Raw genomic sequence first — 53,194 nt, forward strand, 5'->3', positions numbered from 1 at the left:
GTGACCTGCGGAGTTGGACCCCGAACGGAGCCCAGGGAGATGACTGCGGGTCAATTTCCTTGATGTTCACCATGGCTGCTCCAACTCTCCAGACCACTGAGGTCAAGTCGTCTGCCACTTCCGATGCTAGGCGACACAGAGCCACCATGTGCACAGAACGTGAAACTCTGATCGCGGAAGGTTACTCCCATGGGTGATGTCCAAGTGCCCCGGCTGCACGGCTACGGGGTCCGCTGGGACCCGGAGGGCCGGTGTTACCGGGTGCGGAACGAGACGACGGGGGAGTGGCTGCGCAGCGGAACCTCGGGTGAGCTGGCCTCCTTCTCCTCCTTCTCCGCCGCCTTCAGCGCCTGGCGGGGGTTCGAGGTTCGACGCCGGGTGGGGGCGTGATGGGATCCGCCCTCAACCGCGTCACCGCCGACCAGCGGCGCCAGGCGGCCGACGTCCTGGACGACCTGACCACCGTCCTCGCCCTGGGCGGGGTGAAGTTGCCCTCCGTCGAGGTGGATTGGGAGCACGGCCGCAGGACGGGCTGCTACCTCATCGGCCTCGGCTGCGCCCGCCCGTCCGAACTCCTGCGGGTCGTGGACCTGCTGCGCAAGGGGCTGCGCTACGAGCGCCTGACGCATGACGACTGAACTCCTCGTCCGCCTGCTCTGGTGGGCGGGCTTCTCCCTTGTCCTCCTCGCCGCCCTCAGGAAGTGAACCGTCCGATGCGTGACCCCCGTCTGCTCGCCAAGCCGCCGGTGTGCCGGCTCGGCTGCCTCGTTCTCGTCCGCAACCCGCGCGGCGACGTCCTCCTCGTCGACCCGGACTACATGGACGGCCTGATCCTCCCGGGCGGCGCCGCCCAGCCCAACGAGCCCCCCAACCTCGCCGCCGCCCGTCACCTCCACGCCGAGACCGGCTTCAACCTGCGCCTCACGGACGTCCTCGCGGTCGACTTCACTCCCGCCGACCGTTACCTGGAGCGCCTCAACCTGGTCTTCGACGGCGGCACCGTGCGCGACGACGTCCGCCTCACCGTCCCGCCCCGGCACCGCAGCGGCCTGCTCGGCGCCCGCTTCGTCCCCGCCCACGAACTCCCGGACGTCATGGCCCCCGCCCAGGCCGCCCGCGCCGCCGAAGCCCTCGCCAACCGCGCCGTCCCTCTCCTCCTCCACGGCCAACGCTCAAGCTGAAGGGCGCGATCTTAAAACCGCCTTTGACGAAGCCGGCGGGTGGCCGCCGCCGGTCGCCGCCACCCGCCGGCGGGAAGTGCCGGTTCACCCGTGCGGTGGCCTGGCGCTTCCTTTGCCTGATGTGGCCGGAACCCGTGTAGTTGTCACCGTACGGTCACCACGGGGTGAACAACGCCTAAAGGTCCAGACCACCGCCCAGTACGGCCAGGACGTCCGCCGCGTTCCAGTGCCCGGCGGCGCCCGGGCGGGAGGCCAGGTAGTCGGCGCAGCGGCGCGTGCTCCAGCCGTGGGACTCGGCCAGGCCGGCGGCCAGGGTGCGCAGATAGGGCGCCGAGGGTGGATTGAGTGCGGCGCCGGCCAGGCCTTCGGAGGCGGTGAAGGTCAGCAGCGGGTGCCCGTCCAGTGCGCCCGCGTGCACCAGCGTCTCGTACCGGCCGGGCCCGCGTTGGTCGCGTCCGTGCGCGAGGGCGTGGGTGAGGTCGAGGTCGGCGCCGGGGGAGCGGTGCATCTCCTGGGCGGCGATGTCACTGAACTGACTGGCCGTCACCAAATAGATCCGACAAGGCAGTTCACCCGGTGCGTCCGGATCGTAGTAGCCGCTGCCGCCGCCCCACACCGCCGACTCCCGCGCGAAGTACAGCGTGCCGGGCAGCACCGTGGCCACGTCCCGGCGCGGCGGGCGGCGGTCGCGGCAGCCGGGGTAGGTGCGCGCGCCGCCGTCGGGGCGGCCGCCGCGCAGGTAGCAGGCGAGCCGGGCGGCGTGCAGATTCGACCCGTACGCCGCGTACCAGACGAGCCGCGCGTCGCCCGCCGCGTCGCCCTCCGCGCTACCGGACGCGCCGCTCCCGACGCCGCTCCCGACGCTGCTCCCGGCGTCGGCCGGCCACCGGCGGGATCCGGCCACCATCATCGCTAAACCTCCAGATTTGGTGGGTCCGCTTTCACTACCGGTAGCGTCCCCGCCGCTATGGCGTAGACCACTCTTCGCCTTCCCGTCATATGCCTCCTGCCTCCGGCGATTACCCTTCGCCACCGAAAGCGATCGAAAAACCCCGAAATGACTTTCGAATCGTTCCCTGATGCCCCCATATGTCGCCGAAAATGAAAAGTTCCTTTGACTCCACCTTCACGGCATCCAGCGGGCTCCCAGTCGAGTCATGGTGAGTGAGGCACCACGCAAGGTGACTCCCCGCATTCATCCTTATGACTACTCCCAGCCGAGGACACTCCTTATGGACGCACGCCAGGACATGGCAGGACCGGGAACGCTGAACCGTCCCGGGCCTGCCCACGCCGCCGGTTGGCCGGCCGTCCGGCCCGCGCACCCCCGCAGCCTGCTCGACATCGTCACCGCCACCGCCGACGCCCACCCGCACGCACCCGCGCTGGACACCGGCACCGCCGTACTCGACTACCGCGCCCTCATGCACGAGGTCGACACCCTCGCCGGCGTCCTCGCCGGGCACGGCATCGGCACCGGAGACCGGGTCGGCGTGCGCATCCCCTCCGGCACCGCCGACCTGTACGTCGCCATCCTGGCCGTGCTGCGCTGCGGCGCCGCCTACGTGCCCGTCGACGCCGACGACCCCGACGAGCGCGCCGACATGATCTGGCAGGACGCCCAGGTGTGCGCCGTCCTCGGCGCCGAACGCCGGCTCGCCCCCGGCTCCGGGGCCGAGCCCCGCGGCAACCCCGCCTGGCCCACCCCCGCCGACGACGCGTGGATCATCTTCACCTCCGGCACCACCGGCCGCCCCAAGGGCGTCGCCGTCACCCACCGCTCCGCCGCCGCCTTCGTCGACGCCGAGGCCCGCCTCTTCCTCCAGCAGCAGCCGCTCGGCCCCGGCGACCGCGTCCTGGCCGGCCTGTCGGTGGCCTTCGACGCCTCCTGCGAGGAGATGTGGCTGGCCTGGCGCCACGGCGCCTGCCTGGTGCCCGCCCCCCGCTCCCTCGTCAAGGCCGGCACCGACCTCGGCCCCTGGCTCGTCGAGCGCCGCATCACCGCCATCTCCACCGTCCCCACCCTGCTCGCCCTGTGGCCGCAGGAGTGCCTGGACGCCGTGCGCCTGATCATCGTCGGCGGCGAGGCCTGCCCCGCCGAACTCGTCGAGCGCCTCGCCACCCCCGGCCGCGAGTTCTGGAACACCTACGGCCCCACCGAGACCACCGTCGTCGCCACCGCCGCCCGCATGCTCCCCGGCCAGCCCGTACGCATCGGCACCCCCCTGGACGGCTGGGAGATCGCCGTCGTCGACGCCGCCGGCCACCCCGTCCCCTGGTACGAGACCGGCGAACTCCTCATCACCGGCATCGGCACCGCCCGCTACCTCGACCCCGCCAAGGACGCCGAGAAGTTCAGCGCCCACCCCGCCCTCGCCTCCCCGCGCGTCTACCGCAGCGGCGACCTCGTGCGCAACGACCCCGAAGGCCTCGTCTTCGTCGGCCGCGCCGACGACCAGATCAAACTCGGCGGCCGGCGCATCGAACTCGGCGAGATCGACGCCGCCCTCCAGGCCCTGCCCGGCATCCGCGCCGCGGCCGCCGCCGTCCGCAAGAGCCCCGCCGGCGCCGACCTGCTGGTCGGCTACCTCGTCGCCCAGCCCGGCACCACCCCCGACCTCACCGCCGCCCGCCAGCACCTGCTCGGACGCCTGCCCGCCCCGCTCGTGCCCGTCCTCGCCCTCGTCGACTCCCTGCCCACCCGCACCTCCGGCAAGGTCGACCGCAACGCCCTGCCCTGGCCGCTCGCCACCACCGGCACCGCCACCCCCGGCACCGCCGCCCCCCTGGACGGCACTGCCGGCTGGCTCGCCGGCCGCTGGGAGAGCATGCTCGGCATGGCCCCCGGCCACGGCGACGACTTCTTCGCCCTCGGCGGCTCCAGCCTCACCGCCGCCCGCCTCGTCTCCGAACTGCGCACCCGCCACCCCGGCGTCTCCGTCGCCGACCTCTACGCCCACCCCGTCCTCGGCGACCTCGCCGACTACCTCGACAACCTCGCCGGCCCCCCTCATACCGGCGGCGCCGCGCGCACCCCCACCCCCGCCCCCGTCCGCACCGTGCGCCGCACCCCCGCCAGCGCCGGCCTGTGGCAGACCCTCATCCTGCTCGGCGTCTTCGGCATCTCCGGACTGCGCTGGATCCTCGCCCTCACCGCCTTCGACAACCTCATCGGCAACCACCTCAGCTGGGCCCCGCACAGCTCCTGGTGGCCCGTCGCCGCCGGCCTCCTCCTCTTCTACAGCGCCCCCGGCCGCACCCTCCTCGCCGCCGGCACCGCCCGCCTGCTCACCGCCCGCCTGCGCCCCGGCAGCCACCCCCGCGGCGGCCAGGCCCACCTGCGACTGTGGGCCGCCGAACGCGCCGTCACCCTCTTCGGCGTCGGCGCCCTCGCCGGCACCCCCTGGGCCCTGCGCTACGCCCGCGCGCTCGGCTGCCGCATCGGCGCCGGCGTCCTCCTGCACACCCTGCCCCCCGTCACCGGCCTCGCCCGCATCGGCGCCGGCGCCACCGTCGAACCCGAAGCCGACATCGCCGGCTGGTGGCTCGACGGCGACACCCTCCACCTGGGCCACATCGACATCGGCGACGGCGCCCGCATCGGCGGCCGCTCCACCCTCATGCCCGGCGCCCGCATCGGCGCCGGCGCCGACATCGCCCCCGGCTCCTGCGTCACCGGCGCCGTACCCGCCGGCGAACACTGGCACGGCTCCCCGGCCCGGCCCTCCACCGAGGCCCGCACCACCTGGCCCGCGGCCGCCGCCACCCCCCGCTCCCGCTTCTGGAACCTCGCCTACGGCGTCGGCCTGACCGTCTTCGGCCTCCTGCCGATCATCGCCGCCCTCCCCGCGCTCGCCATCGTCTTCACGATGGTCGACAGCGACCGCACCCTCACCGCGGCCCTCCTCCAACTCCTGCCCGCCACCATCCCGCTGGCCGCCCTCACCCTGGTGTGCCACGCCACGCTGATAGCGACCACGGTCCGCCTCCTGTCCATCCCGCTGCGCCCCGGCTTCCACCCCGCCCACGGCCGCGTCGCCTTCTGCGCCTGGGCCGTCACCCGGCTCAGCGACACCGCCCGGCGCACCCTCTTCCCCTTCTACGCCAGCCTCTTCACCCCGGTGTGGCTGCGCCTGCTCGGCGCCAAGGTCGGCCGCCGCGTCGAAGCCTCCACCGTCCTGGCCCTGCCCGGCCTGATGCGCGTCGACGACGGCGCCTTCCTCGCCGACGACACCCTCGTCGCCCCCTACGAGCTGCGCGCCGGCTGGCTGCACATCGGCCCCTCGCACGTCGGGCGCCGCTCCTTCGTCGGCAACTCCGGCATCGTCGGCCCCGGCCGCCGACTGCCCGACAACTCCCTCGTCGGCGTCCTGTCCGACACCCCCGTCAACGCCCCCGAAGGCTCCTCCTGGCTCGGCCGCCCCGCCTTCGCCCTGCCGCGCGTCGCGGCCGCCGGCGGCGACGCCCGCACCTACAACCCGCCCCGGCGCCTGATGTGGGCCCGCGCCGGCGTCGAACTGTGCCGCCTGCTGCCCATCGTCCTCGCCGCCCTCCTCGGCGACCTCGTCCTCGCCACCCTCCAGGAACTGCGCGACGACTACGGCCTCCCGCGCGCCCTCGCCGCCGCCGGCCTCGTCCTCATCGGCGCCGCCCTCGTCGCCTGCCTGGTCACCACCGCCGCCAAGTGGCTCCTCGTCGGACGCTTCCGCGTCGCCGAACACCCCCTGTGGTCCACCTTCGTGTGGCGCAACGAGCTCTACGACAGCTTCGTCGAGGAACTCGCCATGCCCTTCGGCGGCTCCAGCATCACCGGCACGCCCTACCTCAACGCCTGGCTGCGCAGCCTCGGCGCCCACATCGGGCGCGGCGTGTGGTGCGAGACCCACTGGCTGCCCGAGAGCGACCTCGTCACCGTCGAGGCCGGCGCCAGCGTCAACCGCGGCACCGTCCTGCAGACCCACCTCTTCCACGACCGGGTCATGCGCCTGGGCCCCGTCCACCTCGGCCCCGGCTCCACCACCGGCCCGCACTCCATCGTCCTGCTCAACTCCTCCCTCGGCGCCGGCACCACCGTCGGCCCCGCCTCCCTGGTCATGCGCGGCGAGAACGTCCCCGGCACCACCCGCTGGCTCGGCAACCCCGTCGCCGCCTGGAACGCCGACCCCGCCCTCGCCCCCGTCGCCGGGCGGCGGGCCAAGCGCAAGGTCGGAGTGTGATGCAGATCACTTCGGCTGGGCGATGAGTTGACGATGCGGTCGCGGTCCTACCTGTGTAGACCGCGACCGCATCCGTTCCCGTCCGTTCCCGAAAGGGCGTACCGACCATGACCGCCACCCCCGCCAAGGGCCCCGCCAGCTACTTCCCGTCCATCGAGAAGAAGTACGGCCGACCCGTCGCCGAGTGGAAGGACCTCATCCGCGCCTCCCCGCTCGGCAAGCACATGGAACTCGTCGCCTGGCTCAAGACCGAGCACGGCCTCGGCCACGGCCACGCCAACGCCCTCGTCGCCCACACCCTCGCCGAAGCCGCGGCCTGAGCCCGTCGCCCGGCTCTGCTGGTGACGCCCGGCCTGCGCCCCGTGGCGGATGGCGGGCCGGCGGACGACGACGGGTCCGGGGCCGCCTGCGGCACGATCGGAAAGCAGGCGGCCCCGGACCCGGGTCGTTCCGTACGGGCGGGGCATCGACCGCGATGCCCGTACGGCTGCGGTCGGGACCCATTCGACGACTTCAACAGCACTTGAAGTCAAGCCCCCGGCGGCCCGAGGCGCCGGAGGGCGGGGTAGCCTCGCTCCCGGCGGGGGCCGGCGGACGAGGTTTCAGGGGCGGTCGAATGGAACAGCAACAGCGCGGCTACTGGCGGGTCGCGGACGGTTCGGCGGTCAGCTCCACCCAGGCCCAGGTCGCCTGGACCAGGGCCGCCTACCCGGCCCTGGTGGACGTGGCCCGCCGCTACCACGCGGTGATCACCTACTCCGAACTGGCCGAGACCGTGCAGGAGGCGGCCGGGGTGCGCACCCGGGTGCACCAGCGCACCTGGATCGGCAAAGTCCTGGCCCTGGTGGTGCGCGAGGCACACCGCCGCGGGGACCCGCCGCTGACCGCACTGGTGGTCCACTCCACCGACGGCATGGTCGGCGTCGGCTACCAGGAAGTACTGGCCGTGGCCGGACAGCCGCCGCTGGCAGCGGACATGGACCGCGAACACCACGCCGCCGCCGCCCGCCTCGCCTGCTACCGGCACTTCGGCGCCCAGCTGCCCGCCGACGGCGGCACCCCCGCCCTGGCCCCGCGCCTGCAAGCGGCCGTCAACCGCAAGGCGGCCGCCGCCACCCCGCCCCGCCCCCCGGCGATCTGCCCCTCCTGCTTCCTCCAACTGCCCGCCACCCGCATCTGCGACTCCTGCGGCGCCAGCGCGTAGGGGCTCTCCTGCGGATCACGCCGGGCCCGGACGGAGCAGCAGGCCGGATGGGATGATCTTGCCGGCAGTTCCGTACGAGGAGGCACGGTGGACGACCACTCGAAGCACGACCACTCCCGGTGGGAGGGCGTCGTGATCGCGGCCCGCGAACGTGCCCGCTCGCGGCAGGCCCTCATGGTCGAGCGCTTCGGACTGTCAGGTGACGTGCAGTACCACTGGTCGATGGACGACGCGCGGATCACCTGGTCGCGCAGGAGGAAGTGGTCGCGCAAGAGCGAGGTGTTCCTCACCGGCCGGCTCACGATGATCGGCAGCGTCAGCCTCGCCCGGCAGACCTGGCTGTGGTCCTGGGCGAACGAGTCGCTGCCGCCCGCCGTCCTGGGCGACATCGAACGGGTGCGGCGCTTCGGCGAGGACAACGACTTCCCCGTCCTGCCGTGGCCGGGCTTCGACTCCCACCCCGAACTCGTCGCCGAGGCGCGGATGGTCGCGGCCTCGGTGCTCGACGCCGACGGGCTGTGGGTGGAGTCGACGGACGACACGGAGCTCCACTTCCTGCTCCACGACCTGGTGCCCGCCGCGGCGGCCGACTAGGCGGCCGGGCGGGCGGGCAGGTAGGCGGGCGGCTCGTCGGGCGGCCGGGCGGGCGGCGGGAGCTCGCGGACCCGCGGCGGGGCGTCAGGCCCGGGCACCGGCGGGCAGGCGGCCCGGCATCTGCCAGCCCTCGGCGAGACGGGAGGGGGCGAGCCGGCGCCCGTCGCCGAAGAACTCGCAGAACTTCATGATCAGCGGATCCCAGCCGAGCGGGTCCACGTAGTGGTCCGTACCGGGCACGATCAGGCGCTCCTCGACGTGCGCGCGCACCACGGTGACCTCGAAGGCGGTGCAGTGCGGGTTGCCCGCCAGCGGCGCGGCCGCCTCCAACCGGCACTCCAGCTGGACCGGGCACTCGGCGACGCGCGGCGCCCGCACCAGCTCCGACCGCTGCTCGGTGAGCCCGGCGGCGGCGAACTTGCCCCGCTCGAAGCGGTAGCCCTGCTGCCGCCGGTGCTCGGTCAGATCCGGGTTGGCGGTCAGCAGCGCGAGGGCGTCGACGGCGTCGACCTGCCCGGAGGAGGGCAGGTTGAGCACGCACTCGCCCTCGCGCCGCAGGTTGACGGCCGTCTGGGCGGTGTTGCCGAGGCCCAGCACGCAGGACTGCCCCAGCCACCACGCCGAGGACATCGGCGCCAGGTTGGCGCCGCCGTCCTCGTTGCGCGAGCTGATCAGCACCACCGGGGTGCCGAAGTAGAGAACCTTGAGGTCGGTGGCCTTGTGCACGGGAATGCCGTCCTTGGGTGGGAAACCGTTGCCGGTCTCCGACTCTGCCCCCGCCCGGGAGGGGGCGCTGGCGGTGATCGGACACGGCGTTCCCGGCCCCGGCGGGGGCGGACGGCCCTACGCCGGACGGCCCTGCACGCGTCGGCTCGGTCCGACACGCCGATTCGGCCGTACGGGTGGGTTCAGCACCCGTACGGGCCGGCGGTCAGAACGCGGCGCTGACCGGACCGCGAGCGGCCACCGTACGGGCCTGGCCGTCGCGCAGCCGGTAGGACAGGCCCACGACGGCCGCCGCGCCCTCGGCCACCTTGGCGGCCAACAGCTGGGAACGCTCCAGCAGCAGGTCCACGGTCTGGCGGATGTGCTCGTCGACGATCCCGTCCGGGTCCTCGATGCCCGCGGCCCGGGCCGACACCACGCTCGGGGTGACCCGCTCCACCACGTCCCGCACGAACCCGCCCGGCAGCCGCCCCTGGTCCAGCGCCTCCATCGCCGCGCCCACCGCGCCGCACGAGTCGTGCCCCAGTACCACCACCAGCGGGCACTCCAGCACGCTCACCCCGTACTCGATGCTGCCCAGCGCCTCCGCCCCGGTGACGTGCCCGGCCGTCCGCACCACGAACAGGTCGCCCAGCCCCCGGTCGAAGATGATCTCGGCCGCCAGCCGGGAGTCCGAACAGCCGAACAGCACCGCGAAGGGCCGCTGCGCCGGGGCGAGGGCGGCCCTGCGCCCGGCGTCCTGGTTGGGGTGCTCCGGGCTGCCCGCGACGAAACGGGCATTGCCCTCCATCAGCACCCGCATCGCCTGGTCGGGGCCGGATATCGGTGAGGAGATCATGCCTGCACCCTAGATCGCCGCAGGTGGGGCCCGCAGCAGGGGGGCCGGGGCAGAGGCCCGGCACCGCGTCGCTCCTCACCCGGCCGGCCCAGTCCACGGCCCGCCCACCCCGCTGCGCACGGCCTCGCCCGGCCCCTTCGCCGCCCGCGTGGCGGGAGGCCGGAGGATATCGTCAACTCGCCTCCTGTGTGGCGGCGTTGGACGTGGCAGTGCCGGTCAGCGGCCCGGCCTGCCCTTGGAGACGAACACCTGGACCGTCGAGTGCGCAGGTGCGGTGCGGCCGGCCTGCGGCTCGGAGTTGATGACCGACCCGGCGGGCACGTTCCAGTCGGTGAACTCGTGGACCTCGTAGCGCAGTCCCGCCGTCTCCAGCGCGCTGATGGCCGCGTCCTTGGCCAGGTTGGCGAGCGGCGGCACACTCACCTGCACCCCGTCGGTCGGCTGCATCGGCGGCGGCGTGGGGGTGCCGAAGGCCATCGAGGGCCCGGGCGCGGGCGTGCCGGAGGGCGCGTCGGGGGAGGGTGTGCCGGACGACATCGGCGCCGAGGCGTTCGCGGGGCCCGCGGGCAGGCCGCCGGAGGGCGACGGACCCGAACCCGGCGCGAGCAGTGCCGCACCCGTGCCGATGGCGACCACCGCGGCCGCCGCCACCGCGCCGCTGAGCACGGTGCGACGGCGCACCGTGCGCCGGATGGCGAGGGCGTCGATGACGGGGGCCGGGGTGTTGTCGGCGAATGCGGTCATGGCGGCGAGGAGTTCCTTGTCGAAGTCGGGGTCGGAGCCGGGGTCGGGGTCGGGGTCGAAGTCGGGGTGGTCGGCGTCGCGACCGGGATCGTGGGACGGGAAGCGGGTCATCACGCACCTCCGCGCGAGGTCGGCGGCGCGGACGGGACGTCCTGCCGAGGCAGTGCGGACCGCAGTTTCGCGAGGCCGCGGGCGAGTTGGGAGCGCACGGCGCCGGGGGAGATGTCCAGCGTCTGCGCGATCTCCTGGTCCCCCAGGTCGTGGAGGTAGTACAGGACGACCACGGTGCGCATCCCCATCGGCAGCGTGTGCAGCGCCGCGACGAGCTCCGCGCGCAACTCCACCGACCGGTAGGCGTCGCGCGGGTCGGCGCGCTCGGGGCCGGGCGCCGCGGCGGGCCGCTCGCCGGAGCGGCTCAGCCGCCGCCAGCGGTCGTTGACCAGGTTCACCAGGATCCGGCGCACGTACGCCTCGGGCGCTTCCGCGGCCGCCACCCGCCGCCAGTTGCGGCAGGATCGTTCCAGCGCCTCCTGGACGAGGTCCTCCGCGGTGTGCGCGTCCCCAGTGAGCACGTACGCCGTCCGGAACAGCGCGCCCGAACGCTGCTGTACGAACTCGACGAAGTCGATCCCGGGACTGGCCCTGCGCAGCCTCACCCGCCGCCCTCGCTCTCTTCACTCTTCCGCCGTCACCTTCGCCCCCATGACGGCCCCCGGCACCGCCCTGCTGCACCGCCACCGCGAAAGTGACGCGGCTCACAGCGCTTCGAAGTCGAACGGGCCGGACGGGCCGGACCACCGCGGCAGCCCGGGGAGCACGCGGGCGGGCACAGCGATGCGCAAACGATGCGAGTAGCCCGGGCGGTGGCCGCTCCGGGACGGTCGCAGTGTGCACGCACTGATCGACCGGCCGGCACCCCGGCCCCCGGCACCCTGGCCCCCGGCAGACGAGACGCCCGGCACCGAACCCCCCGGCATCGAACCCCCGGGCGGCGGCGGACAGGCCGGGCTGCGCGCCCTGGCGGCACGCGTGGCCGGCGGCGACGAGTGGGCCTTCGAGGAGTTGTACGCCGCCACCGCCGGAACCGTCCTGGGCCTCGTGCTACGGGTGCTGCGCGACCACGCCCAGGCCGAGGAGGTCACCCAGGAGGTGTTCCTACAGGTGTGGCGGGAGGCGGCACGCTACCGTCCCGAACGCGGCGAGGTCCTGCCCTGGATGCTCACCCTCGCCCACCGGCGCGCCGTCGACCGGGTCCGCTCCGCCCAGGCCACCGCCGACCGCGACCGCACCGCCGCCCTGCGCGCCTACACCCCGGTCTTCGACGAGGTCGCCGACCAGGTCGAACGCGACCTGGACCGCGGCCGGGAACGCGAACGGGTCCGCCGCGCCCTGGCCACCCTCACCGACGTCCAGCGCGAATGCCTGCTGCTGGTCTACTACGGCGGCCGCACCCAAGCCCAGGCCGCCGAAGCCCTCGGTGCCCCCCTCGGCACCGTCAAGACCCGCATCCGCGACGCCCTGCTACGCCTACGCACCCAACTCGCCGACCCCCCACCCCACCCGGCACAGCCCCGCGCCCGCACCTGCCTGCCAAATCTGTAGACCGGCCTACATATTCCGCTCTGCCCCGCGATCGTGGTGCGCACAGGAAGTCGACAGGTCCGACTTCCTGTGCGCACCGGCGGCATGGTTCTGTGCCCGGGCCTGCCCTGCCGGGGTCCTCGGCGCGCCGGGGGGGCAAATCTCTAGACCGGCCTACATATTCCGCTCGGACCCGCGGTCGTGGTGCGCACAGGAAGTCGACGGGTCCGACTTCCTGTGCGCGCCGATGGCTTCCGGGGAACGAGCCCTGCTTGCCGCCCGCATCCGCGACGCCCGCTGCCCCGGCCTGCCCCGCATAGGCTCACGCATGTGCCCGTCCCCGTCCCGGTCCCCGTCCCCGCGGCTGCCTCCGCCGACCGGCCGCCGGCCCAGGCCAGCCTGACCACCGGTGCCCTCGCCCGCATGCTCGGCGTTTCCCCGACCACCGTCCGCTCCTGGGAACGCCGCTACGGCATCGGCCCCGCCCGGCGCGACCCCGGGCGCCACCGCCAGTGGAGCCCTCGGGACGTCGCCGTCCTGGCGGAGATGTGCCGCCTGACCGCCCGCGGCGTCACCCCGGCCGAGGCCGCCCGCCTCGCCCTCGCCGCCGAGGCTCCAGGACCGTCCGGGCCGCCAGAGAGTTCCGAGGCGTCAGGGTCGTCAGGGCCGTCCGAGCCGCCGGGGCCGCCTGCCGGCGGGCCGGCCCCCGGTGGCGGGAACGCCCTGCCCGTCGGCACCGTCCGCCCCGAGTGCCGGGGGCTGGCCCGCGCGGCCGTTCGCCTCGACGCCCCCGAGCTCGCCCGGATCCTGCGACACAGCGTCGACACCCTCGGCCCGGTCGCCGCCTGGACCGAGGTGATGATGCCCGCGCTGCGCGCCGCCGGCCGCAAGTGGGCCGCCGAGGGCGAGCGCTACGTCGAGGTCGAGCACCTGCTGTCCTGGCACGTCGCCGCTGCTCTGCGCCGCGCCGCCGACCGGGTCGAGCCGCCGCAGGGTCCGGCCGTCCTGCTCGCGGGCATGCCCGCCGAACTGCATGCCCTGCCGCTGGAGGCGCTGGCTGCGGGGCTGGCCGAACGGGGTCTGCCGTTTCGGATGTTCGGCCCGGCACTGCCGACCGAAGCCCTGCTGGAAGCGGTCCGCCGCACCGGCCCGCCCGCCGTCCTGCTCTGGTCCCAGGTCGCCCGCACCGCCGACCGGGCCCTGGCCCGCCGTGTCGCCGAGACCACCTGGGGCCCCCACGGTGCCCGCACCCGTCCCGTCGTCCTGACCGCCGGCCCCGGCTGGACCGGCCCCCGCCGCCCCCCGGGCGCCCTGCGCCCCCGCGACCTGCCCACCGCCCTCGACCAGCTGGAGCACCTGCTGCGCTGAACCCCCGCCCCTGCGGAACCGCGGAACGTGCGCCGTACAGCCTTGCCCGCGGGCTCGCGCCGTCGGCTCCGGAGTGAATATACCGACCGGTCTACAGATTCGATCGCGCCCGCAGTGCGCACAGGAAGTCGGCCTGCCCGACTTCCTGTGCGGGGTGGCTCGCCCTCGGCTTCGCCACGCGGCGGGGCCTGCGGGCGGGCGGCCTGTGAAACGGAAAAATATATCGGTCGGTCTACATATTCGGCCGCACATGCACGGAGCGGCGAGAGCCTGGGGAATGGGAGCGGTTCGGCGTACGCGAGAAGTCGGACCTGCCGACTTCTCGCGCGGCCGGAATCGTGGCCCAGGAGAAATATGCCGGTCGGTCTACATATTTCCCTGGTGGGGGCCGCAGCGCCGCAGTGCCGCCATGCCACCGTGCACAGGAAGTCGGCGGGTCCGACTTCCTGTGCACGGGTGGGCCTGCGGGATGTGGGGAGAATATGTCGGTCGGTCTACATAGTCAGCTGGTGGGCAAGCAGGCGGGGGCGGGAGGTGGGGGGTGCGGCCCCCGGCTACCGGGGGGTTGTTCGCCGGGGGCCGCGGTTCATGGGCTGATGCCGGGTCAGGAGGCGGGCATCAGGACGGTGTCGACGATGTAGACGGTGGCGTTGGCGGTCTGGACGTCGCCGCACAGCACCTTGGCGGCGGAGTTGACGGTGAAGTCCGGGGCGGCGCCGGTCACGGCGAGGTCGTCGGCGGCCAGGGTCTTGTGGCCGCCGGCGAGTGCCGCGGGAGCCAGGCGCTGGGGGACGACGTGGTAGGTGAGGATCTTGGTGAGCTTGTCCTTGTCGGCGAGGACGGCGTCGAGGTCCTTCTTCGGGAGCTTGGCGAAGGCGTCGTTGGTGGGGGCGAAGACGGTGATGTTCTTCGCGGAGTTGAGGGTGTCCACCAGGCCGGCCTGCTTGACGGCGGTGACGAGGGTGGACAGCAGCGGGTTGTTGGAGGCGGCGGTGGCGACCGGGTCCTTGGCCATGCCGCTGAAGCTGCCGGCCCCGTCCTTGGGGACGGCCGCGCACGCGGTGCCGAACGGCTGCCCGGCCGTCACCTGCTCGGCGGACGGGGCACCGGAAGCCGGGGCACCGGACGGCTGGGCCGCGGCGGTCGCGCTGGTGCTCTTGGCCGTGTCCGAGGACTTCGCCTCGCCGCTGCTGCTGCACGCGCTCAGGGAGGCGGCCAGCAGGCCGGCGGCGAGGACGGCGGCGAAGGGCTTGCGGACCAGGACGGTCGTGTTCATGGACGGATTCTCCTGTCAGGTGGCATCGGGCGGATCCCGGATGCCGAAGGGGTGGGGAGGTCGTGAGGTGGGGTCAGGTGACGGTGACGACGACGCTGTGCCAGCCCGTCGCGCCCGAGGGGTGGGGAGGTGTGCGGGTGGCGGGCTGGACGGCCCCGGTGCCGTCGGTGGCACGGGCCTCGAGGCGGTGGGTCCCGGGGGCGGCGCCGGTCCAGGTGTGGGTCCACTGGCGCCACAGGTCGGGCCCGGCGTCGGCGGCCAGTTCGGCCTGCCGCCAGGGCCCGCCGTCGACGCGCACCTCGACGGCGGCGATGCCGCGGTGGGTGGCCCAGGCGGTGCCGGCCACCGTCACGTCGCCGGGCGGCACGCGGGCGAACGGCGCGGGCACGTCGATCCGCGAGGCGGTGCGGACCTCGCCGGTGCGGTCCCAGCCGCGCCGCACCCAGTACGGGTCGCGGGCGGCGAAGGTGGTCACCTCCAGGTCGACGAGCCACTTGGTGGCCGAGGTGTAGCCGTAGAGGCCTGGCACCACCGTGCGGCAGGGGAAGCCGTGTTCGACGGGCAGCGCCTCGCCGTTCATCGCCACCGCGAGCAGCGCCCGGCGCCCGTCGAGGAGCGTCTCGACCGGGGTGCCGATCGTCATGCCGTCCTGCGAGCGGCCGACGAGCTGCTCGGCGCCGGAGCGGACGCCGGCGCGGCGCAGCAGGGCGGGCAGCGAGGCGCCGAGCCAGCGGGTGGTGCCCGCGTAGGGGCCGCCGACCTCGTTGGAGACGCAGGACAGGGTGTGGTCCAGCTCCTCCAGCCCGAGGGCGAGCAGGTCGTCGAAGCCGATCAGCAGCGGGCGGTCGACCAGGCCGTGCAGCCGCAGCGACCAGGCGCGCGGGTCGATGCGCGGCAGGGTCAGGGCGGTGTCGACGCGGTAGAAGTCGGCGGTGGGGGTGATGAACGGGGGCAGGCCGGGGACCGTGGCGCCGACGGCGCGCGGCAGCGGTGGAGCCGGGCGCAGCGGCGGCGGCAGGCGGACGGCGGCGCGGGCCGCGCTGACGTCGCCGCGCCGGTCGGACAGGACGCGTCCGGCCGTGCCGAGGGCGGCGGCCGTGCCGATCGTGGCGCCGGCCGCCAGGACGCGCCGCCGTTCGGGCCCGGCCGGCCGGACCGGGCCCGAGCCAAGGGAAGGGGAAGGGCCGGGGGAAGGGCCGGGGGAGAGGGCGGGTCCGGCCAGCCACCACAGCACGGCGACCGCGCCGCCGGCCGCGGCGGCGGAGGGCAGCAGGTCGGTGGGGAGGGCCTGCGGGCGGGCCAGCGCGGCCCAGGCGCCGAGGCCGCCGAAGGCCGTGAACAGGGCGGCGGCCGCGCCGCGACGGCGTACGGCCAGCACGCCGAGGGCCGCGGCCGCGAGACCCATGACGGTGTAGATCCCGCCCAGCAGGACCGTCTTGTCGCCGGTGCCGAACCGCTGGACCGCCCACGTCTTGACGGCGGTGGGCGCGAGGTCGATCGCCGCCGAGCCGATCGCCACCACCGGTGAGGCCTGGGGGCGGGTGAACGCCGCCGCCGCCTCACCGGCTCCCACGGCCGCGGCGGCGGCCGCCAGCCCGCACAGCGCCGCCACGGCCGGCCCGGCGGCACGGGTGCGTGCTCGGGGGAGGGCGCCCGGCGGGCTGCTGCTCGTCTCATCGGTCACGGTCCTCATTCGGCGGTCCGGCTCCACCGGATGGGTGCGAGTCCGGATACCCCCCGATCGGGTGACATTGCTCTGGCCGGGTGACACCGCCCGGCCAGGGTTGAGGGCCGCAGACGGGCCGCAGACGGGCTGCGGACGGGCCGCAGACGGGCTGCGGAACGGGCTGCGGAACGGGCCGGACCGCCGGGAGACCCGGCCCCGGCGCCCCGGGCCGAGGCCGCTCAAGGGCGCCCGGGGACGTCCGGGGCGCCCTTGAGCGGCACCCTCACGGTCTCCTGGCCCCGGCCCGACCCGGCCTTCCGCCGGGCCAGCCGCCCGGCCCGGCCCTCCCGCTCAGGTGAACGGGATCAGCAGGACCGGCGCCCCCGTGGGGTGCGCGGAGCCGGCCGAGGGCTCCACCGTGACCCCGATACCGCGCGCACCGTCCAGGGGGCCGTCCAGCAGGAACGCGCCGTCGCCCCGGGGCATCAGCCCCGCCGGGCGCATCGCGGCGCCGTCGTCGAACCACAGCTCGTACGCCGTGCCGTCCGCCGGGGCGGGCAGGCCGGAGGCCAGGAGGACGGCCCGGCCCTTGTCGTGCGACCAGACCACCGCCCCGGTGCCGGTGCCGCCGGCCGCCGGGCCGCTCGCCCGCCGGGCGTCGGGTGCCGCCAGCAGCCCGGTGACCTGGTCCTGGTGCCGCTGCAGCGCGGCGGCGAGGGCCCTGGCCCGGTCCGCCTCCCGGTGCTGCTGGACGGCCACGCCGCCGAGGGCCGCGGCCGCCGCCAGACAGGCCGCCAGCGCCAGCCGCGGCCAGCCGCGGGCGAGCCGCCCGGGGCGCCGGGCACCGTCGGGTCCGGCCGCGGCGCGCGGGGCCTCCTGCCGGACGGTGTCCAGGGCGCCCATCACCCGCGACTTCAGCTCCCCGGACACCGCGACGGCCTGCGCGGCGCCCAGCCTGGCCAGCGTCGCCGTGAACTCGGCCACCTCCCGGGCGCAGGCCGGACACTGCGCCAGGTGGCGCTCGAACTGCGCGCGCTCGTCCGCGTCGAGGGCGTGCGCGGCGTAGGCGCCGGTCAGCGTGTGCAGGTCGGCGCCGCTCATGCTCCCACCCCCAGGCAGTCGCGCAGCCGGATCAGCGCGTCGCGCATCCGGGTCTTGACGGTGCCCAGCGGGGTGCCGAGCAGTTCGGCGACCTGCGGGTAGGTGTACCCGCGGTAGTAGGCCAGCGTGATCGACTCCCGCTGCAGCTCGGTCAGCCCCTTCAGGCAGCGCCGCACCTGCTCGCGTTCCAGCCGCCCCTCGACCTGCTCGGCGACCTCGTCGAACGCCGGCGCGTGCGAGGCGGCGGCGGCCCGCCGGTCGCGGTCGGCGGACGCCTGCGCCGCCCGCACCCGGTCCACGGCGCGGCGGTGGGCGATGGTCAGCACCCACGCCAGCACCTCCCCGCGCTCGGGCCGGTAGCGGGCGCAGGTGCGCCACACCTCCAGCATCACCTCCTGCGCGACCTCCTCGGACTGCGCCGGATCCCGCAGCACCCGGCGGACCAGCCCCAGCACCGGGCCCGCCACCGCGTCGTACAGCCGACCGAACGCCTCCCGGTCGCCGCGCGCGGTCCTGCTCAGCAACTCCTTGAGGTCGGAGCCCGGACGCCCCGGCCCGGACAGGTGAACGACCGTACTCATCCGGCCGCCTCGCGCTCGCAACACACGGGCGACGGCCCCGGCCAGTGGACGGTGGGCATGGCACGACCTCCAGGGAATCCCGGCCGGGCGGACACCCGGCAGGGCCGACGGAACACGGCGACGTCAGGCGTTCGAAGCCGCACCTGGCGCGGATTGCCCGCCAAGGACACCGGATTCCCGGCCCCCGCGCACGCCCGGATTCCCGGCCCCCCCCGCGCGCACGCCCAGGCGCCCGCAGGAGACCCCTGGAAGACTCGAATCCCCGGCCGTGTCCAATCCCCGGCCGCGTCCGCTCCGAACACCCCGGCAGCGCCCCCCGCGCCTGGCGGGGCACGGGGGGCGCACCCGCCCGCACGAGAGGAGCCGCAGGTGGACGAGCCGACCCGGACGCGCCCGCACTGCCTGGTCACCGGCGCCACCGGCTACATCGGCGGGCGCCTGGTGCCCGAACTGCTCGCCGCCGGGTACCGGGTGCGCTGCCTGGTCCGCGACCCGCTCCGGCTGCGGGACCAGCCCTGGCGGGCCGACGTGGAGGCCGTCACCGGGGACGTCACCCGCGCCGAGTCCCTGCCCGCGGCCTTCGACGGCATCGACGCCGCCTACTACCTGGTCCACTCCCTGGGTACCGGGCCCGGCTTCGAGACCCGGGACCGGCAGGCCGCCGAGACCTTCGCCGAGGCGGCCGCCGCCGCCGGCACCCGGCGCATCGTCTACCTCGGCGGACTGCTGCCCGCCGGGGTCCCCGAACCGCACCTGTCGGCCCACCTGCGCTCGCGCGCCGAAGTGGGGCGCGCCCTGCGCACGGGCGGCGTCCCCACCGCCGAACTGCGGGCCGCGGTGATCATCGGCTCCGGCTCGGCCTCCTTCGAGATGCTGCGCCACCTGACCGAACGGCTCCCGGCGATGGTCACCCCCCGCTGGGTCGACACCCGCATCCAGCCGATCGCCGTACGCGACGTGCTGCGCTACCTGGTCGGCGCCGCCGCCCTGCCCCCCGAGGTCGACCGCACCTTCGACATCGGCGGGCCCGACGTGCTCACCTACCGGCTGATGATGCGCCACTACGCCGAGGTCGCCGACCTGCCCCGGCGCCTGATCGTGCCGGTGCCCGTGCTCTCCCCGCGCCTGTCCAGCCACTGGGTGGGCCTGGTCACCCCCGTACCGGGCTCGCTCGCCCGACCGCTGGTGGAGTCGCTGCGCCACGAGGTGGTGTGCCGCGAACACGACATCGCCCGCTGGATCCCCGACCCGCCCGAGGGCCTGACCGGCTTCGACCGGGCCGTGGAACTGGCCCTGCGGCGCATCCGCGACGCCCAGGTCTCCACCCGCTGGTCCTCCGCCTCCCTGCCCGGCGCGCCCAGCGACCCGCTGCCCACCGACCCCGACTGGGCCGGCGGCAGCCTCTACCAGGACCTGCGCCGGCGCCGGGTGGCCGCCGACCCGGCCGCGCTGTGGCGGGTGGTGGAGGGCGTCGGCGGCGAGAACGGCTGGTACTCCCTGCCGCTGGCCTGGGCCCTGCGCGGACGCCTGGACCGCCTGGCCGGCGGCGTCGGCCTGCGCCGCGGCCGCCGCGACCGCCACCGGCTGCGGGTCGGCGACGCGCTCGACTTCTGGCGGGTCGAGGAGATCGAACCCGGACACCTGCTGCGGCTGCGCGCCGAGATGCGCCTGCCGGGCCTGGCCTGGCTCGAACTGCGCGTGACACCCGACGGCGCCGGCGGCGCGCTCTACCAGCAGCGGGCGCTGTTCCACCCGCACGGACTGGCCGGCCACCTCTACTGGTGGTCGGTGGCGCCCTTCCACGCCCTGGTGTTCGGCGCCATGGCCCGCAACATCACCGAACGCGCCCGACCCGCCGGCTGACACCCCCACCCCGACCCGCCGCCCGACACCCGCCGCCGTACCCGCACCCCACCGCACGAGGCCCCCGATGAGCACCGCCGTCGTCCTGTTCACCCAGGACCTGCGCCTGCACGACAACCCCGCCCTGCACGCCGCCCGCACCCGCGCCGACCAGGTCGTCCCCCTGTTCGTCCTCGACCCGGCCATCGCCCGGGCCGGCTTCGCCGCCCCCAACCGGCAGGCCTTCCTCGCCGAGAGCCTCGCCGACCTCGACCGGGCGCTGCGCGCCGCCGGCTCCCGCCTGGTCCTGCGCCACGGCGACCCCGTCGAACAGGCCGCCCGCCTGGCCGCCGAGTGCGGCGCCGACACCGTCCACACCAACGCCGGCGTCTCCGCCTTCGCCACCCGCCGCGAACACGCCCTGCGCCGCGCCCTCGGCGAGCGCCTGCACCTGCACGACGCCGCGCTCACCATCGTCCCCGCCGGCCTCGTCACCCCGGCCGGGCGCGATCACTACGCCGTCTTCACTCCCTACCACCGCGCCTGGCAGCAGGCACCCCGGCGCACCGTCCTGCCCGCCCCGCGCACCCTCGCCACCCCCGACGGCCCCGCGAGCGCCCCGCTGCCCGCCGCCCCCGCCGGCACCTCCCCGGGCCGCGCCCCCGGCGGCGAGAGCGCCGCCCGCCGCCGCCTGCGCGCCTGGAACCCGGACGCCTACGAGCAGTTGCACGACGACCTCGCCGCCGACGCCACCTCCCGCCTCTCGCCGTACCTGCACTTCGGCTGCCTGTCCGCCACCGAACTCGCCCACCGCGCCGGGAAGTCCGACACCCCCGGCGCGGCCGCGCTGGTGCGCCAGCTCGCCTGGCGCGACTTCCACCACCAGGTCCTCGCGGCCCGCCCTGACGCCGCCCACGCCGACTACCGCCCCCGCCCCGTCCGCTGGTACGACGACGAACGCGAGCTCCAGGCCTGGCGCGAGGGCCGCACCGGCTACCCGATCGTCGACGCCGGCCTGCGCCAACTCGCCCACGAGGGCTGGATGCACAACCGGGCCCGCCTGCTCACCGCCTCCTTCCTCACCAAGAGCCTGCGCCACCACTGGCGCCCCGGCGCCGCCCACTTCCTCGCCCTGCTCGTCGACGGCGACCTCGCCAACAACCAGCTCAACTGGCAGTGGGTCGCCGGCACCGGCACCGACACCCGCCCCAACCGCGTCCTCAATCCGCTGCGCCAGGCCGACCGCTACGACCCCGACGGCGCCTACGTGCGCCGCTGGGTCCCCGAGCTCGCCCACCTGCCCGCCCGCGCCGTCCACCGCCCCTGGGAGCTGGCCGAGCCCCCGGCCGGCTACCCGGCGCCCCTGCTGCCCCCCGACGCCCTCGGCACCCGCCTGCGCGAGAGCGGCTGAACCGCCCTCGCCCGAACTCGTCCGTCCTCACCCGAACTCGCCCGCCCTCGCCCGAACTCATCCGAACGGCGTAGCGCCGCGTCCGCTCCCGCGCGGGCCCCGGCCGCCGCGGGATGCGGGCCCCACCCGCCTCCCGTTGGATGAACCTGCGGCCCGGCAGGCCCCGGGCAGGCCGCCCCCGGCAGGTCACCCCGGCAGGCCACCCCACCCCCGGCGCACCACCCGAAGGAGCAGGAGCATGCCCATCTCCAGGACCCGCGACGGCGTCGAGATCTTCTACCAGGACTGGGGCAGCGGACGCCCCGTCGTGTTCATCCACGGCTGGCCGCTCAACGGCGACGCCTGGCAGGACCAGCTGAAGGCCGTCGCGGACGCCGGCCTGCGGGCCATCGCCCACGACCGGCGCGGCCACGGCCGTTCCGCCCCGGTCTACGGCGGCTACGACTTCGACACCTTCGCCGACGACCTCGACAGCCTGCTCACCGGGCTCGACCTGCGCGATGTCACCCTGGTGGCCCACTCCATGGGCGGCGGCGAGCTCGCCCGCTACATCGGCCGCCACGGCACCGGGCGGATCCGCTCCGCCGTCCTGCTGTCGGCGATCACCCCGTCCATGCTCCAGGGCCCCGACAACCCGCACGGCGTGCCCGGCACCGTCTTCGACGACCTCAAGGCCGGCATCCTCACCGAGCGCTCCCAGTTCTGGAAGGACACCTCCGTCGACTTCTTCTCCGCCGACCGCCCCGGCTCCCGCGCCACCCAGGGCAACCGGGACGCCTTCTGGTTCATGGCGATGCACCAGACCATCGAGGGCGGCGTCGACTGCGTGGACGCCTTCGGCTACACCGACTTCCACGAGGACCTGGCCGGGTTCGACATCCCCACCCTGATCGTGCACGGCGACGACGACCGGATCGTCCCCGTCGAGGCCACCGCCCGCCGGGCCGCCCGGATCATCCCCGGCGCCGTCCTGAAGGTGTACGAGAACGGCTCGCACGGCATCGCGATGGTCCCCGGCGACAAGGAGCGCTTCAACGCTGACCTGCTGGAGTTCCTGAAGCGGTGAGGGCGCTTCGGGGGAACCCCGGCAGCCTCAGGGCGCGCGGCGCAGGGACAGTGCCGTGACGTCGTCGCGGCTGCGGCCCCCGCTCCAGCGGCGGGCCTCGCGGTCCAGGGCCTCGGGCAGCAGGGAGGCGGGGGCGGCGGCGAGGGCGGCCAGGCCCCGCTCGACGGGGTAGAACGCGCCGGTGGCGTCCTGGGCCTCGGTGATCCCGTCGGTGAGCAGCACCAGCACGCCGTCCTCGGGCAGCGCGAACCACCGGACGGTGCGCACCTCGTCGGTCAGCTCCGCCAGCCCGAGCGGCACCCCGGCCGGCAGCGGCACGGCCTCGACCCGGCCGCCGTGCAGCAGGTAGGGGGCGAGGTGGCCGCAGTTGACGGCCTGCACGTCCGCGCCGCGCTCCACGCCCAGCACGGTCGCGGTGACGAAGCGCTCGCTCTCGCCGCCCTGTAACGCGTACGCGTTGTGCCGTTCCACCGCCGCCTCCAGGGCGTCCGCGACGCCGGTCAGCGCCGGCTCCCGGAAGGCCGCCTCCCGGAAGGCGCTCAGCACCGCGAAGCCCGCGCCGATCGCCGGCAGGCCCTTGCCCTGCACGTCGCCCACCAGCACCCGGGTGCCGTACGGGGTGTCGGCGACGTCGTACAGGTCGCCGCCGACCAGGGCGTCCTCCTCCACCGGCCGGTACAGCCCGTACAGCTGGACGTCGGGGGTGAGCACCGGCAGCGGGCGCAGCAGCTGGCGTTGCAGGGCGACGGCGGTCTGCCGCATCCGGAACAGCTCCCGCTCGCGCCGTACCCGGCGCGCGCACAGCCCGACCACGGCCGCCTCGGCGCCGACCACCCCCACCAGGGTGCCCACCCGGGCGGCCAGCGAGGACGGCGGGAACAGCACCGTGCTGACCGCCACCACCCCGGCCACCCACACCGAGGCCGCGACCGTCTGCGCGACGGTGCCCAGCCCCGCCAGCAGGGCCGGCAGGAACACCAGCAGCAGCACCAGCCGGGCGCTGGTGCCGCTCGCCGCCTGGGCGAGCAGCACCACCGCGGTGGAGGCCAGCACCCCCAGCACCACCGCCCGGTTGCCCGGCGCCCGCGTCCCCCCGCCGTCCCGCTCCCCGCTCCCGTCCCCGTCCGCGCCGCCCACCCCGCCGTCCTCTCCGCCGCCTCGCCGTCCCCCCAGGCATACCGGCGGCCCCACCCGGCCGCCAGCGCAGCCCGCCCGGACGGGCGAGCGCCCGGGTCGGTGCCCGCTCGGGAGCGCCTGCCCGGGCCCGGCCGTCAGACTGCCCGCCGCCCGGCCGTCAGGCGCAGGTGCTGTCCGCGCAGAGCTGCCACGGTTCCCAGGAGACGAACCGGTCCGCCTCGGTGGTCCGCCAGGAGCGGTCGCGGTTCCACTCGCGGACGGTCACCCGCAGCCGCCCGTCCGGCAGTTGGACGACCGAGGACGGCGCGCCCAGGCCCGCGTTGGGGTCCGGCAGCCGGGGCAGCCGGCGCACCGGGCCCCAGGAGTCCCGGGCGTCGCCGTCCTGGCTGCGCACCTCCATGGCCGCGTTCGTGTCGGCGCCGGAGGCGAAGGCGTGCAGCCGGCCGTCGCGTTCCCTGAAGAGCGTGAGCCCGCCGTGGTAGGGCGGCGGTGACAGCTCGAAGTTCTCGGTCGGGGTCCAGGAGTCGCCGGGCGCGGGCAGGACGGTGTGGCAGAAGCCGCCGTAGGAGGCGAAGAACACCTCCAGGGCGCCGACGCTGTTCTCGACGGCGCTCACCTGGTACAGCTTCGGGCCCACGGGGGTGGCGCTGACGCGCTCCCAGCCGCTGTAGGCGCCCCCGGGCGCTTCCTGGGAGCGGTGCCAGACGAAGGGCAGGAGGGAGGCTGCCGAACTGTCGTAGAACTGCTGGAACTGTTCGGTCCGCCCGTCGGAGCGCGGCGTCTCCAGCAGGGTGTTCGGGAGGGCGGTACTGGCCAGGCCCTGGGCGGTCGCGTCGGCCCCGCACCCGGCGGCGACGCCCGGCGCGGGGGCCGTGCCCGCCGTGGTCGTCGTGGCCCACGCGGTCGTCCCCGCGAAGGCCACGACCAGCACACCCGACAGCACGGCTTGCGGAAGTCTCCTGTACATGGTCGGTGAACCTCCCCATTCGGTAACGGAAAAGGAGTGCCCGGTACGGGAGTTGGCCGCTTCGCCAGCCCCTCGCGCGGGACCGGCACATTCTCGTGCACCGGCGGCGGGGCGGACAGGGCGCCTGCGGGGCGGCCGGACGGGATCCGGCCGAACGGCGGCCCGCCCCCGGCGGCGGGGGAAGGCCGGCCGGTCCGGGGGTCGACTGGTCAGGCGGCCGGCAGGTCCGGGGCGTCACCGCGGGGACGGCCGCGGAACAGCTCGTCCAGGTGGTGGGTGAGGATCGCCAGCGCGGCGTCGCCGGTGCGCTGGCCGCCGAGCACGCTGGAGCCGAGGCCGTTGACCATGGCCAGCAGCCCGGCGGCGGTCATCTCCGGGTCCCTGGCGGGGTCGATCTGCCCGGCCTGCTGGGCCGCGCGGACCTGCTTGGCGAGGAAGCCCTCCAGCAGGTCGGGCTGGGGCGTCCCGTGCTTCTCCACCAGCGCGGGATCGCTGAGCACCAGCGTGTAGTACGCGGCGTAGGTGCGGGTGATCCGGCGGCTCTCCGGGTCGGTGGGCAGGATGCTGGACAGGACCGCGGTCACCAGGCCGCGCGGCGTGGACGGGGTGGCGGCCTCGGTGATCCACGTCGCCATGCGGGTCTGGAGCTGGGCGCCGAGCCGCTCCAGCGCGTCCAGCAGCAGCCCCTCCTTGGTCGTGAAGTAGTACTGCACCAGCCGCAGGGAGACGCCCGCCTCGGTGGCGACCGCCCGCATGCTGGCCGCCTGCAGCCCCTGGGTGTCGGCGATGCGCAGCAGCGCTTCGGCGATCTGCCGCCGGCGTTCCTCGTGATCGACCCGCGCGTTCATGAACGACCTCCCTGGTACACCCGTATCATGCCGTGATACACATGTATCATGCGAATCAGCCAGTTCAAGAACGACCAGGCCGGGGACCGGTTTCGCGCCGCCTACGAGCGGGCCCTGACGGAACTGTGGCCCGGGCCGCGGACGGCGCTGGACCTCCCGACCGCGTTCGGGACCACCCGCGTCTACCGGACCGGCCCGCAGCACGGCGAGCCGATCGTGCTGCTGCCCGGCTCGGGCGGAAACGCACTGATGTGGCACCGCTACATCGACACGCTGGCCCGCCACCGCCCGGTCATCGCCGTCGACACGGTCGGCGAACCGGGCGCGAGCGTGCAGAGCGCCCCGATCGCCGACGGCCGGGACGCGGCCGCCTGGCTGGACGAACTCCTGACCGCACTGGAGGTGACGGACGCCCAGGTCGTCGGCTGCTCCTACGGCGGCTGGCTGGCGCTCCACCACCAGATCCACCACCCCGGGCGGGTCGCCTCCCTCACCCTGGTGGACCCGGCCGGCTTCGCCGACATCGGCGCCCGCTTCTACGCCTGGGTGATCGCCGGCGGCCTCGCCGCCACCGCGCCGCGAGCGCTGCGCCCCCGGCTGGCCCGCCTGGTCGGCAACAGCGCCATCCTGGAGACCGAACTGATGGCCCTGATGCGCGCGTCGATGGGGTTCCGCCGCGCGCTCCCGGTGCCCCCGGTCCTGTCCGACGAGGAACTGCGCCGCCTGGACGTCCCCGCACTGTTCCTGCTCGGGGAGCGCAGCGCCATGCACGACGCGCACGCGGTCGCCGAGCGCCTCGGCCGCCTCGTGCCCTCGGCCCGGACGGAGATCGTGCCCGGCGCCGGCCACGCCCTGCCGACCGACCGGCCGGACCTGGTGGCCGACCGCGTCCTGTACCCCGCCGGGCGGTAGCGCCACCGGCCGGCCCAGGGGGCTCCCGCACCCCGCCGAGCCCCTGCCCCGCCCCCGCCGAGGCCCGTCGCACCCGCACCCGGCTGCGCGCCGAGTTCCCCGCAGGACCCGCCGCGCGGGCGTGACACCGCAGCCCGCCCGTAGGGGACTTGACGGAACGTCAGGATGCGGGGGCCGCCATCAGGTCGTGCAGCAGGTCGTCGCCCAGGCCCAGGCCGGTCTTCGACTCGTCGGGCAGGTGGTAGTCGCGGTACCAGTCCGCGGGGGCCTCCGGGTGCGGGCCGCTGACCGCCACTCGGCCGGCGCCGTAGGGGGCGGTGACGGCGGCGGCTCGGTCGTTGGAATAGCGGGCCAGGACATCCACGCCCGGGCCGTCGACGTCGAAGTACGGGCCGTCCTGGAAGTACATCCGCTGCGGGCGGCCGCGCCAGGCGACGTCGACGAGGCGGTCCTGCTCGTCGGTGACGGTCGCCCCCCGGGAGCGGATGTACTGCCCGGAGTCGCCCGGCAGGAGGTCGTAGCCCGGATCGCCGGCCAGGTAGCCGCCCATGCACAGGCCCAGGTAGCGACCGCCGCCCCGGACGTAGTCGCGCACCAGCTCCGGCGAGAAGCCGGGGTCGCGCTGGAGCAGGCCCCACGCGGTGCTCACCTCCTGCCCGTTGGTGCCGCCCGGCTGCACGTACAGCGCGGCGCCGGCCAGCACGCCAGCGCCGAAACGCAGCCGCTCCTCGGGCCCGACGTAGCGCACCGCGAAGCCGTCGCGCTCCAGCAGCTCCCGCGCCGCCTCCGGGCAGCCCTCGCAGGCCGCCGGGCCCCGGTAGACCAGCGCGAGCGGCCGCCCGTCGGCGGCGGCGACCGCGTCGCCGGCCGCGCCGTCCGACACGGGGGAGGCGCCGCAGGCGGACGCCGTCAGCAGCGCCGCCGCCACCGCCAGGGCCGCGGCGGCCCGCCCGGGCCGCCGCCCACCCCTCATGACCGGCACTGCCGCCATCGCTGACACCCTCCCCGGACAGGACCTACGCCGTGTGCAGCGACGACGCTACGGGCACAGCGGCCCGCGCCGCACGTCCGCCCTCCGAACGGGTGCACCCGCGCCGTCCGCGTTGACGGGCCGCGGGCCCGGGGGAGTAGCGCGGGCGGACGGGTCAGGCGGACGCGGCCCGGGCGGTGCGCCACTGCTCGAACTGTTCCGGGGTGCGCACGCCGTCGTCCAGGACGGCGCGGTAGACGTCCCAGCCGCGCACGCCGCGGCCGTACTCGGGGTGCTCGGACCAGGCGTGCTTGATCCGCAGGACGGCCTCGCGGGCCTGCGGGGTGAGACGCGGCGGCAGGTCGCGCAGGTGGGCGAGGTCGGGCTGGCGGGCGGGCTCGTCGACGAACCACAGGTCGAGGGTCCAGTCGCGGCCCTGCGGGCAGCGGTAGTCCAGGCCGAGGTAGAGGCCGTCGGGGTAGGCGGCGGGGTCGGTGTTCCAGGTGCCGGTGTCGTTGCGCAGGCGCACCTGCCGCACCCGCGGGTGCAGTGCCAGCCGCGTGCCGAGCGCGGCCACCCGCTCGTGCGCGGCCGTGTCCAGGCGCGGGCACACCACGGTGACGTCCAGGTCCCGGCGCACCATCAACCCCAGCGCCGAACTGCCCACCCGCACCGGTTCCCCGAGGGCGCCCAGCAGCTCGTCCAGGCCCAGGTCGGCGCTGACCGCCCCGGCCTCGGCCTGCCGTTCGTCCTGGTGCTGCAGAAGATCGTCCGTCGTCATCGGGCCAGTCTGCCAGCAGCCGCCGACCCCGGGAATTGACCCATGAAATCGGCATGGAATTGCCACCTGATATCTGGTCTTTCCGGCCCTAGCCTGGTCCCATGACGACGACGAGCAACGCCGCCCCCGCCGCCCCCGTGCTGACCCGCCACGCCGGGGCCGAGACCTGCGCCGACCCGAGCAGCACCATGACCCTGCTCGCCGACTCGGCGCACACCGAGGGCGGGTTCACCAGCTACCGCTCCACCTTCGCCAAGGGCGCCGTCGGGGCCCCCGCGCACTTCCACACCCGGGCGTGGGAGCTGTTCTTCGTCATCGGCGGCTCGCTGCAGGTGCTGGTCGGCGAGGAGGTCACGATCCTGGGCGAGGGCGACTTCCTCGCCGTGCCGCCGCACACCCCGCACGCCTTCGCCGCCGCCCCGGGCGCCGAGGCCGACGTCCTGTTCGTGTTCACCCCGGGCATGGACCGCTTCGACTACCTGCGCCTGCTGGGCCGCGTCATGCGCGGCGAGACCGACCCGGGCGCGATCGCCGCCTCCGCCGGGCGCTTCGACAACCACTACGTCGACAGCCCCGCCTGGCGTGCCGCCCTCGACCGGAGCGCCGCCCGCGCCTGATGCCCCGCCCCCGCCTGCCCCGCCCGGGGCCCGTGACGGCCGTTCCCGGCGGGCCGGTGCGGGCCGGGTGTGGAACGGTGGAAGCCGGGGGTGTCCTGGTTGCGAGAGGAGTGGCCATGTCGTCGAAGCGTCGCCGCAAGAAGAAGGCCCGGGCCCGGCGCGGGGCCAACCACGGCCGCCGGCCCCAGTGCTGAGCGCCTGAACCGTGCGTGCGGCCGGGGCGCCGCCCCCGGCCGCACCGGCCGCTCAGCCCGGTTCGCGCCCGCGCCCGCGCCCGCGCGGCACGGCGTGGTACGTGCAGGTGTCCGTCCAGTCGCGGCCGAAGGTGAGCACCAGCACCGGGCCCCGCCCCTCGGCGCGGGCGGCGCGCAGCAGCGCGGCCGGGTCGCCGTCCGGCGGGATCTGCTCGTGCCGGAAGCGCACGTCGCTGCCCCTGCGCGGCCAGTGCGGGTCCGGGCGGGGGATGCCGGGCAGGTCCCAGACCAGGGTGGCGTCGGCGGTGGACAGGCTCGGGCCGGGCATCCGCCGGCCGTCGGGGAAGAGGCCGCGGTCGCGGTGGTAGCGCAGCGCGTAGGCGACCGTGCCCGGCGAGTACGGCGGTTCGTCGCCCCAGGTGTTCGGGAAGCCCCAATCGGCCAGGCCCGCCGCCTCGATCCTGGGCAGGACGGCGGTGATGTCCTCGCCGGTGGCGAAGTAGGCGGCGGCGCTCATCCGGCAGACCAGCACGCCGCGGCCCTCGGCGGTGGTGGTGAGCAGGCCGAGCGAGGAGGGGCGGTCGCAGTGGTCGGCGACGCGGGTCAGCAGGTGCGTCACGCCCTCCACCGCGGCCAGGCCCTCGACCAGCCGGCGGATCCGCTCGCGCTCGGCGGCCCGCAGCGCCTCGACCCGCGGCGAGGAGGCCAGTGCGCGCAGCCGGCGGGTGGTGGGCAGACGGGCGCGCAGCGCGTCCCGGGCCCGTACGGGCTGGGCCAGCAGCATGCCGAGCAGGTACTCGAAGCCGTTCACCGGTCGGGGTCCTCTCGGGCCGGGGAAATGGGGAAATGCAGAGAGACCGCTCGGGCCGCTGGGGCCGGGCGGTCTCTGCTGTTCGGACGGGCCCATGCGCCAACACGGCCCGCTGCCGGTGTTCCCGAAAATTTGGAGTAGACAGCGCCCCCGGGTTCCTGACCCGCAGGTCTGGATGACGCTGCTGCACATCGTCACATTCAGCCAGGACGGCTACAAGGGCGAGTTGCACAAAAATGCATCAAATTCCGGTTTCGAGTTCCTGAACTGCACTGATGTCACAGGGTTGTGACGAGATTGCGGGCCGGGCCCGGGATTCTGGCGCATCAATCTTCGCGATGTTCACCGAACCGATTGGGAATCACCCGTACGCCTGACAGAGTGTTGCGCGAAACGGGTTCCTCGCGTGACGCCAACCACCGAAGTGCCCGTCCGTTGGAGTAGACGGTGATATAGGAGGTCCTCGATGACGAGGAAGCGGAAGAAGAAGCGCGCCCCCGCCCACTGCGCCGCCGGCCACCCGGCGCCGCCGCGACCGGGCCTGCCCTGGTCGTCCGGCCCCGTGCGGACGGCCGTGGTCGTCGTCGTGGTCGTCGTGGCCGCCGCCCTGGTGAGGACGGGCATGTCGGCGGGAGCGGCGCTCGAACTGGCCACCGGCGGGCTGCTGTTGAATGCCAGGCTCCAGCAGGGGCGGGCCTAGAAGGAACGCCGGACCGCGATGGGACGCCAGGAGAAACCGATCGCGGCGACCGAGCCGGCCCTGGGCCGACTCGCCGCGTTGCTGCGCGAGCAGCGTGAAGAGGCAGGGTTGACCTACCGTCAGCTCGCCGACCGGACCAACTACCACCCGACCACCCTGCAACGGGCCACCAGCGGCCGGACCATGCCGAACTGGGAGGTCGTCGAGGCCCTCACCCGGGCCTGCGACGGCGACCTCAAGGCGGCCCGCCGCAAGTGGACCCTGGCCAACTACTGGGCCCACGTCCCGCGCCCCTCCGGGACCCAGCGCCGGGCGCCCCGACGGCTCAACCCCGAGCAGGTCGACTCCCTCGCCGACCTGCGACGGGCGATGCACGAGATGCGGCGCAAGGCCGACTGGCCCTCCCTGGAGGAGCTGGACCGCCGGGCCCGGGCCGGGGGAGGGCGCCTGCCCTCCAGCACCCTGGCGCTGGTCCTCAGGGGTGAGGCCCCGCTGCGCAAGGCGGTGTTCCTCACCTACATGGAGGTCTGCGGGGTCAAGGAGGCCCGCCGCGCACTGTGGGCGGCGGCCTGGGAGCGGACGAACAACGCCCGCACCCCGGCACCGGTCAACTCCCGCACGTACCAGCGGGAGTTCACCCGGGCCATGCAGTCCTCCAGCAGCGGCACCTCGACGGACATCCTGTTCAAACTGTGGGTGACCCTGCGCAACAGCCTGGCCGCCGACCGCGCCGACCGCGCCGAGGACGCCGGCCACCCCGGCCACTCCGCCGGGACGGGCCGCGACGGCGCCGGCGGCGGCCCGCCGGTACTCGTGTGACCCGGTCCGCGGACGGAAACGCGCCACCAGCGCCCCGTCCGCGGACCAGCACCCACCCGCGCCACCTCGGGAATCAACCATGCCGACACCACCGCGACAGCCGACCACCACGACCACGACCATCACCACGACCACCGCCACCGGACCGGCGCTGGGCCTGTGGGCGCTGTACGACCTCCACCTGCGCCACTACCTCGACTACGCCGCCCTGCTGCTCCCCGCGGCCGACGCCCCGCTGGCCGTCCAGGGCGCCTTCGACGACCTCAGCGGCCACTGGCTCGACGCCCTCGCCACCGCCAGCCCGGCCGCCTACGCCTGGCAGGCGGTCCGCCGACGCGTCTGCGCCCTGGCCGGCCCGCGCCCGCTCGGCCCGGTCGCCCACCTCACCGCCCCCCAGCAGGACGTCCTGCTGCTGCACCTGGTCCTCGCCCTGCCCGCCGCCGAGGTCGCCGCCCTGACCGGCACCGAACCGGGCACCGTCCACGTGCAGCTGCGCTCGCTGGCGGCCGTCCGCCGGTAGCGGCCGCCGCCCCGGCCCGCTCCCGTCGTTCCACCGGCCGGGCTGCCCCCGGCCGGTCCGGCGGCTCATCGCGCGGGGCTCGCGACCGGGTCGGGGTCGGGAGCGGCGGGGGAGGGGGCGGCGGCGCGGGCACGGGCCCGTACCTCGGCGACGGCCGGGCAGGTGGCGTAGACGCGGGTGAGGTGGGCCAGGTGGTCGGCCTCGGACTCCAGGTCCTGTCCCAGGGCGTGCGGCGGTTCGGCCGCCGGGGCGGTGCGCGGGGTGTCGGGGTTGGGTCGGGCGCCGGCGGCCGCGCGTTCCAGCGCGGCGGCCAGCGCGGCGGCCTCGGCGGTGGCGCCGGCCCGGGCGGCGGACGGGGGGAAGCGCGAGGCGGCGGCGGCGAGCCACCGCGGGGTCCGCGGGTCGAGGTGCTGGCGCAGGATCAGCCGGGCGTCGTGGATCTCGATGATCCGCCGGTACAGGGCGAACTGCGGGTCGCGCGGCGGCAGCAGCGGCAGGCGGCTGGCCGGCGCGAGCGCGATCTCCGGCAGCACGGTGTGCAGGTCCCGCCAGAGCGGGGCCAGCGCCCGGTAGCGGCGGTGGGCGCGCAGCCAGCCGCGGACGGCGGCGTGCGCGGCCGGCCACACCGTGGTGCCCAGGCCCGCCGCGAGCAGCGCCACGCACAGCAGGCCCAGGACGCCGCACAGGGCGTCCTCGGCGCCGGCCTGGGTGCCGGTGGCCGCCGCCTGGACGACGTCGTCGACGCCCCAGGCGTTCCACAGCAGGCCCGCGACCAGGCTCAGCGTGAGCAGCCGCAGCCCGCTGCGCTGGCGCCCGGGCGCGGCGGCGCGGGCGAGCCGGGCGAGCTGGCGCAGCAGGGCGGTGAGGCAGTAGGCGAGGTAGAGCACGCCGGCGGCGGTGTACCCGGCCAGTGCCAGACGGGCGCCGGTGGAGGGCGCGGCGGTGAGGTCGGAGGCATCCAGGCCCGGCGCGGCGGCGACGAACAGGACCGCCCGCACCCCCAGGACGCCGGCCAGCAGGGCGAGCTGGCGCCGCACCGCGCGGCGGGGAAGGTCGGGCGTGTCTGACAATTCCCGCCGGGCGCACGACGCCGGGCATCCCGCCTGGACGCACCGGCGAAACGCCCAAGTACGGCCCAGTACGAGGACGCTTCGCCGGCACGCCCAGCCGGGCGCCCACCGCCGCGCGCTGATCCGCCGCGAATTGTCAGACACGCCCTCGGGATCGCGCAGGACGCCGGCCAGCAGCCGGATCGCGCAGGCCGCGCCGATGCGCAGTACGTCGCCGAGCAGGACGGGCACGGCGGGCGCGATCCCGAGCCGGTGCAGCCGGTCGGCGGCCTGGACGGTGGGCGGGGCGAGCAGCAGCAGGGCGGCGGCGAGCAGCGCGGTGGCGTAGCAACTGTAGCGGGCGATGGCGCGCGGGTTGGTCCGGCGGCCGCGGGCGAAGTGGCAGGCGCTCAGGGCGAAGAACAGCGCGACGCCGTAGAGGACGAGGCCGCTCACGGACGCCCCGCCGCCCGGCCGTCGGCCGCCCGGTCGCCGGCGGGGCCGGGCTCGCCGGTGAGCAGGGCGTCCAGGACGTCCAGCGAGTCCGGGTGCGGGGCGGGGCCGGGCGGGTGCGCGGCGTCGGCCTTGGCGGCCCGGCTGAGGATGAGGGAGGCCAGCAGCTCGGCCTCGCGTTCCTGGGGCTCGTCGTAGCCGGTGCGCCCGAGCACCCGCCGGACCAGGTCGGGGGACAGGTGCGGCAGGAGGTCCGCGGCCGGGCCGAGCGGCGCGGAGCCGGCGTGGTCCAGGAGCAGGTGGGCGATCTCGTGGACCAGGATGTGCCGGCGGTGCAGCGCGCTGGTGTCGGCGGTGTACAGGATGTAGTCCGCCTCCCGGGTGGACACCAGCAGCCCGCAGGGCGCGTTGGGCCGGGCGGCCACCGGCAGCAGGTCGATCGGCCGTCCCCGCCGGCGGGCGATTTGCTCCAGTAGCACGGTGGTGTCGAACGGGCTCGGCAGTTCCAGCTGTTCGGCCATCCGCCGGCAGCGGCGCAGCGCCGATCGGTAGCACCTGTCGTCCCGCACGCTGTGTTCCCCTTCTCGATCAGCGGCCCCGTTCCCCCCGATCTCCCGACCGCCGTGGCTCCGCCTCCGTGCCTGGCCCCCGTCTTCGTAGCCCCCCGCGCCCCGTCCGCCCCGGACCCAGTCAGCCCCGGACCCCGTCCGCCCCGCCCGCGGCCCGCGCCGCCGGCGTCAGGGCGCCGGGTTCCGGCGGGCCGCGTCCCGGCGGGCGATGACGTCGATCAGCTCGCTGACCGTGTCCAGGCCCTCGGAGGAGAGGCCGACCGCGCGCAGCGCCAGGCTGCGCACGCCCGCGTCGCGCAGCGCGCCGAGCAGCGCGAGCTCCTTGGCGATCTCCGCGCCCTGCCGCTCGTCGAAGAAGTACGCGGGCGGGACCTGGAAGAACTGGGCGAGCGCCTCCAGGTGGCGCTTGGTCGGGTTGTCCCGGCGCCCGGTGCGCAGCTGCCACAGGTAGGTGGTGGAGAACGACTCCCCGGTCGCCTCGCGGCAGGCCCGGGCCACCTCTTCGTTGGTGTACTGCTCGCGGTCGGGTCTGCGGACGGTGTGGAACAGCGCCTCGATCCTGGCCGCGAGCCCGGACAGTTCCACCGGTCCGTCCTCCCGGTTCGATTCCGCCATGGCCCGCCCTCCTCACCGGGGCCCCGCACGTCTCCTCCTGGCGGGCGGGCAGGGCCGGCCAGGTCACGATAACCCAACGGCATCAGCTGGCGTGGATCACAAGATACCGCCAATCAACGTCAGTTGACCCCTCCGTCGGCGGCTGACATCCTGGACCGCGGGCGGACCAGTCAAGCTGACTGACCATCAAGTCCGTTCGTGTTAAAGACATTTGACGTTTCCCTCGGATCGGCCGAACGATCTCGGCAGGCCGGTAGCGTGACCGACTCCCCTGGGACCGCCAGGCATCGACGCCCGAGACGGGACCGGCCGGACCGGTCGGCCCCACCGACGGCACGACGTGGGAAGGAGGCGCCCGTGAGCACGGCGCCGCGACACCAGACGGTGCGGCTGGGCTTCCTGTGGCGAGCCGCCGGCGCCCCCGTCGGCTGCGTGCTCGCCCTGGCGATGGGCATCGTGCTCGCCGACACCGGGGACGCAGGCCGGATGGGCGCCGTCCCCGCGCTGCTGCTGTCGAGCGCGGCCGTCCTGGGCGTGGCCCTGCCCGTCCCGTACGGCTTCTGGCTGCGCGCCGACGACCACGGCCTCACCCTCGTACGGGCGTTCGTCCCGCGCCGCTACCGGTGGCGGGACATCCAGGGGCTCACGATGGACGCCGGGCAGGACGCCGACTCCGGCGCCCACCGGCTCGTCCTGCTGCTGCGCCTGACCCCGGCACCCCGCCGGACCGCCCGTGCCGCCCGCATCGCCCGCGCCGCACACCTGTACGGGCCGGTCCTCGGCATCCTGGGCACCACCCGCGACGGGCTGCCGCGCGGCACCGAACCCCGCCGCCTCGCCGAACTGTTCGACCTGCTCCGGCGCCACGGCGTCCCCTTCGACGACCGCCGCTACGCCGACCTCGTCCTCACCGCGCACGGCTACCCGGCGCTCGCCCACACCGCCCCCGGCGCGTCCCTCGCCGCTCGGCCCGCCGCCCGCCCCGACGCCGCCTGAACCGGGACCGGACCGGGCCCGCGCAGCCCGCCCCGGCCCTTTGAGCCGCCCACCGCTGAGCCGCCCACCGCCCCGCAGCCGTTGACCCCGACGGAAGCGCGCCCGCCCGGACGGCGCGCCAGGACGTCAGGAGTGCGGCGATGCTCAGGTTCCACGGCGCATGGCGGATCACCGTGGTCGGCAAGAACGCCAGCTTCGACCAGCGCGCGGTGGTGCGCGGCCCCTACGGCACCCGGACGCTGCCCGGCCGGGTCGGCGCCACCCTGGAAGTCGACGAGGACAGCTGGACGCTGACCCTGGAACACCACCTGTGGGGCCGCAGCTGGCAGCCGAACCTGCGCGTCACCCCCGGGCCCGTCACCGAACGCGACGGCGTCCGCAGCCGCCTGCTGACCAGCAACGACTGCCACTGGCCCGACAAGCCCCTGGACTACGTCAACTTCGTCGTCCGCCTCGACCAGAGCCTCGCCCCGGCCCCCGTCCTCGCCCCCGTCCGGGCCGTGCGCCCCGCCGACTCCCTGCGGCCCTCCGCGCCCCGGGCCATCCGCACCTCCTCCGGCGACGTCGGCGACTTCGGCGCGCCCGCCCCCGCGCCCGCTTCCCGGCCCGCGGCCACTCCCGCGCCCAGGCCGGCGCAGGCCCCGGGCACCAACGCCCGGCCCACCGCGACCCCCTGGTAGCCCGCCACCGTGCCCGGGGGACAGCCCCCGGGCACGGTGGCCCGCTGCCCGGATGTCCCGGACGGGCGCCGCAGGGTTGGCTGGACGCATCCGAACCAACCGATCCGAAAGGCCGTCACCCGTGCTCCTGCGCAAGACCGTCCGCCGCCGCGCCGCCCGCGCCACCGCCGTCGCCGCCGTCGCCGCCGCCCTGGGCGCCACCGCCATGACCGGAAGCGCCCAAGCGATCGTCAACGGCCACGACTCCACCGAGCGCTACCCGTTCATGGCCACGATCCCGATGAGTGCCAAGCAGATAGCCGACGGCACCTGCGGCGCCACCCTGATCGACCCCCAGTGGGTCCTGACCGCCGCCCACTGCGTCACGAGCCCCCCGGAGAACGAACTGAAGCTCGACGGCATCGTGCGCATCGGCAGCGCGCACCGCAAGAGCGGCGGCACCGTCCGGGCCATCACCCGCACCGTGGTCCACCCCGGCTTCAGCTTCGGCGACGGCCAGACCCGCCCCAACTACGACGACCTCGCCCTGGTGCGCCTGGACCGCCCCGTCGCCCAGCGGCCCCTCCCCGTCGCCCAGCGCCCCGGCCCGCCCGGCACCCCGACCCGGTTGCTCGGCTTCGGCACCGTCGTCGACACCCCCAAGTTCGAGGAGATGGTCTTCCCCGACCGCCTCCAGGAGCTCGACACCCGCCGCGGCGCCGTGGCCGACTGCGCCCCCGGCTACGCCGGCCCCACCCGCCTGTGCACGACCAGCCCCACCCCGAAGGCCATGGCCTGCGTCGGCGACTCCGGCGGCCCGCAGCTCCAGCGCGGCCGCGGCGGCCGCTGGGAGCTCATCGGCACCACCTCCGGCCCCGGCGCCCCGGGCGTCCCCTGCACCGGAGGCCCGGGCCTGTACACCGACGTGCGCGCCTACGCCGACTGGATCCAGGCCACCATCGCCGCCGGCTGACCTGGCTGACCCGGCTGACCTGCCTTGGCCTGACTGACTGACTGACCGGCCGATCCGGCCGACCGCCTGACCCCGGCGGCCGGATACGCCGGCCGACCCGACGGTAAAGTCCCAGGTGAGCACCGTCGCGCCCGAGGAGACCCCGCCATGCCGACCGACCCCGCCACCGGAGCCGCCGCCGACCGCCCGCCGATCGCGCGGTACGGCCTGGGCACCGCGGCCGTCGGCCGGCCCGGCTACATCACCCTCGGGCGTGACGGCGACCTGCCCGCCGAACGCACCGTCGAGGCGCTGCGCGACCGCACCCACGCCCTGCTCGACGCCGCCTACGCCGCGGGCGTGCGCTACCTCGACACCGCCCGCTCCTACGGCCGCGCCGAGGAGTTCGTCGCCCAGTGGCTCGCCGAACACCCCGCGGCCGCGGCCGAGGTGACGGTCGGCAGCAAGTGGGGCTACACCTACACGGCCGGCTGGCAGACCACCGGGGTGGCCGCGCACGAGGTCAAGGAGCACTCCACGGCGGTGTTCGACCGCCAGCTCCACGAGACCCGCTCCCTGCTGGGCCCGCACCTGGACGTCTACCTGGTCCACTCCGTCACCCCCGACAGCCCCGCCCTGACCGACACCGCCCTGCACGCCCGCCTGGCCGACCTGGCCGGGGAGGGCGTACGGGTCGGCCTGTCCACCAGCGGCCCGGCCCAGGCGGACACCATCCGCGCCGCCCTGGCCGTCACCGTGGACGGCCGCCCGCTGTTCACCGCCGTCCAGGCCACCTGGAACCTCCTCGAACCCTCCGCCGCCCCCGCCCTGGCCGAAGCCCACGCCGCCGGCTGGCTGGTCGTCGTCAAGGAGGGCATGGCCAACGGCCGCCTCGCCGGGCGCAACGCCACCGGGGACGACACCGCCGCACTGCGCGCCCTCGCCGCCCGCACCGGCGCGCCCCTCGACGCCCTCGCCCTGGCCGCGGCCGCCGCCCAGCCTTGGGCCGACCTCGTCCTGTCCGGCGCGGCGACCGTCGACCAGCTCGCCTCCAACCTCACCGCCGCCACCCTGCACCCCACCCCCGACGACCTGGCCGCCCTCGCCACCCTGGCCGAACCCGCCCCGGAGTACTGGCGCACCCGCGCCGCCCTGCCCTGGTCCTGAACCGCCCCCGCCGCACCGCGGGCCCGAACCCCGCCGCCCGAACTCCCGTGTCAGTGACCGCCCCTACGGTGGCCGCATGACCTCGGACCTGTCCCGTCTCCTGCCCGCCACCCTCCCGCCCGGCCGTCTGGTCGGCGGCGAGGACGGGCCGGAGCCGCTGCTGTGGATCAGCGACGCCCCCGCCCCCGCCGGCCTGTGGCAGCAACTCCACCGCGCCCACCCGCAGTCCGGCCTGTGGCCGCTGCTGCTCGTCCCCCTCGGCGACGGCGCAGACTACCGCCCCTGGCTGTCCGGCGAACTCTTCCCGGCCTCCGCCTCCGACCCCACCCTCTACGACCCCGACGCCCTGCTGCGCCGCTGGTGGCAGCAGCTCGGCGGCACCGACGAGGACGCGCCCGAGAGCCCGCCCGAGAGCCCGCTCGACGCCGAGGAAGCCGCCGAACTCCACGCCGCCCTGGCCCCCTTCGGCCCCGCCTGGCCCGGCACCGCCCCCGCCGCCGCCGTCCCCGACGGAGCCCCCGGCATCGAGGCCCGCGGCCTGGCCGACGTGCTGCTGTCCGTACGGGACGCGCGCCTGGGCCTGGTCGAGGCGGGCAGCGGCGCCGAGGCGCTGGCCGCCTGCGGCTGGAGCGGCCCGCTCAACCACGAGGACGACACCGCCAAGATCGCCGCCGTACTCGCCGACTGGGAACGCCGCTTCGGCGCCCAGGTCGTCCAAGTCGGTTTCGACACCCTGGAGTTGAGCGTCGCCGTCCCGCCCGCCACGCTCGCCGAGGCCCTCCCGCTGGCCGCCGAGCACACCGCCTTCTGCCCCGACCTCGTCTTCCAGGGCACCGGCACCCTGACCGCCTACGCCGAACGCCTCGTCGCCGCCCACCAGTGGTCGTTCTGGTGGGACTGACCCGGCACCCGTTCCCGCCACCGAGTCCGGATCCACCGGACCAGTACGGCTGAAGGGGCTGGACTATCCGTTGTGCGCTTCGAGCTCGGTCGCCGGCGCCCGTTGGGTGGCCGCCCACGACGCCAGGAGCGCCAGATTGTCAGCGGTCGGTGTGCCCGCGGGTGCGGTGTAGACGTTGAGGTGCAGGCCGGGTTCGGCGGGCAGTCCGAGGGACTCGACGTCCAAGTCGAGCCGGCCCACGATCGGATGGCGCACACGCTTGCGGCCGGACCGGTGCAGCCGCACGTCCTGAGATGCCCACCGCTGCCGGAACAGCTCACTGGACGTCGACAGTTCGCCGACCAGGGCGATCAGCTCCTCGTCGTGCGGATCGCGGCCGGCTTCCATGCGCAGCTTCGCGGCCACGCCACCGGCAATGTGGTCGTAGTCGACAAAGAAATCCCTGGCCGCCTCGGGGTTCAGATAGACGAACCGCGCGGTGTTCGCGGGCCGTCGCGCGTCGGCCAGCACCGGTGAATACAGCGCGCGAGCGAGTTGGTTCGTGGCGAGCACGTCGTAACGGCCGTTACCGATCCAGGCCGGCGCACCGGAGATCGCGTCGAGCACCTGCTGCAGCGTCGAGCGCACCGTCACGGCAGGCCTGCGCCGGCGTGGGCCGCTGGGCGCCGTGGACTGGCGCGCGAGGTGGAACAGGTGGTCGCGCTCGGCCTCGTCGAGTTGCAGGGCGGAGGCCAGCGCGCCGAGCACGCCATCGGAGGCACCGGCGAGCCTGCCGCGCTCCATGCGCACGTAGTAGTCGACCGATACCCCCGCCAGTAGCGCCACCTCCTCGCGGCGCAGACCCTTGACCCGACGGTTGCCGCCGTAAGCGGGCAGGCCCGCCTGCGCGGGTGCGATGCGGGCGCGACGCGAGCTGAGGAACTCCCGGATCTCGGTGCGCAGATCCATCGCGGCCATCCCCTCACCGTAAGCCGGTCCCGCAGTCTAAGGGGTGCCCGATGCGGTCGTCGCGATGCCGCCGTCCACCGGGATGACGGTGCCCGTGAGGTAGGACCCGGCCCGGCTGGCGAGAAACACGGCGACACCCGCCATGTCGTCGTCGCGGCCGATCCGGCGCAGAGGGGCCGCCGCCGCGATCGTGTCGCCGACGGCATCGAGCGTGGACGCCGTCATCCGTGACGGGAACACTCCCGGTGCCACCGCGTTCACCGTGACGTGCTGCGGGCCCAGCTCCCTGGCAAGCACCCTGGTGAGTTGATGGAGTGCCGCTTTGCTGCTGGCGTACGAGTAGTTGGGCGACTGGGCGACGTGGATGGCGGCGATACTGCCGATGTTGATGATCCGCGCGGGATCATCGGCGGTGCCCGCCCTGCGAAGTGCGGGGAGCAGCGCCTGCACCAGCCAGAACGGCGACTTGAGGTTGAGGTCGATCACCGCGTCCCAGGCCTCGTCCGGGAACGTCGCCAGCGGCTCGCGCCACATCGCTCCCGCGTTGTTGACAAGGATGTCCAGGCGTTCCGAGCCGACCTGGACAAGATCGGCGAGGCGCTGACACTCGTCGTGCCTGGACAGGTCGGCGGGGATTGCTCGAACGTCGCCGAATTCGGACAGCAGATGCTGTGCCTCCGCGCACGCGTCTGCCTTGCGCGAGCTGATGACGACGCGGGCGCCCGCCTGGAGAAGGCCGCGCGCTATCATCAGCCCGATTCCCCTGGTGCCGCCGGTGACAAGGGCGTACTTCCCACTCAGATCGAAAAGTTCCGCGTGAGTGGTGAATTGGTTGTCCGCCATTGGTCTCCGTCTGTTCTGTCGTGGAAGAATTCGCCGACACGGTCGCGCATTCGGGGCAGCTGAATTGAACCGATGGGGTTGAAGCTGCGGTGTGTGTCCATGGTGACAGGCGTTTTGAACGTCTGGGAGACCCTGGTGATACAGGTACTGTGAGAGCCCCCCTCGCCTGATGCGCTGACCCCGGCACCCGCTCCCACCGCCGAGTTCGGGGCCGTCGGGGGCATCGAGCCACCGCAGGCCGTGCCCCGCCAGGCTCGCCCACCGTCTGGGCAGAGGTGGCTCAGCGACGGCTCGTCATCCAGAGCGACACCGTCAGGCGCCGCCGCCCCGGCCCGGGTCGGCGACGCCATCGAGGGACTTCAGCTGGCGCCGAATTCGCCGGTGCGGACGGCGGTGACGAAGGTCTGCCAGGCGGCGGAGGGGAAGAGGAGGGCCGGGCCGTGGGGGTCCTTGGAGTCACGGACGGGCATGACGCTCGGGAAGCCGGGCGCGACCTCGACGCACTGACCCCCGTCGGAGCTGTGGGAGGACTTGACCCAGTGGGCAGAGGACAGATCGGGGCGGAAGCTCATGGTGCCAGTTCCTTCCGGATGCTCTGATCACGGCCAGGGACTCGGCCCTGGGCGGCGCGTCTACCTGAAGACGATCGTATCTCCTGCGCCACGTCACGACAGTGGCCCGATCGCGTTCGAGGAAACCCCGGTGCAGTGTCTCGGTGTACCCGAACTGGGCGTTGTCCCCGACGGTCAGCAGCGTGACGGCCGAGCGGAACGACCGGTGGACCCCCATGGTGAAGGGGACGACCTGCACCAGGACGTTCGGCAGTCCTTCCGCCAGGTCTTCGAGCCGCTGGAGCTGTTCCGCCATGACGGCGGGGCCACCGAGTCGCCACCGAAGAGCACTCTCGTCGAGGGCGACGAAGACCAGGGGCGAGGGTGTGCGTTCCAGGAACTTCTGCCGGGCCATGTCGGATTCGACACCCTGGAGTTGAGCGTCGCCGTCCCGCCCGTCACGCTTGCCGAGGCCCTTCCGCTGGCCGCCGAGCACACCGCCTTCTGCCCCGACCTCGTCTTCCAGGGCGCCGGCACTCTGGCCGCCTACGCCGAACGCCTCGTCGCCTCCCACCAGTGGTCGTTCTGGTGGGACTGACCCGGCACCCGTTCCCGCTGCCGAGTTCGGGGCCGACGAACCCCGTCGGCCTGCAAACGTCAGGCGACGTCAGCTGGTGCCGAATTCGCCGGTGCGGACGGCGGTGACGAACGCCTGCCAGGCGGCGGAGGGGAAGAGGAGGACCGGGCCGTCGGGGTCCTTGGAATCGCGGACGGGCTGCACATCGGTGAAGCCGTTGGCGACCTCCACGCACGTGCCGCCGCTACCGCTGTATGAGCTCTTCCTCCAGCCGGTGTCAGTCAGGTCGACATCCATTCAAAGTCCCTCCGTACCGCGCGGATCATGGCCACCGAGTCGGCCTGGCTCATGGCTTCGACTACGAGCCGATCGTAGTCGTCGGCCAGCGCAGCAATCGTCTCAGTATCTCGATCGATGTAGCCTCGCTGCTCGATCTCGCCGTAAGAGAGCATTTTGCGTCCTGGCATGGTAAGGAGGTGCACCAGGCGCGTGAACGGCCTGTCCTCGCCTAGCGAGTACGGGGCCACCTGGATGATGATGTTGGGCTGCTTGGCGAGATGTTCGAGGTGGATCAGCTGCTCGATCATGGTGTCGCGGCCGCCAATGGGCCGCCTGAGGCAGCTCTCGTCCATCACCGCGTGCAGAAGTGGTGGCGAAGTGCGGGCGTGGATGTTTTGTCGGGCGAGCAGGAATTCGATTCGCTCCTGGGCCTGTTCTGGTGTGACGGTTCCTCGTCGGAGATTGCCCTGCTCCCAAGCGGTTGCGTATGCCCGGGTCTGTAGCAGTCCTGGAATCACGTTGATTTCGAAGAGCTTGATCTTCTCTGCGCGGGCCTCGTAGTTCGCGTACTCGGGGAAGCCCGGCACCAAAGCTGTGTGGCGGAGCTGCCAGTACATCAGCAGCAGGGTCCCGCCCGTCTGCAGGATCTCATCGGCCTTGGTAGCAAACTTCTCACTCGGCGGGCGCTGCGCAAGTTCGACGAACGAGACGTAGGACGGGTGGACACCGATCCTGCGCGCGAGCTGTTCCTGCTTGAGGCCCATCGCCATGCGTGACCTGCGGAGTTGGATCCCGAAGGCGGCCCACGGGGATGACTTCGGGTCAATTTCCTTGATGTTCACCATGGCTGCTCCAACTCTCAGTGCTACCGAGGTCAAGTCGTCTACCGCTTCCGATGCTAGGTGATGTCGGGCCACCATGTGTACGGAACGTGAAACGCTGATTGCGGAAGGTTATTTCCATGGCCGATACCCAGGTTCCCCGCCTCCATGGCTACGGCGTGCGCTGGGACACCGGGGCCCGCCTCTACCGGGTCCGCAACGAGGTCACCCGGGAGTTGCTGCGTCAACCGGACGGTGAGCTCGGCGGGTTCGGCTCCTTCTCCGAGGCCTGGAGTGCCTGGCGCGTCTTCGAGGTCCACAAGCGGCCGGGGGAGTGAGCGTGTCCTCGATGCTCTCCCGCGTGACCGCCGACCAGCGGCGCCAGGCGGCCGACGTCCTGGACGACCTGACGGCCGTCCTCGCCCTGAGTGGCGTCACGTTGCCGTCCATCGAGGTGGATTGGGAGCACGGCCGCAGGACCGGCTGCTACCTGATCAGCCTGGGCTGCGCCCGCCCGTTCGAACTCCTGCGGGTCGTGGACCTGTTGCGCAAGGGCCTGCGCTACGAGCGCCTGACGCGTGACGGCTGAACTCCTGGTCCGCCTGCTGTGGTGGGCGGGCTTCTCCCTCGTACTCCTCGCCGCCCTCAGGAAGTGAACCGCCCGATGCAAGACCCCCGCCTGCTCGCCAAGCCGCCCGTGTGCCGGCTCGGCTGCCTCGTCCTCGTGCGCAACCCGCGCGGCGACGTCCTGCTCGTCGACCCGGACTACATGGACGGCCTCCTCCTCCCCGGCGGCGCCGCCCAGCCCAACGAGCCCCCCAACCTCGCCGCCGCCCGCCACCTCCACGCCGAGACCGGCCTCAACCTGCGCCTCGCCGACGTCCTGGCCGTCGACTTCACCCCGGCCGACCGCCACCTGGAGCGCCTCAACCTGGTCTTCGACGGCGGCACCGTGCGCGACGACGTCCGCCTGACCGTCCCGCCGCAGCACCGCAGCGGCCTGTTCGGCGCCCGCTTCGTCCCCGTCCGCCGGCTCCCCGACGTCATGGCGCCCTCCCAAGCCGCCCGCGTCAGCGAGGCGTTGGCGGGCCGCGCGCTGCCCGTCCTCCTCCACGGACAGCGCGCGACCTGATCGGCACCGCCGGGTTGGGGTCGGCGCCCACATCGGCCCAGTCGGTGACGCGTTGGGCGCTTCGGCAGCGAGAAGGGGCGGGCGCCAGGCGCCCGCCCCTTCTCGTTCAGCTGCGGTCAGCTCCAGAGGTTGGCCGGCTGGTCGGTGATGGCGGTCCAGAAGCGGGTGCCGGCGGGCAGGGTGCCGTTGGCCCACAGGCCCCAGCCGTTGGCGTCGTGGAACTCGGCCATCCGGAAGCCGGTGCCGAAGTAGCCGGCGCAGAGCTGGTCGGCGGCGGCCCGGCTGGTGAGCTGGCTGCCGGAGGTGGGGATGGTGGCCTTCACCTCGCCGCCGGCCCAGCTGTGGTAGCCGCTGGTGGGCACGCCGGCGGGGGCGGGGCGGCCGTCCTGCTTGAGGCACAGTACGGGCAGCTGCGCGGTGGCGGGGGTGTCGCCGCTGTACGCGTTGCTGCTGTTGTCGTTGCCGACGTGCACGACGTTGTCGGCGCGCTGCTCAAGGGTGGCCCAGGTCATGCCGTTGTGGGTGGCGACGCCGCCGAACAGGGCCTCGTAGGTTAGGTGTTGCGGGCGATGTCCCACTCCTGGTAACCGCCCTGGTTGCAGTCGAACATGTAGAGCCGCCAGCCGCCGCCGATCCGGTGCTCGGTGTTGTCGAGGCACTGGGAGGTGGAGATGTTCTGCAGCCGGATCCCGAGCAGGCCGTAGCGCGGCGTGCTGTCGGCCGCGGTCCACGGCGTGACCCGCCACATCTGCGAGGTGTCGTTGGCGTAGCACTGGACGCCGGAGGGGGTGCTGTCGACGGTCAGGCAGGAGCGCTGGTCGGCGGCGTTGTTGACGGTGTAGACGCTCGGCAGGCCCGGGACGGGCTTGAACACCCACTGGCCCGGGTTGTCGGACGGCGCGCAGGGGTGCAGACCCTGTCCGCCCTATATCGCGCCGTTGGGACAGCGCTCGGACTTCTGGTTGAACAGGACCGTCGAGGGGGTGTCGGCCGAGGCCGAGCCGCCCGGGACCAGCACCAGGCCGGTCAGGGCGAGCGCGATGCCGAGGACGATACGCCGGACTAGCGAACGCACAGTGCTCTCCAAGGAGGGGAGACGACGAGGGGCGGCGGCCGGTCCGGAGGGCCCCCGGGCCACCCGGTCCGTCCGCCGCGGTCAGCTTGTCAGCGCGCGATCAATCGCCGGTATCCCAGTTTCCTGGGGGTCGTTCGACACCCGACTGGTCAGGGGCGCGGCCAGGGGCGCCCGTCGAGGTGCTCGATGTCGGTGTTGAAGCGGCGCAGGTAGGCGGCGAAGGTGGTGACGTCCTGGGCGGACCAGCCGGCCATCACCCGGTCCAGGGCCTCCACGTGGGCCTCGCGCTCCTCGTCGAGGCGGCGGTCGCCCTCGTCGGTGAGGCGGAACTTGCGGGCCATCCCGCCGTCGGGGTCGGCGATCCGCTCGACCAGGCCGGCCCGGGTCATGGCGGCGGTCTGCCGGTTGAGGGTGGAGGCGTCGAGGTTGAAGGCCTCGCTCAGCTCGCCGATGGACATCGGGCCCTGGATGCGGATGCGGCTGAGCAGGATGTACGCGCTGCGCTCCAGGGTGCTGCCGCGCGGGCGGGCGGCGGACTGGCTCAGGTAGTGGTGGCGGCCGAGCACCATGTACTCGAACTCGACCAGGTCCGTACGTTCGCCCATGCCGTCGTCCTTCGCCCTTCACCCTCATCGCCGCACCGCTGACCTGCGGGTTTCGCGGGCCTTGTCCAGTATGGCAAAGGGGTGTGACGGCGTGACCCGGCCATGTAGTGTGCTCGATGCACATAATATGCACGATACACATTCCGTTTCCGAGGAGCCCGCCATGGACGGCCCCCAGCCCGGCGGCACGACCGCCCCGACCGCCGGCACCGCCCCGACCGCCGGCACCACCCCCACCACCGGCATCGTCGCCACCCTCGCCTTCACCGGCACCGTGGCCGCGATCATGCAGACCCTGGTCACCCCGCTGATCGGCGAACTGCCCCGACTGCTGCACACCGCGCCGTCCAACGCCTCCTGGGCGATCACCGCGACCCTGCTCGCCGGCGCCGTCTTCGTCCCGATCAGCGGACGCCTGGGCGACCTGCTGGGCAAACGCCGCATGCTCCTGGCCTGCTGCGTACCGCTGTTCATCGGATCGGTCCTGTGCGCCCTCGCCTCCGCGGCCGTACCGATGATCATCGGCCGCGGCCTCCAGGGCATGGGCATGGGCGTCGTCCCGCTCGGCATCAGCCTGCTGCGCGAAGTCCTGCCGCCCGAACGCCTCGGCTCCGCCATCGCCCTGGTCAGCGCCTCGATGGGGATCGGCGGCGGCCTCGGCCTGCCGATCGCCGCCGCCGTCGCCCAGTACGCCAGCTGGCGGGCCCTGTTCTGGGGCGCCGCCGCCCTCACCCTCGTCGTCGCCGCGATGATCCGCTTCCTCGTCCCCGCCCCCGCCCGGCGCCCCGCCGGCGGCCGCTTCGACCCCGTCGGCGCGGCCGGCCTGGGCGCCGGACTGGTCTGCCTCCTGCTGCCCGTCTCCAAGGGCGCCGACTGGGGCTGGACCGACCCCCTCACCCTCGGCCTGTTCGCCGCCGCCGCCGTCCTGCTCCTCGCCTGGGGCCGGTGGGAACTGCGCTGCCCCGAACCGCTGGTGGACCTGCGGGTCACGGCCCGCCCCCGGGTCCTGCTGACCAACGCCGCATCCGTCCTGGTCGGCTTCGGCATGTACGCGCAGGCGCTGATCATCCCCCAGCTGCTCCAACTCCCCGAGGCCACCGGCTACGGCCTGGGCCGGTCGATGCTGGCCATGGGCCTGTGGATGGCGCCCTCCGGCCTGATGATGATGGCCGTCTCACCACTGGGCGCACGCCTGTCGGCCGCGCGCGGCCCCAAGTTCACCCTGGTCGCCGGCTCCCTCGCGATCGCCGCCGGATACGGACTCTCGATGGTGCTCATCGGCTCCACCTGGGGCGTCCTGGTCGTGACACTGGTGTGCAACAGCGGCGTCGGCCTGGCCTACGGCGCGATGCCCGCACTGATCATGAGCGCCGTGCCGCTGTCCGAGACGGCGTCCGCGAACAGCTTCAACACCTTGATGCGCTCGCTCGGCACCTCCGTCTCCGCCGCCGTGGTCGGCGTGGTCCTCGCCCAGCTGACCACCACCCTCGGCGGCCACACCCTGCCCTCGGAGAGCGGCTTCAGGGTCGGCCTGCTGATCGGCTGCGGCGTGGCCCTGGCCGCCGCCGCGGTCGCCGCCACCATCCCCGCCCCGCCCGCCGGGGCCGCACCCGCCACTACCCACCCGGCACCCGCCGCCAAGGACACCGCCACGACCTGACCACCCAACCCGCCACGACCTGACCACCCGCCACGACCTGACCACCCGCCAGCCCGCCCCCGGCACCCGCCGGGGGCAGCCGCGCTACGTACCCCCTACCGATCCGCGACGGATTCGCCCCCACCACCCCCACCCGTACCGTCGGAGACCACGGACACCGGACCAACCCCCAGGAGAACAGCGATGACCGCCTACGCGATGGCCCAGGTCCACTCGGTCGAGTTCGGCCCCGACATCGTCGAGTACCTCCAGCGCATCGACGCCACCCTGGACCCCTTCGACGGCCGCTTCCTCATCCACGGCGACCGGATCGAGACCGTCGAAGGCACCTGGGGACAGGACCTCATCCTCATCGAGTTCCCCGACCACCAACGCCTGCGCGCCTGGTACGACTCGCCCGCCTACCAGGAGATCCTCCCGCTGCGCACCCGCCACATGGCCGCCGACGTGGTCTTCGCCCGGGGCGTGCCCGCCGGCTACCGCGGCGCCGACGCCCTCAAGCACTGACCGGCCCGGGGGCTCAACGCCCCTGCGCCCGCTCGCGCCACCACCGCACCGTCGCCTCCACCTGCTCCTCCGGCGCGGTCGCGCGCACCGCGAAGGCGGCCTCGTAGGCGGAGGAGTCCACCACGAACGGGCGGTCGAACTGGTAACGGACCTCGCGCAGTTCACGCAGCAGCGGGGAGAACAGCCCCGCCGCGCCCAGCAGCGCCTGCGGGAGCCGGCGCACCGCGACCGGTCCGACGCCCGCCTGCGCGGCCAGCCGCTCCACCATCGCGCGCACCGGCAGCGCGGGGGCCGTCGGCACGTGCCAGGCCCGCCCCCAGGCCCGCTCCTCGCCCGCGACCTCGGCCAACGCCCGCGCCACGTCCGGCAGGTACGTCCAGCTGTGCGGCGCGTCCGGGTCGCCGAGCACCGCGATGTTCCGGCCCTTCAGCAGGCCCGGCATCACCCGCGAGGCCAGGTGCCCGCCGTCCGTCACCCCGGGGCCGAAGAAGTCCGAGGCCCGCACCTCGACCGCCCGGATCCGCCCGGCCCCGTGCAGCGCCCGCGCCTGCTCCCACGCCGCCGCCCGCACCCGCCCCTTGGGACCGGCCGCGGCCAGCGGCAGGTCCTCGGTCATCGGGCCGCGCACCGGCCCGTAGCCGTAGAGGTTGCCGAGCATGACCAGCACCGCCCCGGTGGCCTCGGCCGCCGCGCACAGCGAGGAGGCCAGCGCCGGCCACCGCGCCGCCCACTGCGGCAGCGGCGGCGCCGCGCAGCCGTAGATCGCCGCTGCGCCGCGTGCGGCCTCCGCCAGCCGCGCGCGATCGCCCGCGTCCAGCGCCACGTGCTCGATTCCGGGCACCGGGGCCCCGCCCCGCGCGGGGCTCCCCGACCTGGTGACGACCCGTACGGCGTGCCCCTGCCCGGCCAGCAGGCGGGCGGTGGCGGCCCCGGCGGGCCCGTATCCGACAACCACGTGGAAGCTCATCCGCCCCACCCTAGGGTCTGGGGCCGCGGGTGCCGCGGGTGCTGCGAGGGTGCGGTGCGGGCGACAGCAAATACTTGGTATGGCAACCGTAAAAGACGATCTATGCTGGCGGGCGTTCACAATCTCTCCGCACAACGCAAGGTACTGAATGAAGCTGTCCCGGGTGTCCGCCGTCGTCGCGGCCGCCGTCCTGGCCCCCACTGTCCTCTTCCCGTCGATGGCTTCCGCCGCCGACAACCCCCAGCCGGCCGGTGTCTCCGGCCCTGACACCGCGTCCAAGGGTGCCGAGGACCAGGGGACGGGCCAGGAGGAGCACGACCGCGCCGAGGTGCGGCGCATCCTCGCCGACAAGGAGAGCGGCCCGGGCGTGCGCGAGGCGGCCCAGAAGGCGCTGAACGGCGCCGCCGCCGACCTGCGGCACTTCCTGGACGTCGAGCTCCACGACCAGCGCGTGATCGACAACCGGGTGAGGGCCTACCAGGTCCTCGCCGTCGGTGGGCCGGCCGTCAAGAAGGCCGCCACGGCCGCCCTGCGGGGCGGCACCGCCGAGGACGTCGCGAAGTTCCTCAAGGAGGGCCAGTTCATCGCCCGTGCCGAGGACGAGGACCGCGCCAAGGTGCAGGGCATCCTCGACGACAAGGAGACCGGCCCGGCCGTGCGCGCGGCGGGGGAGAAGGCCCTCGCGGGTACCGCCGCCGACGTGCGGCACTTCCTGGACGTCGAACTCGAGGAGCGGCGTCAGACCGACAACCGGCTGAAGGTCGCCCGGATCTTCGACGGCGCCGGGCCGGCACTGAAGAAGGCCGCCGGGAAGGCGATATCCGGCAGCAACGAGGAAATCCTGGCCTTCCTCAAGGAGGGCCAGTTCATCGCCCGTGCCGAGGACGAGGACCGCGCCAAGGTGCAGGGCATCCTCGACGACAAGGAGACCGGCCCGGGCGTGCGCGAGGCGGGGGAGAAGGCCCTCGCGGGTACCGCCGCCGACGTGCGGCACTTCCTGGAGGTCGAGCTCCGCAAGCAGCGGGCCGACGACAACCGGGTGAAGCTCGCCCAGATCATGGCGGTCGGCGGGCGGGCCGTGTGCGAGGCCGCCAGCCGGGCGCTGGACGGCGGTACCGACGAGGACGTCGTGAAGTTCTTGAAGGAAGGCCAGTTCACGGCCCGTGCCGAGGACGAGGCCCGTGCGAAGGTGCAGGGCATCCTGGACGACAAGGAGACCGGCCCGGGCGTGCGCGAGGCGGGGGAGAAGGCCCTCGCGGGCACCGTCGCCGACGTGCGGCACTTCCTGGACGTCGAGCTTCCCAAGCAGCGGGCCGACGACAACCGGGTGAAGCTCGCCCAGATCATGGCGGCCGGTGGGCGGGCCGTGCGCGAGGCCGCCAGCCGGGCGCTGGACGGCGGCACCGACGAGGACGTCGTGAAGTTCCTGAAGGAGGGCCAGTTCACGGCCCGTGCCGAGGACGAGGCCGCCGCGAACAAGCCAGCCCCGCAGCCGGCCCGGCCCGCCGAGCAGCCGCAGACCGCCACCGGCGCCCAGTTGGCCGTCCAGCCCGCCGCCCTGACCACCACGACGGGCACGACCGCGGGCGCGATCGCGGCGGGCACCACCGCCGGGACGGCCACGGCCACCACGGGCACCACCCGCCCCGGCCAGCTCGCCGCCACCGGCACCGAGGGCCTCGGCTGGGAGGCCGGCGGCGCCGCCGCGGCCCTGGCCGCGGGTGCTGCGCTCGTCGTCGCCTCCCGCCGCCGCTCCACCGAGAGCTGACGCCCCCGAGCGTCCCCGGCCGCCCACGCGTCCGGGGACGCCCGGACGTCCGGGGACGCACGTTCAGCCGCGGGGGCTGCGCTCGGCGATCGCCCGGGCGAGGTCCGCGTGCCAGCGGGCCGCGTTGCTGCCGTCCAGCTGGCCCGCGAAGGCGCGCCGCGCGGCCTGCACCAGCTCGGCCGAAGCGTGCGGGTACGCCTCCCAGACTGCCCAGAGCGCGTTCTCGGTGTCCTCGTCCAGGCCCGTGCAGGTGAGCGGTCCGGTCCCGGACAGGGTCTTGGCCAGCACCGCCTCGAAGACCCGCCGCAGCCGCTCGTCGTCTTCGCGCCCGCGGGCGGGGCGCTCAGCCACCATCGCCGCTGCCACCGCCACCACCGCCATCGCCACCGTCGCCGCTGTCACCGCCGCTCAGGCTCCGGTTCCGGCGCCGGCTGCGCGAGGAGCGGCGCAGCAGGGACCCCGAGGCGAGCGTCACGGACGCCACGGCGCGCACCCAGCGGGGGCCGCCGCGTTCGGCCCACACCACGCACACGCACCCGCCGACCGCGATCACCAGGACACCGACCAGCACGGTACCGACCACGTCTCACCCCTCTCCCGTCCATCCCGTTTCCGGGCCGATCCTCTCAACCCGCAGCCCCGGCTCGCACCCCCGACCCCGCCCGAAACCGGGCCGATCCGGCGTTCAAGCAGACAACCCGCTTGCCATGCAGATGAGTTGGCGCCACGAGGCATTTGCCGGTGTCGAGGCCCCGCGCCGGGTGCGATCACGAACCCGCCGTGTGCCAGGATGCCGACGCTGATCCCCTCTCCGACCATCCGAGCAAAGGAGTCCGCCATGGCCAAGGGCCTGTTCGCGACCCTGCACACCACCCTGGGCCCGATCCGGCTGGAGCTGTTCCAGTTCCACGCGCCGAAGACGGTCCGCAACTTCGTCGAACTCGCCGAGGGCACCCGGGAGTACACCGACCCGCGCACCGGCGGGCCCGGCAGCGGCCCGTACTACGACGGCACGCTCTTCCACCGCGTGGTGGCCGGCTTCATGGTCCAGGGCGGCGACCCCACCGGCAGCGGCACCGGCGGCCCGGGCTACGCCTTCGCCGACGAGTTCCACCCCGAACTGCACTTCACCAGGCCCTACCTGCTCGCCATGGCCAATTCCGGCCCGGGCACCAACGGCTCGCAGTTCTTCATCACCGTCGGCACGCCCGCCCACCTGAACCGTCGGCACACCATCTTCGGCCAGGTCGCCGACGCCGACTCCCGGGCCGTCGTCGACGCCCTCGCGGCCGTCCCCACGGACGGCGAGCGCCCCGTGGAGGACGTCGTGATCACCGAGGTCACCGTCGAGCGGCTCTGACGCCTGCCCCGGCAGTCCGGCAGTCCGGCAGCCCTGCGCCCGTCGTCCGGCGGTGTCACAGCCAGCCGCGGTCGTCGGCGGTGCGCAGGGCCTCGGTGCGGTTGCGGCTGGCGGTCTTGGCGATGGCGGAGGAGAAGTAGTTGCGCACCGTGCCCTCCGAGAGGTAGAGCTTGCCGGCGATCTCGGCGACGCCGGCCCCGGAGCGGGAGGCGTTCAGCACGTCGCGTTCCCGGGCGGTGAGCGGGGAGGCGCCGGCCGCCAGGGTGGCCGCGGCCAGTTCCGGGTCCACCACGCGTTCGCCCGCCGCGACCCGGCGGATGGCGTCGGCGAGCACTTCGGCCGGCGCGTCCTTGACGACGAAGCCGACCGCGCCCGCTTCCATCGCCCGGCGCAGGTAGCCGGCGCGTCCGAAGGTGGTGAGGATGACGACCCGGCAGTCGGGCACCTGCTGGGCCAGGACGGCGGCGGCGGCCAGGCCGTCGAGGCCGGGCATCTCGATGTCCAGGAGGGCCACGTGGGGCCGGTGTTCGCGGGCCGCGTCGACGACCTGGTCGCCGCGTCCGACGGCGGCGACCACCTCGAAGTCGTCCTCCAGGTCGAGCAGGGCGCACAGCGCGGTGCGGACCAGTTCCTGGTCCTCGGCGAGCAGCAGGCGGATCGTCATGTCGTCCCTTTCCGGGCGGGGGCGCGCCCGTGGCGGGCGCTCGGCGGGACGGTGACCAGCAGCCGCCACCCGCGCGGGCTCAGCGGGCCGGCTTCGACGGTACCGCCGGCCGCCGCGACCCGTTCCCGCAGCCCTCTCAGGCCCTTCCCGACCCCGCTGCCCTTCCCGACCCCGCTGCCCTCGCCGGTCCCGCCGGTTCTGCCGTCCGCGCCCGTCCCGTCGTCGCGGATCTCCACGGAGGAGCCGGTGACGGTGACGGTGCAGCGGTCGGCCCGGGCGTGCCGGACCACGTTGGTCAGGCCCTCGCGCACCACCCAGCCGAACAGTTCCCCGTCCCGCGTGGCGACGGGGTCGGTGGACGTCGGCAGGTCGGCTACCACCCCGGCGGCGCGCAGCAGTTCGCGT

General features: G+C 74.5%; 62 protein-coding genes and 1 pseudogene (1 of these 63 cut by a window edge). 30 read left to right on the forward strand and 33 right to left on the reverse strand.

The genetic code is table 11. The features are described 5' to 3' along the window. Window positions 1–389: 389 nt before the first annotated feature. On the forward strand, window positions 390–638 hold the full coding sequence (locus AB0O82_RS28420) for a hypothetical protein (protein WP_363586768.1): 249 nt from the start codon (window positions 390–392) through the stop codon (window positions 636–638). 75 nt (window positions 639–713) lie between these two features. Beyond that, the gene (locus tag AB0O82_RS28425) at window positions 714–1,181 is read left to right on the forward strand and encodes an NUDIX domain-containing protein (RefSeq protein WP_363586769.1); all 468 of its coding nucleotides are present in this window, start codon (window positions 714–716) and stop codon (window positions 1,179–1,181) included. A gap of 175 nt (window positions 1,182–1,356) precedes the next feature. On the opposite strand, the gene AB0O82_RS28430 is transcribed toward AB0O82_RS28425, so the two are convergent. Then, window positions 1,357–2,091 (reverse strand): histone deacetylase, encoded by a 735-nt coding sequence (locus AB0O82_RS28430; RefSeq protein WP_363586770.1) that lies wholly within the window; start codon window positions 2,089–2,091, stop codon window positions 1,357–1,359. Between the two features lie 322 nt (window positions 2,092–2,413). Between AB0O82_RS28430 and AB0O82_RS28435 the strand changes: the two genes are divergently transcribed. From AB0O82_RS28435 to AB0O82_RS28450, 4 genes are all read left to right on the forward strand, one after another. Continuing rightward, on the forward strand, window positions 2,414–6,397 hold the full coding sequence (locus tag AB0O82_RS28435; protein ID WP_363586771.1) for a Pls/PosA family non-ribosomal peptide synthetase: 3,984 nt from the start codon (window positions 2,414–2,416) through the stop codon (window positions 6,395–6,397). Between the two features lie 107 nt (window positions 6,398–6,504). Then, the gene (locus AB0O82_RS28440; RefSeq protein ID WP_063352910.1) at window positions 6,505–6,717 is read left to right on the forward strand and encodes a DUF4287 domain-containing protein; all 213 of its coding nucleotides are present in this window, start codon (window positions 6,505–6,507) and stop codon (window positions 6,715–6,717) included. Between the two features lie 296 nt (window positions 6,718–7,013). Beyond that, window positions 7,014–7,601, forward strand: a complete 588-nt coding sequence (locus AB0O82_RS28445; RefSeq protein WP_063352909.1) for a hypothetical protein — start codon at window positions 7,014–7,016, stop codon at window positions 7,599–7,601. Window positions 7,602–7,688: 87 nt separating this feature from the next. Then, window positions 7,689–8,195: a DUF6882 domain-containing protein gene (locus AB0O82_RS28450; RefSeq protein ID WP_363586772.1), complete on the forward strand. Its 507-nt coding sequence runs from the start codon at window positions 7,689–7,691 to the stop codon at window positions 8,193–8,195. A gap of 84 nt (window positions 8,196–8,279) precedes the next feature. Here AB0O82_RS28450 and AB0O82_RS28455 read toward each other — a convergent pair whose 3' ends face one another. The 4 genes from AB0O82_RS28455 to AB0O82_RS28470 all read right to left on the reverse strand — a co-directional run bounded on the left by AB0O82_RS28455 (window position 8,280) and on the right by AB0O82_RS28470 (window position 11,153). After that, window positions 8,280–8,921 carry a flavin reductase family protein gene (locus AB0O82_RS28455; RefSeq protein WP_363586773.1) on the reverse strand — a complete coding sequence of 214 codons (642 nt, stop codon included), beginning with the start codon at window positions 8,919–8,921 and terminating at the stop codon, window positions 8,280–8,282. Window positions 8,922–9,126: 205 nt separating this feature from the next. Then, the gene (locus AB0O82_RS28460; protein ID WP_363586774.1) at window positions 9,127–9,759 is read right to left on the reverse strand and encodes a carbonic anhydrase; all 633 of its coding nucleotides are present in this window, start codon (window positions 9,757–9,759) and stop codon (window positions 9,127–9,129) included. A 216-nt stretch (window positions 9,760–9,975) separates the two neighbouring features. After that, window positions 9,976–10,614, reverse strand: a complete 639-nt coding sequence (locus tag AB0O82_RS28465; RefSeq protein WP_363586775.1) for a PASTA domain-containing protein — start codon at window positions 10,612–10,614, stop codon at window positions 9,976–9,978. Beyond that, window positions 10,614–11,153 (reverse strand): SigE family RNA polymerase sigma factor, encoded by a 540-nt coding sequence (locus AB0O82_RS28470; protein WP_363586835.1) that lies wholly within the window; start codon window positions 11,151–11,153, stop codon window positions 10,614–10,616. Before AB0O82_RS28470 ends, AB0O82_RS28465 begins: the two co-directional genes overlap by 1 nt. Window positions 11,154–11,478: 325 nt before the next feature. On the opposite strand from AB0O82_RS28470, the gene sigK (AB0O82_RS28475) reads away from it, so the two are divergent. Then, window positions 11,479–12,105 (forward strand): ECF RNA polymerase sigma factor SigK, encoded by a 627-nt coding sequence (sigK, locus tag AB0O82_RS28475; RefSeq protein ID WP_363586836.1) that lies wholly within the window; start codon window positions 11,479–11,481, stop codon window positions 12,103–12,105. A gap of 378 nt (window positions 12,106–12,483) precedes the next feature. After that, a complete protein-coding gene (locus AB0O82_RS28480) occupies window positions 12,484–13,452 on the forward strand; it encodes a MerR family transcriptional regulator (protein ID WP_363586837.1) in 969 nt (322 codons plus the stop codon). Between the two features lie 604 nt (window positions 13,453–14,056). Here AB0O82_RS28480 and AB0O82_RS28485 read toward each other — a convergent pair. From AB0O82_RS28485 to sigK (AB0O82_RS28500), 4 genes are all read right to left on the reverse strand, one after another. Next, window positions 14,057–14,728: a fasciclin domain-containing protein gene (locus tag AB0O82_RS28485; protein ID WP_363586776.1), complete on the reverse strand. Its 672-nt coding sequence runs from the start codon at window positions 14,726–14,728 to the stop codon at window positions 14,057–14,059. 73 nt (window positions 14,729–14,801) lie between these two features. Further along, on the reverse strand, window positions 14,802–16,421 hold the full coding sequence (locus tag AB0O82_RS28490) for a molybdopterin-dependent oxidoreductase (protein ID WP_363586777.1): 1,620 nt from the start codon (window positions 16,419–16,421) through the stop codon (window positions 14,802–14,804). Between the two features lie 324 nt (window positions 16,422–16,745). After that, the gene (locus tag AB0O82_RS28495) at window positions 16,746–17,495 is read right to left on the reverse strand and encodes an anti-sigma factor (protein ID WP_363586778.1); all 750 of its coding nucleotides are present in this window, start codon (window positions 17,493–17,495) and stop codon (window positions 16,746–16,748) included. Next, the gene (sigK, locus tag AB0O82_RS28500; protein WP_363586779.1) at window positions 17,492–18,076 is read right to left on the reverse strand and encodes an ECF RNA polymerase sigma factor SigK; all 585 of its coding nucleotides are present in this window, start codon (window positions 18,074–18,076) and stop codon (window positions 17,492–17,494) included. The genes AB0O82_RS28495 and sigK (AB0O82_RS28500) overlap by 4 nt, the downstream gene beginning before the upstream one ends. A 369-nt stretch (window positions 18,077–18,445) precedes the next feature. Here sigK (AB0O82_RS28500) and AB0O82_RS28505 point away from each other — a divergent pair, with 369 nt between their 5' ends. The 3 genes from AB0O82_RS28505 (at window position 18,446) to AB0O82_RS28515 (ending at window position 22,395) form a co-directional block, all read left to right on the forward strand. Then, window positions 18,446–19,939, forward strand: coding sequence for an SDR family oxidoreductase (locus AB0O82_RS28505; protein WP_363586781.1), 1,494 nt, complete (start codon window positions 18,446–18,448; stop codon window positions 19,937–19,939). A gap of 67 nt (window positions 19,940–20,006) precedes the next feature. After that, the gene (locus tag AB0O82_RS28510) at window positions 20,007–21,329 is read left to right on the forward strand and encodes a deoxyribodipyrimidine photo-lyase (protein ID WP_363586782.1); all 1,323 of its coding nucleotides are present in this window, start codon (window positions 20,007–20,009) and stop codon (window positions 21,327–21,329) included. A 238-nt stretch (window positions 21,330–21,567) separates the two neighbouring features. After that, window positions 21,568–22,395, forward strand: coding sequence for an alpha/beta hydrolase (locus tag AB0O82_RS28515; RefSeq protein WP_363586783.1), 828 nt, complete (start codon window positions 21,568–21,570; stop codon window positions 22,393–22,395). A gap of 27 nt (window positions 22,396–22,422) precedes the next feature. Here AB0O82_RS28515 and AB0O82_RS28520 read toward each other — a convergent pair whose 3' ends face one another. The 3 genes from AB0O82_RS28520 to AB0O82_RS28530 all read right to left on the reverse strand — a co-directional run bounded on the left by AB0O82_RS28520 (window position 22,423) and on the right by AB0O82_RS28530 (window position 25,347). Continuing rightward, window positions 22,423–23,532, reverse strand: coding sequence for a PP2C family protein-serine/threonine phosphatase (locus tag AB0O82_RS28520; RefSeq protein WP_363586784.1), 1,110 nt, complete (start codon window positions 23,530–23,532; stop codon window positions 22,423–22,425). A gap of 157 nt (window positions 23,533–23,689) precedes the next feature. Further along, window positions 23,690–24,499 (reverse strand): hypothetical protein, encoded by an 810-nt coding sequence (locus AB0O82_RS28525; RefSeq protein ID WP_363586785.1) that lies wholly within the window; start codon window positions 24,497–24,499, stop codon window positions 23,690–23,692. Window positions 24,500–24,708: 209 nt separating this feature from the next. Continuing rightward, window positions 24,709–25,347, reverse strand: coding sequence for a TetR/AcrR family transcriptional regulator (locus AB0O82_RS28530; protein WP_363586786.1), 639 nt, complete (start codon window positions 25,345–25,347; stop codon window positions 24,709–24,711). Window positions 25,348–25,395: 48 nt separating this feature from the next. Between AB0O82_RS28530 and AB0O82_RS28535 the strand changes: the two genes are divergently transcribed. After that, entirely contained in the window at window positions 25,396–26,259 is an 864-nt protein-coding gene (locus AB0O82_RS28535) for an alpha/beta fold hydrolase (protein ID WP_363586787.1), read from the forward strand. A gap of 160 nt (window positions 26,260–26,419) precedes the next feature. Here the strand turns inward: AB0O82_RS28535 and AB0O82_RS28540 are convergent, their stop codons facing one another. Then, on the reverse strand, window positions 26,420–27,250 hold the full coding sequence (locus AB0O82_RS28540; protein ID WP_363586788.1) for a BPL-N domain-containing protein: 831 nt from the start codon (window positions 27,248–27,250) through the stop codon (window positions 26,420–26,422). 154 nt (window positions 27,251–27,404) lie between these two features. Then, window positions 27,405–28,010, reverse strand: a complete 606-nt coding sequence (locus tag AB0O82_RS28545) for a hypothetical protein (protein ID WP_363586789.1) — start codon at window positions 28,008–28,010, stop codon at window positions 27,405–27,407. Window positions 28,011–28,111: 101 nt separating this feature from the next. Here AB0O82_RS28545 and AB0O82_RS28550 point away from each other — a divergent pair, with 101 nt between their 5' ends. Then, the gene (locus AB0O82_RS28550; RefSeq protein ID WP_363586790.1) at window positions 28,112–28,627 is read left to right on the forward strand and encodes a cupin domain-containing protein; all 516 of its coding nucleotides are present in this window, start codon (window positions 28,112–28,114) and stop codon (window positions 28,625–28,627) included. A gap of 246 nt (window positions 28,628–28,873) precedes the next feature. On the opposite strand, the gene AB0O82_RS28555 is transcribed toward AB0O82_RS28550, so the two are convergent. Then, the gene (locus AB0O82_RS28555; RefSeq protein WP_363586791.1) at window positions 28,874–29,632 is read right to left on the reverse strand and encodes a hypothetical protein; all 759 of its coding nucleotides are present in this window, start codon (window positions 29,630–29,632) and stop codon (window positions 28,874–28,876) included. Window positions 29,633–29,726: 94 nt separating this feature from the next. On the opposite strand from AB0O82_RS28555, the gene AB0O82_RS28560 reads away from it, so the two are divergent. The 4 genes from AB0O82_RS28560 to AB0O82_RS28575 all read left to right on the forward strand — a co-directional run bounded on the left by AB0O82_RS28560 (window position 29,727) and on the right by AB0O82_RS28575 (window position 31,671). Next, window positions 29,727–29,924 (forward strand): hypothetical protein, encoded by a 198-nt coding sequence (locus AB0O82_RS28560; RefSeq protein ID WP_363586792.1) that lies wholly within the window; start codon window positions 29,727–29,729, stop codon window positions 29,922–29,924. A 174-nt stretch (window positions 29,925–30,098) separates the two neighbouring features. Then, window positions 30,099–30,332: a hypothetical protein gene (locus AB0O82_RS28565; protein WP_363586793.1), complete on the forward strand. Its 234-nt coding sequence runs from the start codon at window positions 30,099–30,101 to the stop codon at window positions 30,330–30,332. A gap of 18 nt (window positions 30,333–30,350) precedes the next feature. Continuing rightward, a complete protein-coding gene (locus AB0O82_RS28570) occupies window positions 30,351–31,151 on the forward strand; it encodes a helix-turn-helix transcriptional regulator (protein WP_363586794.1) in 801 nt (266 codons plus the stop codon). A 79-nt stretch (window positions 31,152–31,230) separates the two neighbouring features. After that, on the forward strand, window positions 31,231–31,671 hold the full coding sequence (locus tag AB0O82_RS28575; protein WP_363586795.1) for a sigma factor-like helix-turn-helix DNA-binding protein: 441 nt from the start codon (window positions 31,231–31,233) through the stop codon (window positions 31,669–31,671). A 65-nt stretch (window positions 31,672–31,736) separates the two neighbouring features. Here the strand turns inward: AB0O82_RS28575 and AB0O82_RS28580 are convergent, their stop codons facing one another. The 3 genes from AB0O82_RS28580 to AB0O82_RS28590 all read right to left on the reverse strand — a co-directional run bounded on the left by AB0O82_RS28580 (window position 31,737) and on the right by AB0O82_RS28590 (window position 34,357). Then, window positions 31,737–33,176, reverse strand: coding sequence for an MAB_1171c family putative transporter (locus AB0O82_RS28580; protein ID WP_363586796.1), 1,440 nt, complete (start codon window positions 33,174–33,176; stop codon window positions 31,737–31,739). Continuing rightward, window positions 33,173–33,742, reverse strand: coding sequence for a ParH-like protein (locus AB0O82_RS28585; protein ID WP_363586797.1), 570 nt, complete (start codon window positions 33,740–33,742; stop codon window positions 33,173–33,175). The genes AB0O82_RS28580 and AB0O82_RS28585 overlap by 4 nt, the downstream gene beginning before the upstream one ends. 168 nt (window positions 33,743–33,910) lie before the next feature. Then, the gene (locus AB0O82_RS28590; RefSeq protein ID WP_363586798.1) at window positions 33,911–34,357 is read right to left on the reverse strand and encodes an XRE family transcriptional regulator; all 447 of its coding nucleotides are present in this window, start codon (window positions 34,355–34,357) and stop codon (window positions 33,911–33,913) included. Window positions 34,358–34,714: 357 nt separating this feature from the next. On the opposite strand from AB0O82_RS28590, the gene AB0O82_RS28595 reads away from it, so the two are divergent. From AB0O82_RS28595 to AB0O82_RS28615, 5 genes are all read left to right on the forward strand, one after another. Then, window positions 34,715–35,353, forward strand: coding sequence for a PH domain-containing protein (locus tag AB0O82_RS28595; RefSeq protein WP_363586799.1), 639 nt, complete (start codon window positions 34,715–34,717; stop codon window positions 35,351–35,353). Window positions 35,354–35,493: 140 nt separating this feature from the next. Beyond that, complete coding sequence (locus AB0O82_RS28600; protein ID WP_363586800.1) at window positions 35,494–36,033, forward strand: hypothetical protein; 540 nt, start codon at window positions 35,494–35,496, stop codon at window positions 36,031–36,033. Between the two features lie 121 nt (window positions 36,034–36,154). After that, window positions 36,155–36,985: a serine protease gene (locus tag AB0O82_RS28605; protein WP_363586801.1), complete on the forward strand. Its 831-nt coding sequence runs from the start codon at window positions 36,155–36,157 to the stop codon at window positions 36,983–36,985. Between the two features lie 147 nt (window positions 36,986–37,132). Then, entirely contained in the window at window positions 37,133–38,131 is a 999-nt protein-coding gene (locus AB0O82_RS28610) for an aldo/keto reductase (RefSeq protein WP_363586802.1), read from the forward strand. A 76-nt stretch (window positions 38,132–38,207) separates the two neighbouring features. After that, window positions 38,208–39,032: a DUF4253 domain-containing protein gene (locus AB0O82_RS28615; protein WP_363586803.1), complete on the forward strand. Its 825-nt coding sequence runs from the start codon at window positions 38,208–38,210 to the stop codon at window positions 39,030–39,032. A 63-nt stretch (window positions 39,033–39,095) separates the two neighbouring features. Here AB0O82_RS28615 and AB0O82_RS28620 read toward each other — a convergent pair whose 3' ends face one another. From AB0O82_RS28620 to AB0O82_RS28635, 4 genes and pseudogenes are all read right to left on the reverse strand, one after another. Next, the gene (locus AB0O82_RS28620) at window positions 39,096–39,980 is read right to left on the reverse strand and encodes a helix-turn-helix transcriptional regulator (protein WP_363586838.1); all 885 of its coding nucleotides are present in this window, start codon (window positions 39,978–39,980) and stop codon (window positions 39,096–39,098) included. Between the two features lie 36 nt (window positions 39,981–40,016). Continuing rightward, a complete protein-coding gene (locus AB0O82_RS28625; RefSeq protein ID WP_363586804.1) occupies window positions 40,017–40,823 on the reverse strand; it encodes an SDR family oxidoreductase in 807 nt (268 codons plus the stop codon). Window positions 40,824–41,182: 359 nt separating this feature from the next. Then, window positions 41,183–41,395 (reverse strand): DUF397 domain-containing protein, encoded by a 213-nt coding sequence (locus AB0O82_RS28630; protein WP_363586805.1) that lies wholly within the window; start codon window positions 41,393–41,395, stop codon window positions 41,183–41,185. An 82-nt stretch (window positions 41,396–41,477) separates the two neighbouring features. Then, a pseudogene (locus AB0O82_RS28635) lies at window positions 41,478–41,789 on the reverse strand (Scr1 family TA system antitoxin-like transcriptional regulator); the annotation flags it as partial. Here AB0O82_RS28635 and AB0O82_RS28640 point away from each other — a divergent pair. After that, window positions 41,778–41,972, forward strand: coding sequence for a DUF4253 domain-containing protein (locus AB0O82_RS28640; RefSeq protein WP_363586839.1), 195 nt, complete (start codon window positions 41,778–41,780; stop codon window positions 41,970–41,972). The pseudogene AB0O82_RS28635 and the gene AB0O82_RS28640 sit on opposite strands and share 12 nt — an antisense overlap. 69 nt (window positions 41,973–42,041) lie before the next feature. Here the strand turns inward: AB0O82_RS28640 and AB0O82_RS28645 are convergent, their stop codons facing one another. After that, window positions 42,042–42,248, reverse strand: a complete 207-nt coding sequence (locus AB0O82_RS28645) for a DUF397 domain-containing protein (protein WP_363586806.1) — start codon at window positions 42,246–42,248, stop codon at window positions 42,042–42,044. Continuing rightward, window positions 42,233–43,075 (reverse strand): helix-turn-helix transcriptional regulator, encoded by an 843-nt coding sequence (locus AB0O82_RS28650; protein ID WP_363586807.1) that lies wholly within the window; start codon window positions 43,073–43,075, stop codon window positions 42,233–42,235. Before AB0O82_RS28650 ends, AB0O82_RS28645 begins: the two co-directional genes overlap by 16 nt. A 116-nt stretch (window positions 43,076–43,191) precedes the next feature. On the opposite strand from AB0O82_RS28650, the gene AB0O82_RS28655 reads away from it, so the two are divergent. The 3 genes from AB0O82_RS28655 to AB0O82_RS28665 all read left to right on the forward strand — a co-directional run bounded on the left by AB0O82_RS28655 (window position 43,192) and on the right by AB0O82_RS28665 (window position 44,183). Further along, a complete protein-coding gene (locus AB0O82_RS28655) occupies window positions 43,192–43,389 on the forward strand; it encodes a hypothetical protein (protein WP_363586808.1) in 198 nt (65 codons plus the stop codon). Between the two features lie 11 nt (window positions 43,390–43,400). Continuing rightward, window positions 43,401–43,640, forward strand: coding sequence for a hypothetical protein (locus AB0O82_RS28660; protein WP_363586809.1), 240 nt, complete (start codon window positions 43,401–43,403; stop codon window positions 43,638–43,640). A gap of 75 nt (window positions 43,641–43,715) precedes the next feature. Further along, window positions 43,716–44,183 (forward strand): NUDIX domain-containing protein, encoded by a 468-nt coding sequence (locus AB0O82_RS28665; RefSeq protein ID WP_363586810.1) that lies wholly within the window; start codon window positions 43,716–43,718, stop codon window positions 44,181–44,183. Window positions 44,184–44,299: 116 nt separating this feature from the next. On the opposite strand, the gene AB0O82_RS28670 is transcribed toward AB0O82_RS28665, so the two are convergent. The 4 genes from AB0O82_RS28670 to AB0O82_RS28685 form a co-directional block, all read right to left on the reverse strand. Then, entirely contained in the window at window positions 44,300–44,761 is a 462-nt protein-coding gene (locus AB0O82_RS28670; protein WP_363586811.1) for a hypothetical protein, read from the reverse strand. Further along, on the reverse strand, window positions 44,737–45,057 hold the full coding sequence (locus AB0O82_RS28675; protein ID WP_363586812.1) for an RICIN domain-containing protein: 321 nt from the start codon (window positions 45,055–45,057) through the stop codon (window positions 44,737–44,739). The genes AB0O82_RS28670 and AB0O82_RS28675 overlap by 25 nt, the downstream gene beginning before the upstream one ends. A 51-nt stretch (window positions 45,058–45,108) precedes the next feature. Continuing rightward, window positions 45,109–45,258, reverse strand: a complete 150-nt coding sequence (locus AB0O82_RS28680; RefSeq protein WP_363586813.1) for a hypothetical protein — start codon at window positions 45,256–45,258, stop codon at window positions 45,109–45,111. Window positions 45,259–45,407: 149 nt separating this feature from the next. Next, the gene (locus AB0O82_RS28685; RefSeq protein ID WP_363586814.1) at window positions 45,408–45,863 is read right to left on the reverse strand and encodes a MarR family transcriptional regulator; all 456 of its coding nucleotides are present in this window, start codon (window positions 45,861–45,863) and stop codon (window positions 45,408–45,410) included. Window positions 45,864–46,026: 163 nt separating this feature from the next. On the opposite strand from AB0O82_RS28685, the gene AB0O82_RS28690 reads away from it, so the two are divergent. After that, window positions 46,027–47,523, forward strand: a complete 1,497-nt coding sequence (locus AB0O82_RS28690; protein ID WP_363586815.1) for an MFS transporter — start codon at window positions 46,027–46,029, stop codon at window positions 47,521–47,523. Window positions 47,524–47,706: 183 nt separating this feature from the next. Continuing rightward, window positions 47,707–48,030: a DUF1330 domain-containing protein gene (locus AB0O82_RS28695; protein WP_363586816.1), complete on the forward strand. Its 324-nt coding sequence runs from the start codon at window positions 47,707–47,709 to the stop codon at window positions 48,028–48,030. Between the two features lie 13 nt (window positions 48,031–48,043). On the opposite strand, the gene AB0O82_RS28700 is transcribed toward AB0O82_RS28695, so the two are convergent. Continuing rightward, window positions 48,044–48,997 carry an NAD-dependent epimerase/dehydratase family protein gene (locus AB0O82_RS28700; protein WP_363586817.1) on the reverse strand — a complete coding sequence of 318 codons (954 nt, stop codon included), beginning with the start codon at window positions 48,995–48,997 and terminating at the stop codon, window positions 48,044–48,046. Window positions 48,998–49,145: 148 nt separating this feature from the next. Here AB0O82_RS28700 and AB0O82_RS28705 point away from each other — a divergent pair, with 148 nt between their 5' ends. Beyond that, window positions 49,146–50,765, forward strand: coding sequence for an ALF repeat-containing protein (locus AB0O82_RS28705; RefSeq protein WP_363586818.1), 1,620 nt, complete (start codon window positions 49,146–49,148; stop codon window positions 50,763–50,765). A 63-nt stretch (window positions 50,766–50,828) separates the two neighbouring features. Here AB0O82_RS28705 and AB0O82_RS28710 read toward each other — a convergent pair whose 3' ends face one another. Both AB0O82_RS28710 and AB0O82_RS28715 read right to left on the reverse strand, forming a co-directional pair. Next, on the reverse strand, window positions 50,829–51,167 hold the full coding sequence (locus tag AB0O82_RS28710; protein ID WP_363586819.1) for a hypothetical protein: 339 nt from the start codon (window positions 51,165–51,167) through the stop codon (window positions 50,829–50,831). After that, on the reverse strand, window positions 51,109–51,348 hold the full coding sequence (locus AB0O82_RS28715) for a hypothetical protein (protein WP_363586820.1): 240 nt from the start codon (window positions 51,346–51,348) through the stop codon (window positions 51,109–51,111). Before AB0O82_RS28715 ends, AB0O82_RS28710 begins: the two co-directional genes overlap by 59 nt. Before the next feature lie 255 nt (window positions 51,349–51,603). Between AB0O82_RS28715 and AB0O82_RS28720 the strand changes: the two genes are divergently transcribed. Then, entirely contained in the window at window positions 51,604–52,125 is a 522-nt protein-coding gene (locus AB0O82_RS28720; RefSeq protein ID WP_363586821.1) for a peptidylprolyl isomerase, read from the forward strand. Between the two features lie 55 nt (window positions 52,126–52,180). On the opposite strand, the gene AB0O82_RS28725 is transcribed toward AB0O82_RS28720, so the two are convergent. Further along, complete coding sequence (locus tag AB0O82_RS28725) at window positions 52,181–52,789, reverse strand: response regulator transcription factor (RefSeq protein WP_363586822.1); 609 nt, start codon at window positions 52,787–52,789, stop codon at window positions 52,181–52,183. After that, window positions 52,786–53,194: the 3' portion of a histidine kinase gene (locus tag AB0O82_RS28730; RefSeq protein WP_363586823.1), read on the reverse strand. 815 nt of this gene lie beyond the right edge of the window; the window shows 409 of its 1,224 coding nt (coding positions 816–1,224); its start codon lies off the right edge, out of view; its stop codon occupies window positions 52,786–52,788. The genes AB0O82_RS28725 and AB0O82_RS28730 overlap by 4 nt, the downstream gene beginning before the upstream one ends.

It is taken from the genome of Kitasatospora sp. NPDC088264 (genome assembly GCF_040685715.1).
Taxonomy (GTDB): Bacteria; Actinomycetota; Actinomycetes; order Streptomycetales; family Streptomycetaceae; genus Kitasatospora.

Excerpts from the sequence above, each read along its gene's own strand:
- AB0O82_RS28510 (WP_363586782.1), top strand. The coding sequence starts at position 20,007 with ATGAGCACCGCCGTCGTCCTGTTCACCCAGGACCTGCGCCTGCACGAC.
- AB0O82_RS28660 (WP_363586809.1), top strand. The coding sequence starts at position 43,401 with ATGCTCTCCCGCGTGACCGCCGACCAGCGGCGCCAGGCGGCCGACGTC.
- AB0O82_RS28535 (WP_363586787.1), top strand. The coding sequence starts at position 25,396 with ATGCGAATCAGCCAGTTCAAGAACGACCAGGCCGGGGACCGGTTTCGC.
- AB0O82_RS28545 (WP_363586789.1), bottom strand. The coding sequence starts at position 28,010 with ATGACGACGGACGATCTTCTGCAGCACCAGGACGAACGGCAGGCCGAG.
- AB0O82_RS28705 (WP_363586818.1), top strand. The coding sequence starts at position 49,146 with ATGAAGCTGTCCCGGGTGTCCGCCGTCGTCGCGGCCGCCGTCCTGGCC.
- AB0O82_RS28695 (WP_363586816.1), top strand. The coding sequence starts at position 47,707 with ATGACCGCCTACGCGATGGCCCAGGTCCACTCGGTCGAGTTCGGCCCC.
- AB0O82_RS28435 (WP_363586771.1), top strand. The coding sequence starts at position 2,414 with ATGGACGCACGCCAGGACATGGCAGGACCGGGAACGCTGAACCGTCCC.
- AB0O82_RS28550 (WP_363586790.1), top strand. The coding sequence starts at position 28,112 with ATGACGACGACGAGCAACGCCGCCCCCGCCGCCCCCGTGCTGACCCGC.
- AB0O82_RS28525 (WP_363586785.1), bottom strand. The coding sequence starts at position 24,499 with ATGTACAGGAGACTTCCGCAAGCCGTGCTGTCGGGTGTGCTGGTCGTG.
- AB0O82_RS28465 (WP_363586775.1), bottom strand. The coding sequence starts at position 10,614 with ATGACCCGCTTCCCGTCCCACGATCCCGGTCGCGACGCCGACCACCCC.
- AB0O82_RS28645 (WP_363586806.1), bottom strand. The coding sequence starts at position 42,248 with ATGGATGTCGACCTGACTGACACCGGCTGGAGGAAGAGCTCATACAGC.
- AB0O82_RS28590 (WP_363586798.1), bottom strand. The coding sequence starts at position 34,357 with ATGGCGGAATCGAACCGGGAGGACGGACCGGTGGAACTGTCCGGGCTC.
- AB0O82_RS28685 (WP_363586814.1), bottom strand. The coding sequence starts at position 45,863 with ATGGGCGAACGTACGGACCTGGTCGAGTTCGAGTACATGGTGCTCGGC.
- AB0O82_RS28490 (WP_363586777.1), bottom strand. The coding sequence starts at position 16,421 with ATGAGGACCGTGACCGATGAGACGAGCAGCAGCCCGCCGGGCGCCCTC.
- AB0O82_RS28700 (WP_363586817.1), bottom strand. The coding sequence starts at position 48,997 with ATGAGCTTCCACGTGGTTGTCGGATACGGGCCCGCCGGGGCCGCCACC.
- AB0O82_RS28575 (WP_363586795.1), top strand. The coding sequence starts at position 31,231 with ATGCCGACACCACCGCGACAGCCGACCACCACGACCACGACCATCACC.
- AB0O82_RS28620 (WP_363586838.1), bottom strand. The coding sequence starts at position 39,980 with ATGGATCTGCGCACCGAGATCCGGGAGTTCCTCAGCTCGCGTCGCGCC.
- AB0O82_RS28530 (WP_363586786.1), bottom strand. The coding sequence starts at position 25,347 with ATGAACGCGCGGGTCGATCACGAGGAACGCCGGCGGCAGATCGCCGAA.
- AB0O82_RS28445 (WP_063352909.1), top strand. The coding sequence starts at position 7,014 with ATGGAACAGCAACAGCGCGGCTACTGGCGGGTCGCGGACGGTTCGGCG.
- AB0O82_RS28725 (WP_363586822.1), bottom strand. The coding sequence starts at position 52,789 with ATGACGATCCGCCTGCTGCTCGCCGAGGACCAGGAACTGGTCCGCACC.
- AB0O82_RS28485 (WP_363586776.1), bottom strand. The coding sequence starts at position 14,728 with ATGAACACGACCGTCCTGGTCCGCAAGCCCTTCGCCGCCGTCCTCGCC.
- sigK (WP_363586779.1), bottom strand. The coding sequence starts at position 18,076 with ATGAGTACGGTCGTTCACCTGTCCGGGCCGGGGCGTCCGGGCTCCGAC.
- AB0O82_RS28440 (WP_063352910.1), top strand. The coding sequence starts at position 6,505 with ATGACCGCCACCCCCGCCAAGGGCCCCGCCAGCTACTTCCCGTCCATC.
- AB0O82_RS28665 (WP_363586810.1), top strand. The coding sequence starts at position 43,716 with ATGCAAGACCCCCGCCTGCTCGCCAAGCCGCCCGTGTGCCGGCTCGGC.
- AB0O82_RS28625 (WP_363586804.1), bottom strand. The coding sequence starts at position 40,823 with ATGGCGGACAACCAATTCACCACTCACGCGGAACTTTTCGATCTGAGT.
- AB0O82_RS28600 (WP_363586800.1), top strand. The coding sequence starts at position 35,494 with ATGCTCAGGTTCCACGGCGCATGGCGGATCACCGTGGTCGGCAAGAAC.
- AB0O82_RS28570 (WP_363586794.1), top strand. The coding sequence starts at position 30,351 with ATGGGACGCCAGGAGAAACCGATCGCGGCGACCGAGCCGGCCCTGGGC.
- AB0O82_RS28540 (WP_363586788.1), bottom strand. The coding sequence starts at position 27,250 with ATGGCGGCAGTGCCGGTCATGAGGGGTGGGCGGCGGCCCGGGCGGGCC.
- AB0O82_RS28655 (WP_363586808.1), top strand. The coding sequence starts at position 43,192 with ATGGCCGATACCCAGGTTCCCCGCCTCCATGGCTACGGCGTGCGCTGG.
- AB0O82_RS28610 (WP_363586802.1), top strand. The coding sequence starts at position 37,133 with ATGCCGACCGACCCCGCCACCGGAGCCGCCGCCGACCGCCCGCCGATC.
- AB0O82_RS28690 (WP_363586815.1), top strand. The coding sequence starts at position 46,027 with ATGGACGGCCCCCAGCCCGGCGGCACGACCGCCCCGACCGCCGGCACC.
- AB0O82_RS28420 (WP_363586768.1), top strand. The coding sequence starts at position 390 with ATGGGATCCGCCCTCAACCGCGTCACCGCCGACCAGCGGCGCCAGGCG.
- AB0O82_RS28565 (WP_363586793.1), top strand. The coding sequence starts at position 30,099 with ATGACGAGGAAGCGGAAGAAGAAGCGCGCCCCCGCCCACTGCGCCGCC.
- AB0O82_RS28425 (WP_363586769.1), top strand. The coding sequence starts at position 714 with ATGCGTGACCCCCGTCTGCTCGCCAAGCCGCCGGTGTGCCGGCTCGGC.
- AB0O82_RS28650 (WP_363586807.1), bottom strand. The coding sequence starts at position 43,075 with ATGGTGAACATCAAGGAAATTGACCCGAAGTCATCCCCGTGGGCCGCC.
- AB0O82_RS28630 (WP_363586805.1), bottom strand. The coding sequence starts at position 41,395 with ATGAGCTTCCGCCCCGATCTGTCCTCTGCCCACTGGGTCAAGTCCTCC.
- AB0O82_RS28515 (WP_363586783.1), top strand. The coding sequence starts at position 21,568 with ATGCCCATCTCCAGGACCCGCGACGGCGTCGAGATCTTCTACCAGGAC.
- AB0O82_RS28615 (WP_363586803.1), top strand. The coding sequence starts at position 38,208 with ATGACCTCGGACCTGTCCCGTCTCCTGCCCGCCACCCTCCCGCCCGGC.
- AB0O82_RS28430 (WP_363586770.1), bottom strand. The coding sequence starts at position 2,091 with ATGATGGTGGCCGGATCCCGCCGGTGGCCGGCCGACGCCGGGAGCAGC.
- AB0O82_RS28720 (WP_363586821.1), top strand. The coding sequence starts at position 51,604 with ATGGCCAAGGGCCTGTTCGCGACCCTGCACACCACCCTGGGCCCGATC.
- AB0O82_RS28495 (WP_363586778.1), bottom strand. The coding sequence starts at position 17,495 with ATGAGCGGCGCCGACCTGCACACGCTGACCGGCGCCTACGCCGCGCAC.
- AB0O82_RS28560 (WP_363586792.1), top strand. The coding sequence starts at position 29,727 with ATGCGCCAACACGGCCCGCTGCCGGTGTTCCCGAAAATTTGGAGTAGA.
- AB0O82_RS28460 (WP_363586774.1), bottom strand. The coding sequence starts at position 9,759 with ATGATCTCCTCACCGATATCCGGCCCCGACCAGGCGATGCGGGTGCTG.